At 71.9% G+C, this 43,395-nt stretch carries 36 protein-coding genes, 1 tRNA gene and 1 pseudogene; 21 read left to right on the top strand and 17 right to left on the bottom strand.

Features of this window, described 5'->3' with window-relative positions; genetic code table 11:
* The 4 genes from VI238_RS16400 to VI238_RS16415 all read left to right on the top strand — a co-directional run.
* Positions 1 to 942 (top strand): choice-of-anchor J domain-containing protein (locus VI238_RS16400; protein WP_331653282.1); only part of this gene is annotated, 942 nt, incomplete at its 5' end.
* A 7-nt stretch (positions 943 to 949) separates the two neighbouring features.
* Complete coding sequence (locus tag VI238_RS16405) at positions 950 to 1,366, top strand: hypothetical protein (protein ID WP_331653284.1); 417 nt, start codon at positions 950 to 952, stop codon at positions 1,364 to 1,366.
* Positions 1,367 to 1,407: 41 nt separating this feature from the next.
* Entirely contained in the window at positions 1,408 to 2,124 is a 717-nt protein-coding gene (locus VI238_RS16410; RefSeq protein ID WP_331653286.1) for a response regulator transcription factor, read from the top strand.
* An 11-nt stretch (positions 2,125 to 2,135) separates the two neighbouring features.
* Positions 2,136 to 3,524, top strand: a complete 1,389-nt coding sequence (locus tag VI238_RS16415) for an ATP-binding protein (protein WP_331653288.1) — start codon at positions 2,136 to 2,138, stop codon at positions 3,522 to 3,524.
* A 153-nt stretch (positions 3,525 to 3,677) separates the two neighbouring features.
* On the opposite strand, the gene VI238_RS16420 is transcribed toward VI238_RS16415, so the two are convergent.
* From VI238_RS16420 to VI238_RS16445, 6 genes are read right to left on the bottom strand one after another with little or no spacing between them, the layout of a single operon-like run.
* Positions 3,678 to 5,690 carry an FkbM family methyltransferase gene (locus tag VI238_RS16420; RefSeq protein WP_331653291.1) on the bottom strand — a complete coding sequence of 671 codons (2,013 nt, stop codon included), beginning with the start codon at positions 5,688 to 5,690 and terminating at the stop codon, positions 3,678 to 3,680.
* A complete protein-coding gene (locus VI238_RS16425; protein WP_331653293.1) occupies positions 5,687 to 7,081 on the bottom strand; it encodes a glycosyltransferase in 1,395 nt (464 codons plus the stop codon). The genes VI238_RS16420 and VI238_RS16425 overlap by 4 nt, the downstream gene beginning before the upstream one ends.
* Positions 7,082 to 7,085: 4 nt before the next feature.
* Positions 7,086 to 8,279 carry a glycosyltransferase gene (locus VI238_RS16430; protein WP_331653295.1) on the bottom strand — a complete coding sequence of 398 codons (1,194 nt, stop codon included), beginning with the start codon at positions 8,277 to 8,279 and terminating at the stop codon, positions 7,086 to 7,088.
* Positions 8,276 to 8,854, bottom strand: coding sequence for a hypothetical protein (locus VI238_RS16435; protein WP_331653297.1), 579 nt, complete (start codon positions 8,852 to 8,854; stop codon positions 8,276 to 8,278). Before VI238_RS16435 ends, VI238_RS16430 begins: the two co-directional genes overlap by 4 nt.
* Before the next feature lies 1 nt (position 8,855).
* The gene (locus VI238_RS16440; RefSeq protein ID WP_331653300.1) at positions 8,856 to 10,187 is read right to left on the bottom strand and encodes a hypothetical protein; all 1,332 of its coding nucleotides are present in this window, start codon (positions 10,185 to 10,187) and stop codon (positions 8,856 to 8,858) included.
* Positions 10,184 to 11,335 (bottom strand): hypothetical protein, encoded by a 1,152-nt coding sequence (locus tag VI238_RS16445; RefSeq protein WP_331653302.1) that lies wholly within the window; start codon positions 11,333 to 11,335, stop codon positions 10,184 to 10,186. Before VI238_RS16445 ends, VI238_RS16440 begins: the two co-directional genes overlap by 4 nt.
* Before the next feature lie 59 nt (positions 11,336 to 11,394).
* On the opposite strand from VI238_RS16445, the gene VI238_RS16450 reads away from it, so the two are divergent.
* The 11 genes and pseudogenes from VI238_RS16450 to VI238_RS16500 all read left to right on the top strand — a co-directional run bounded on the left by VI238_RS16450 (position 11,395) and on the right by VI238_RS16500 (position 24,154).
* On the top strand, positions 11,395 to 11,934 hold the full coding sequence (locus VI238_RS16450; RefSeq protein ID WP_331653303.1) for a hypothetical protein: 540 nt from the start codon (positions 11,395 to 11,397) through the stop codon (positions 11,932 to 11,934).
* A gap of 22 nt (positions 11,935 to 11,956) precedes the next feature.
* On the top strand, positions 11,957 to 13,306 hold the full coding sequence (locus VI238_RS16455; RefSeq protein WP_331653305.1) for a hypothetical protein: 1,350 nt from the start codon (positions 11,957 to 11,959) through the stop codon (positions 13,304 to 13,306).
* 50 nt (positions 13,307 to 13,356) lie between these two features.
* Positions 13,357 to 14,118 (top strand): ABC transporter permease, encoded by a 762-nt coding sequence (locus tag VI238_RS16460; RefSeq protein WP_331653307.1) that lies wholly within the window; start codon positions 13,357 to 13,359, stop codon positions 14,116 to 14,118.
* 133 nt (positions 14,119 to 14,251) lie between these two features.
* Positions 14,252 to 14,863, top strand: a pseudogene (locus VI238_RS16465) (ABC transporter ATP-binding protein); the annotation flags it as partial.
* Positions 14,860 to 15,153 (top strand): hypothetical protein, encoded by a 294-nt coding sequence (locus VI238_RS16470; protein WP_331653311.1) that lies wholly within the window; start codon positions 14,860 to 14,862, stop codon positions 15,151 to 15,153. The pseudogene VI238_RS16465 and the gene VI238_RS16470, both read left to right, overlap by 4 nt.
* Before the next feature lies 1 nt (position 15,154).
* The gene (locus VI238_RS16475) at positions 15,155 to 17,779 is read left to right on the top strand and encodes a glycosyltransferase (RefSeq protein WP_331653313.1); all 2,625 of its coding nucleotides are present in this window, start codon (positions 15,155 to 15,157) and stop codon (positions 17,777 to 17,779) included.
* Positions 17,779 to 19,362, top strand: coding sequence for a glycosyltransferase (locus VI238_RS16480; protein WP_331653315.1), 1,584 nt, complete (start codon positions 17,779 to 17,781; stop codon positions 19,360 to 19,362). The genes VI238_RS16475 and VI238_RS16480 overlap by 1 nt, the downstream gene beginning before the upstream one ends.
* Positions 19,359 to 20,399: a GDP-mannose 4,6-dehydratase gene (locus VI238_RS16485; RefSeq protein WP_331653317.1), complete on the top strand. Its 1,041-nt coding sequence runs from the start codon at positions 19,359 to 19,361 to the stop codon at positions 20,397 to 20,399. The genes VI238_RS16480 and VI238_RS16485 overlap by 4 nt, the downstream gene beginning before the upstream one ends.
* 239 nt (positions 20,400 to 20,638) lie before the next feature.
* Positions 20,639 to 21,787: a glycosyltransferase family 1 protein gene (locus VI238_RS16490; protein WP_331653319.1), complete on the top strand. Its 1,149-nt coding sequence runs from the start codon at positions 20,639 to 20,641 to the stop codon at positions 21,785 to 21,787.
* 163 nt (positions 21,788 to 21,950) lie between these two features.
* On the top strand, positions 21,951 to 23,189 hold the full coding sequence (locus VI238_RS16495; RefSeq protein WP_331653321.1) for a serine protease: 1,239 nt from the start codon (positions 21,951 to 21,953) through the stop codon (positions 23,187 to 23,189).
* Complete coding sequence (locus VI238_RS16500; RefSeq protein ID WP_331653323.1) at positions 23,177 to 24,154, top strand: FHA domain-containing protein; 978 nt, start codon at positions 23,177 to 23,179, stop codon at positions 24,152 to 24,154. Before VI238_RS16495 ends, VI238_RS16500 begins: the two co-directional genes overlap by 13 nt.
* Before the next feature lie 7 nt (positions 24,155 to 24,161).
* Here VI238_RS16500 and VI238_RS16505 read toward each other — a convergent pair whose 3' ends face one another.
* The 4 genes from VI238_RS16505 to VI238_RS16520 form a co-directional block, all read right to left on the bottom strand.
* Positions 24,162 to 26,846 (bottom strand): C25 family cysteine peptidase, encoded by a 2,685-nt coding sequence (locus VI238_RS16505; RefSeq protein WP_331653325.1) that lies wholly within the window; start codon positions 26,844 to 26,846, stop codon positions 24,162 to 24,164.
* A 140-nt stretch (positions 26,847 to 26,986) separates the two neighbouring features.
* On the bottom strand, positions 26,987 to 28,852 hold the full coding sequence (locus VI238_RS16510; RefSeq protein WP_331653327.1) for a hypothetical protein: 1,866 nt from the start codon (positions 28,850 to 28,852) through the stop codon (positions 26,987 to 26,989).
* Between the two features lie 88 nt (positions 28,853 to 28,940).
* Positions 28,941 to 29,693 carry a M90 family metallopeptidase gene (locus VI238_RS16515; protein WP_331653329.1) on the bottom strand — a complete coding sequence of 251 codons (753 nt, stop codon included), beginning with the start codon at positions 29,691 to 29,693 and terminating at the stop codon, positions 28,941 to 28,943.
* Positions 29,694 to 29,814: 121 nt separating this feature from the next.
* On the bottom strand, positions 29,815 to 30,189 hold the full coding sequence (locus tag VI238_RS16520) for a hypothetical protein (protein ID WP_331653331.1): 375 nt from the start codon (positions 30,187 to 30,189) through the stop codon (positions 29,815 to 29,817).
* Between the two features lie 261 nt (positions 30,190 to 30,450).
* Between VI238_RS16520 and VI238_RS16525 the strand changes: the two genes are divergently transcribed.
* The 4 genes from VI238_RS16525 to VI238_RS16540 all read left to right on the top strand — a co-directional run bounded on the left by VI238_RS16525 (position 30,451) and on the right by VI238_RS16540 (position 33,110).
* The gene (locus VI238_RS16525; RefSeq protein WP_331653333.1) at positions 30,451 to 31,461 is read left to right on the top strand and encodes a biotin--[acetyl-CoA-carboxylase] ligase; all 1,011 of its coding nucleotides are present in this window, start codon (positions 30,451 to 30,453) and stop codon (positions 31,459 to 31,461) included.
* A complete protein-coding gene (locus VI238_RS16530) occupies positions 31,458 to 32,222 on the top strand; it encodes a type III pantothenate kinase (protein WP_331653335.1) in 765 nt (254 codons plus the stop codon). The genes VI238_RS16525 and VI238_RS16530 overlap by 4 nt, the downstream gene beginning before the upstream one ends.
* 50 nt (positions 32,223 to 32,272) lie before the next feature.
* Positions 32,273 to 32,938, top strand: a complete 666-nt coding sequence (locus VI238_RS16535) for an SPOR domain-containing protein (protein WP_331653337.1) — start codon at positions 32,273 to 32,275, stop codon at positions 32,936 to 32,938.
* A 96-nt stretch (positions 32,939 to 33,034) separates the two neighbouring features.
* Positions 33,035 to 33,110 (top strand) — tRNA-Thr (locus VI238_RS16540).
* A 46-nt stretch (positions 33,111 to 33,156) separates the two neighbouring features.
* Here VI238_RS16540 and VI238_RS16545 read toward each other — a convergent pair.
* The 6 genes from VI238_RS16545 to VI238_RS16570 form a co-directional block, all read right to left on the bottom strand.
* A complete protein-coding gene (locus VI238_RS16545) occupies positions 33,157 to 33,963 on the bottom strand; it encodes a glycine zipper 2TM domain-containing protein (protein ID WP_331653339.1) in 807 nt (268 codons plus the stop codon).
* A 179-nt stretch (positions 33,964 to 34,142) separates the two neighbouring features.
* Positions 34,143 to 36,467 (bottom strand): Tex family protein, encoded by a 2,325-nt coding sequence (locus VI238_RS16550; protein WP_331653341.1) that lies wholly within the window; start codon positions 36,465 to 36,467, stop codon positions 34,143 to 34,145.
* Between the two features lie 501 nt (positions 36,468 to 36,968).
* Positions 36,969 to 38,081, bottom strand: coding sequence for an S-(hydroxymethyl)glutathione dehydrogenase/class III alcohol dehydrogenase (locus VI238_RS16555; RefSeq protein WP_331653343.1), 1,113 nt, complete (start codon positions 38,079 to 38,081; stop codon positions 36,969 to 36,971).
* Positions 38,082 to 38,161: 80 nt separating this feature from the next.
* Positions 38,162 to 39,118, bottom strand: a complete 957-nt coding sequence (locus VI238_RS16560) for a beta-propeller fold lactonase family protein (protein WP_331653345.1) — start codon at positions 39,116 to 39,118, stop codon at positions 38,162 to 38,164.
* A gap of 55 nt (positions 39,119 to 39,173) precedes the next feature.
* Positions 39,174 to 39,662 (bottom strand): c-type cytochrome, encoded by a 489-nt coding sequence (locus VI238_RS16565; RefSeq protein ID WP_331653347.1) that lies wholly within the window; start codon positions 39,660 to 39,662, stop codon positions 39,174 to 39,176.
* A gap of 3 nt (positions 39,663 to 39,665) precedes the next feature.
* A complete protein-coding gene (locus VI238_RS16570; RefSeq protein ID WP_414650080.1) occupies positions 39,666 to 40,664 on the bottom strand; it encodes a pteridine-dependent deoxygenase in 999 nt (332 codons plus the stop codon).
* An 89-nt stretch (positions 40,665 to 40,753) separates the two neighbouring features.
* Here VI238_RS16570 and VI238_RS16575 point away from each other — a divergent pair, with 89 nt between their 5' ends.
* Positions 40,754 to 41,047, top strand: coding sequence for a phosphopantetheine-binding protein (locus VI238_RS16575; protein WP_331653351.1), 294 nt, complete (start codon positions 40,754 to 40,756; stop codon positions 41,045 to 41,047).
* A gap of 45 nt (positions 41,048 to 41,092) precedes the next feature.
* On the opposite strand, the gene VI238_RS16580 is transcribed toward VI238_RS16575, so the two are convergent.
* The gene (locus VI238_RS16580) at positions 41,093 to 42,421 is read right to left on the bottom strand and encodes an NAD(P)/FAD-dependent oxidoreductase (RefSeq protein ID WP_414650081.1); all 1,329 of its coding nucleotides are present in this window, start codon (positions 42,419 to 42,421) and stop codon (positions 41,093 to 41,095) included.
* Between the two features lie 236 nt (positions 42,422 to 42,657).
* Between VI238_RS16580 and VI238_RS16585 the strand changes: the two genes are divergently transcribed.
* A partial coding sequence (locus VI238_RS16585) for a hypothetical protein (protein ID WP_331653355.1) occupies positions 42,658 to 43,395 on the top strand: 738 nt, incomplete at its 3' end.

Genomic DNA, 43,395 nt, shown 5'->3' on the forward strand with positions numbered 1-43,395 from the left:
TACGCGAGCGCTGCACCCGCGGCGCCGACCCTGACGCTGCCGGCGGACGGCGCCGGCAACGTGAGCCAGATGCCGACGTTCACGTGGGAAGCGGCCGCGCAGGCGTCGAGCTACCTCATCGAGGTCGCGTCCGATGCGGGCTTCGCGACGATCGTCGCATCCGCGACGGTGACCGACACGGCATGGACGTCGTCGACGTCGCTCGACTCGAACACCGTCTACTACTGGCGCGTCACCGCGATCAATGCGTGCGGCGACAGCGGCAGCGGCGCGGGTGGAGACCGCATCTTCGGCGACGGATTCGACGGCGTGCCGTTGCCGCCGCTCGGCGGGAGCCGCTCGTTCGTGACGGTCGCGTTGCCGGGCGATTGCTCGATCGGCACGACGCAACAGGTGCTGTGGTCGGACGATCTGGAATCGGGTGCGGCGGGCTGGACCCACGGCGGCACGCAGGACTCGTGGCAGCTCGGTTCGACCGCGCACGGCGGCACCCATGCGTGGCAGGCGAACAACGTCGCCGCCGTCTCCGACCAGCGCCTGGTGTCGCCCAGCGTGACCCTGCCGGCGGACCTCAGCGGCCTCACGCTCGCGTTCTGGAGCCAGCAGTCGATCGAGAACAACGGCGCGGCGGGCTGCTACGACGGCGCGATCGTCGAGATCTCGAGCGACGGCGGATCGAGCTGGACGCAGATGCCCGGCGCGGCGCTGCTCACGGATCCTTATGACGGTGCGGTGAACAGCGGCTTCGGCAATCCGCTCGCGGGATTGCAGGCGTGGTGCGGCAACCCGCAGTCCTACCTCAACGCCGTCGTCGACCTGCAGGCGTACGCGGGGCAGACGGTGCAGTTCCGCTTCCGCCTCGCCAACGACACGTCGGTCGCGCGCCCCAATCCGGGCTGGGCGATCGACGACGTGAAGGTGGCGGGCTGCCAGGCCGACTGAGCGTTCCATGGCGGCGGCGCGTGCGCCGCCGCTCCTTTCCGGCCCCGCGATGCGGGGCCTTTTCTTGCGCGGCGCGCTCCCGCCGCACGGCGGGTTCAGCCGCAATTCAATCCGCGCTGCCGAGACTCCGGGTCACGGCGATCGTGGCTTCCGCGGTTCGAGCCGCGGTCGCTATGATGCGGACGGAGTGATGCGAATCCATCGAAACCGCCTGTTGCTGACGCTCTGCGCCATCCTCGCCGCGACGGGCGCGCAGGCGCGCGAGATCAGCGTGCAGGAAGCGGTGCTGCGGGCCCAGCACGAGGTCGACGGCAAGGTGCTGTCGGTGCAGGCGCTCAATGTCGGCAAGCGCAAGGTGTATCGCATCAAGATACTCACCCGCGATGGCCGCGTACGCATCGTGCAGGTGCAGGCCGAGCAGTAGTCGGCGCCCGCGCGGGCACGGACGAGAACGACGGAGGACACATGCGCGTACTTTTGGTGGAAGACGAGGCTCCCTTGCGCGAGACCCTGGCCGCGCGCCTCAAGCGCGACGGCTTCGCGGTCGATGCGGCCGGCGACGGCGAAGAGGGCCTGTACCTCGGGCGCGAAGTGCCGTTCGACGTCGCGATCATCGACCTCGGGCTGCCCAAGCTGTCCGGCATGGATCTGGTCAAGCAGCTGCGCGAAGCCGGGCAGCGCTACCCGATCCTCATCCTCACGGCGCGCTCGTCGTGGCAGGACAAGGTGCAGGGCCTCAAGAACGGTGCCGACGACTATCTGGTCAAGCCGTTCCACGTCGAGGAGCTCCTGGCACGACTGAATGCGCTCGTGCGCCGCGCGAGCGGCTGGTCGCGACCGACGCTCGAGTGCGGTCCGGTCGTGCTCGACACGACCGCGCAGACCGTCGCGGTCAACGGCAGCACGGTCGACCTCACGAGCTACGAGTACAAGGTGCTCGAGTACCTCATGCTGCACGCGGGCGAACTCGTCTCGAAGGCGGATCTCACCGAGCACATCTACCAGCAGGACTTCGATCGCGATTCGAACGTGCTCGAAGTGTTCATCGGCAGGCTGCGCCGAAAGCTGGACCCCGACAACACGATCAAGCCGATCGAGACCGTACGCGGTCGTGGTTACCGCTTCGCGCTCGAACGCAGCGACAATCCGGTCGACGATAACGCGCACGCCGAAAACGCCTGAGATCCCGGCCCGTGGCGCGCCCGCTGTCGCTGCAAGCGCGCTCCCTCGCCGCCGCCGGGGTCGTGCTGGCCGCGTTCCTCGCCCTCGCGTTCATCGCCCTCGACCGTGCGTTCTACGAAGCGGCGGAGAGTTCGCTGCGCGAGCGCCTGCAGAGCTACATGTACGCGTATCTCGCCGGGTCGGACACGACGCGTGCCGGCGCGCTGATTCCACCCGAGGTCGGGCCCGACCCGCGCTTCGACCGCCCGTCGCAGAGTGGCCTGTACGCGGGTATCGTCGGCGCGAAGATCCTCGGTTCGAAGGACGGCAGCTGGCGCTCGCCGTCGGCGGTCGGGCGCGAGCTGCCGTTCACCGAATCGCTGCCGCGGGGGCCGGCGCAGTTCCGCGGCCCGATCGAAACGCCCGCAGGCGACGTGTTCGTGCTCGCCCAGGGCGTGGACTGGAACAGCGGCGGCAAGAGCGAGTTGCACCTCACGTTCTACGTCGCCGAGGGCGACGATGCGCTGCGCGCGCAGATCGACGTGTTCCGGCGCACGCTGCTGACTTGGCTCGGCGTGCTCGGCGTCGCCCTGTTGCTGCTTCTGCTCGCGGTGCTGCGCTGGAGTCTCGCGCCGCTGCGCCGCGTCTCGACCGACCTCGCACGCGTCGAACGCGGCATGCAGGAGCACCTCGGCAACCAGTATCCGGTCGAGCTCTCCGGGCTCACGACGAGCCTCGACAGCTTCATCGAGGCGGAGCGCGAGCGCGTCAAGCGCTACCGCAACACGCTGTCCGACCTTGCCCACAGCCTGAAGACGCCGCTCGCGGTGATGCGCAGCCAGCTCGAGACGGGCAGCGACGGCGAGTCGCTGCGCTGGACCGTGCTCGAGCAGGTCGGCCGCATGGACGAGATCGTCGCCTACCAGCTCTCGCGTGCGGCGACCTCGGGGCACCAGACGTTCGCTGCACCGCTGCTGATCGAACCGTACGCGGAAGAGATCGTGCGCAGCCTCGAGAAGGTCTACGCCGGCAAGTCGGTGCTGTGCGAATTCGAGATCGATCCGGCCGCGCGTTTCCACGGCGACCAGGGCGACCTCATGGAGCTGCTCGGCAACCTGCTCGAGAACGCGTTCAAGTGGGCGCGCCGCCGCGTGCTGCTCGACGCGCGCCCGCTCGCGAGCGTGGGCGGGCGCCGCGCGGGCGTCGAGTTCTCGGTCGAGGACGACGGCCCGGGCATCGACGAGGACCAGGTCGAGCACCTCCTGCAGCGCGGCGTGCGTGGCGACGAGCGCGTGCAGGGCCACGGCATCGGTCTGGCGATCGTGCAGGACATCGTGCGCGCGTACCGCGGCGAAATCGTCGTCGACCGCTCGCCGTCGCTCGGCGGTGCGCGCTTCATCGCGCGGCTCGGCGTGCGCTGAGCTGCGCAAGCGCCGTGGCCGCAAACCCGACCGGCGCAGGCCCGTGCGGCGCGCCTGGTGCATCCGCGGAAGCCGGCCGTCGTCCTTCGCTCGGCGTGCGTAGCGTCGGACATGCCGCCGACGACGGCGGCCGGCGCGTCGCCGCACGAAGGTTCAGCCGAGGCAGTCCGGTGCGAGCGGCGGCACCGCGTGCGCGAACTCGCCTTCGCGCTCGAGCGGCACCATGAAATAGTCCCAATACACCGAATCGCACGCGATGCCCCAGTCGGTACGATCGAGGCGGTGCGCGAAGACGTCGTACATCGCATAGCCGTGCCGCTCGGCGAAATCGAACAGGGTCCAGGTGTCGTGGCCGTAGGCGCCGTACGCGGGTCGCCCGTACTCGACCGACAATACCGGCCGGTAGCGGGCAAGCACGTCGACCGCGCCGCGCAGCACGTTCATCTCGGCGCCCTCGACGTCGATCTTGATGAAGCGGAGGCCCGCCAGCGCGTCGACGTAGGCATCCAGGCGGCGCGCCTCCACTTCGATGCGCGTCGGCGTGACGGCGGTCGGGTTGTTGTAGGTACGCTCGCGCAGGCCGCTCTCCTCGGGCGCGCCGACCGCGTGCACGAACTCGACGCGCCCGTCGTCGTCGCTCAGCGCGACATTGTGCAGCGTGACGTTGGCCGTCGCGCCGAACGAACGCAGGAGGCGCGCGTGCATCCCCGGCAGCGGTTCGAAGCCGACGACGCGGCCATCGCGACCGACGCAATCGACGAAACGGGCGAGATGGCGTCCGGCGTGGGCGCCGACGTCGACGACCGTGTCGCCCTTGCGCAGGAGTCGCGTGTACTGCCGCTCGAGCAGGCTTTCGTAGTCGACGCCGCCCCGGCGCTCGATCGCGGATCGGATCCGTTGCAGGCGTTCGCGAACGCCGGCGTCCGGCGCGGCGGGTGCGGCCGAATCGAGTTCGCGCACCGCGCGCGCGAGCGGCGCGAGCGCATGCGCCCAGGTCACTTCCGGCCGCCGCGCGGCGTGATCCGCCGGCGGCGGCGACACCGGGCGGTCGAGCAGCGCGCGCAGCGCGCGCCGGAACGCGTCGGCGTCCTCGGCGACCGTCACCGTCGGCCAGCGCAGGGCATCGCCATAGCCGCGCAGCGCATGCGGCGTCGCGAGCACGGGGCGGCCGCTGTAGATCGCCTCGGCCGTCTTCAGGTTCGAACCGCCGCCGGTGGTGATCGGCAGCAGGACCACGTGCGCACCGCCGAGCAGCGCCACGAGATCGTCGCGCTCGATCTCGCCGGGCGTGACGAGACGCGGTTCGTCGATCGCCGGCCAGGCGCGATAGACGGGATGCGCACGCAGGAAATTCACGACGCCGCCGACCACGACGATGCGCTCGTCCGGGCGCAGGAACGCGAGCGAAGGCGCGAGCATGCGCCAGAAGCCGTCCGCGTTCGGCGGGTGCGCGCTGCCGACGAATACCGCGTAACGGTCGAGCCCGAGCCGGCGGCGCACGTCGGCGACGCGCTGAGGGTCCGCTTCGAACGGTGAGATCGCGTTGCGCGCGACGACCCAGCCGCGGGATCGCGGCGTGTCGTCCATGGCGCGCAGCTCGGCGAGCTCCTCGTCGGTGCAGGCCACGACGAGGTCGGCGTGGCGCACCGCCTCGCGTTCGAGCCGTTCCACGCGCGCGACCGCGTCGGCCTGCGCGGCGTCGCGCAGGCCGCCCGCGCACTCGTCGCGCTTGAGTTTCCACTCGATGTTCTGCGAGGAATAGACCAGGCGCGGCGGCGGCGCACCGGCCGCGGTGCGCGCGTCGATCCAGCGCCGCGCGGCCGGATACAGCCACGGCTGCTCGAGCGAGATCGCATCCGGCGCGAGCCGGTCGAGCGTGCGCGAGAACGCGCGCCAGATCGCGCCATCGTCGCGCGCGATCAACTCGCCGCTCTGCAGGTCGATGAAGCGCGCGAGGCGCGGGTCGAACGCGGCATGGTCGGCGGGCAGCACGAGATCGTCGCGTTCGAGGTCGGCCGGCCGATAGTCGCTGCCATGGATCGCCGCGACCGTCGCCACCTCGAACCCGGCGTCGCGCCAGCAGGCACGGATCGCAGCGCAGCGCAGCTGTCCGCCATGGCGCGGCGCCTTCAGCGGGTAGGTCGTGAGCTGGACGATGCGCTTCACGGGCGAGCCCTCGCCGCGGCAAGCAGGTCGAGCGCGAAATCCGACCAGTGCCGCGGCACGTAGGTCGCGCGAATGCGCGATTCGGCGACCGCGCGCGCGTCCGCGTCGTCGAGGTAGTACGCGATCGTTTCGTACCAGCGCGGGAAATCGAACGGATGGATCGACGGGCACAGGCCCTGCGTCGCCTCGCGCAGCGCGGGCGCGTCGGACACGATCGCGAGTTTGCCGTAGGCGAGGCTTTCCGTCGCGGCGAGGCCCCAGCCCTCGTAGATCGACGGGAACACGGTGAACGCGCAGCGCCGGTACAGGTGCGCGAGCAGCGCGTCGGACACGTGATGCAGCATGACGATGCGCCCCGCTTGCCAGACCTCGCTCGCCTGCATCTCGGCCCAGAGGTCGTTGACGCCCCAACCGAACATGCCGACCACGACCAGCGCGGGGCACGCCTCGCCGCGGCGGCGATGCAGTTCCTTCCACACCTGCAGCAGCATGCGATGGTTCTTGCGCGTCTCGAACGTGCTCACGTACAGCACGTAGTCGCGTTCGCCGAGCGTGTCCAGCGCGGCGCGCTCGTCGTCGCCGAGCGCGCCGACGTCGGCGTCGCGGTGTACGTCCGGCGTGGCGAGGTGGACGGTGCGGATCGGCGGTACCTCGAACAGCCCGACGCGGCGGTAGAACGCGGCGAGGTCCGCCTTCGTCGTGTCGGAGATCGCGAACACGACGTCCGCCGTATGCGCGATCGTCGTGAAGTGCTCGGCGAACGGCTGCTTCGCGCTGCCGGCGTACTCGGGGAAATCGATCGGGATCGTGTCGTAGCAGGCCTCGACGACGCGCACGCCGGTTCGCTGCTTGAGTCGCCAGGCGTGGACCGCACCGTGGTGCCATTGCAGCCCGATCGAGAAGAACAGGTCCTGCGCCGCCGGCTCGATGCGACGCGAAGCTTCGGTGGTCGGCTGCGACTCCGGCGGCGGCGTCGCGTCGCGCGACGCCTTCTTCGCGGCGCGATGGCGAACGAACGCCGCGTGGTGCTCGGCGAGCACGCGGCCGAGGTCGCGCAGCAGCGGGTACGCCGCCGCCGGCACGAGCTTCGGGCCGCGTGCGGCGAGCCAGTCGAACATGCGCTGCACGCGACCGCGCACGGGCGCCGCCGTCGCGACCTGCGTGCCGATCGGCGCCACCGGCTCGGCGCGGCACCAGCCGTCGTCGAGGATCGCGCGCGCGCGCGCCGGCTCGATCGCGCGATAGTCGCCCGCGGCGTCGATCTCGCAGAACACCGTATCCGGCTCGTGCAGCAGGCAGTAGCGGGCGAACTCGCGCTCGACGCGCACGATCCCGACGGGCGGTCGGCGCCAGCGGATGCTCGTGGTGAGATCGATGTAGAGGCGTGCCATGCCGTCACTCCGCCCGGGCGCCGATGACGCGTTCCACCTGCTCGACCAGGCGCGCGCGCACGCGCTCCTCGCGGTAGTTGGCGAGCACGTAGTCGCGGCCGGCGCCGCCGATTCGTGCGCGCTCGCGGGCGTCGAGCGACGCCGCGAGGAGGATCTTGCCGACCATGTCGTCGATGCCGTCGTAGTGGAAGCCCGCGCCGGAGCGTTCGATGTGCTCGCGCATGACCTCGCAGCGACCGTTGACGATCACCGGCGCGCGCTGCGCCATCGCCTCGAGCGTGACGATGCTGAAACTCTCGTACTGCGAAGGCAGCACGAATGCGGTCGCGCCGGCCATGAGTTCGAACTTGCGCCGCTCGTCGACGAAGCCGAGGAACTCGATCCACGGCTCGCGCGGCAGGCCCATGTTGTCGACGCCGGTGAGGACGAGCGACAGGCCGCGGTCGGCGATGCGTTCCATCGCGCGCACGAGCTCGTCGCAGCCCTTGCCCGCCTCGATGCGGCCGCAGTACAGCAGGTAAGGGCGCGCGCGCGATTCCGGCGTCGCCGACTCGCTGTGCTCGACCGCCATGCCGAGCACCTCGCCATCGCCGTAGCCCCAGATGCGCGCGGCCGTACGCTGCTCGGCTGCGGTCAGCCAGATGCGGTTGCGATGCGCCGCGTAGCGCTGCGCGAACACCGGCAGGTAGGCGGTCGGCTCGTCGTGCAACGTCGGCACCAGCAGGGTCTTGTGCGGGGGCACCTCGGCGATGCCGAAGTAGGTCGTCGGATAGAGGTAGGTACAGAACAGCACCGCGGCGTACTCGCCGTGGCGTTCGCGCAGCCAGTCGTCGAGGCCGGGACAGCACGGCCCCTGGAAGCGCACGTACTCGTCCTGCAGCGACTCGCGCCAGGCGAGCGGCCGGCCGTCGCGCGGTGCCGCGAACGGTTGCACCTCGAGCATCATGCGCTGGTGCAGGCCGTACCAGTACGGGCCGCGTTCGAACGTCGTCGGGAAGCGGCGCACCGGAATGCCGTCGCGCACGCGGACGCCCGCGGGGAGTTCGTCGCGCCAACTCACGTAGTCGGTCGCGGTCGAGCTCAGCACCTCGACGTCGAAGCGGGTCGACAGCAGGCGCGCGTACTGCCAGGCGAGCGCTTCCGAGCCGCCCACCACCGATTCGTCGCACCGCTGCACCACGATCGCGACGCGCCTCATGCGGACGACCTCGACGAAGCGCCGAGGCTCGACACGCGGGCATGGCCGCGCGCGCGCAGCAACGAGCGCAGCGATGCGTCGGCGCGCAACCGTTCGATCGTGCAGGCGATCAATCCGGCGGCGGAGTCGTCCATGCGCCAGAGCAGCGCCGCGACGCCGGCGACGTGCGCGGCGGCCCCGGCATCGATGCCGGTCACCGGCGTACCGACGGCGAGTGCATCGAGCACGGTGCCGACCGTGCCGCCGCACGCGACGAGCGCGTCGGCGGCGAGCAACGCGGCCTTGCGCGCGCCGGCGCCGTCGCGGACGTACTCGACATGCGCGCCGACGCCGCGACGCTGCGCTTCCGCCACGACCGCCTCGCCACCGTGATCGAGGACGAGCAGCCGCGCGGCGGCATCGACATGCGCGAGGCAGGCATCGAATGCATCGAGCAGGAGCGGGACGCCCGCGTCGTCGCAGCTGGCCGCCCACACGGTCGAGCGCGTCTGCCAGCGCCGCAACAATGCGTCGTCGGCCTCCTGCGTGCGCAGCCGGCCGGACGCCGCGGCGAGCGACGAGGCGGACGCGTCCATCTCAGCGCGCCGCCTTCGACGCGAGCAGGGCCGGCGTGCCGTCGGCGGCGTCGACGCGGCGCGTCGAATAGCCCGCCGCCGCGAGCACCGTCGCGAGCGCGGCGGGTTGCACCGCAGGCACCGCATCGCCCGCGAGGGTCGCGGCCAGCACCGGCTCGGCGGCGAATCCGATCAGCAGGAAGCCGTCCGCGCGCAGCACGCGCGACGCGGCTGCGACGAACTCGTCGGCCGGCATCGCGCGCAGCAGCGCCGGAAACGCGAGTACGGCGAGCGCGGCGAGCGCGCCGTCCTCGATGCGCGCGAGCGCATCGCGCAGCGCCGCGGCGTCGGCGGCTCGCGGGGTCGCGAGCGGCGTCGCGGCGACGCCTTTCGAGACCCATCGTTCGTTCCAGTCGGCGTCGTCGCCTATCGTGACGATGCGCGCGCCCGCGACGCAGGCGGGATCGAGCGCGTCGGACCAGCGCTCCAGGCGCGCCACGCGCGAGGCGTCGGCGCTCGCGATCGCGTCGCGCGTGCGCGCCTCGAATTCGCGTGCGCCCGCATCCCTTCGGTCCGCGGCCGATTCCACCTCGGCGAGCGCGCCCTGCAAGGCCTCGAACCAGCGATTCATCACGTACACGCGCCGCCGCACGAACTCGAGTTCGTCCTTGCGCGCGCCTTCGAGGTCGTGCTGGCGGCGGGCGAGGTCGCCCAGCACGGCTTCGGCCGCCGCTGCGTGCGCGCGCAGGCGCTCGTCGAGCGTGTCGACGGAGCGGATCAGCTCGTCGCGCGCGAGACCGAGCCCGTGCACGAGCTCGCGCAGTTCGTCGATGCGCGGCTGCAGGCGGGCGGCCAGCGCGGCATCGCCGGCGGAGATCGCCGCATCGGCCGCTCGCAGTTGACGGGCGAGCATCGGCAGCGCCGCAAGCGACGTTCCCCATTCGACGAGATAGCCGAGCAGCGGCACGCGGCCGAGCTTGGCGACGATGTAACGCGGCAGCAGGCCGGCGACGCCGACGTGCTGGCGGCGCCCTTCGGCGGACCAGCGCAGGTTGCCGAGCACTTCGGCCTTGCTCGCGCCTCGACCGAGCAGGTCGAGCTGCGCGGAAGCCTCGGCCGCGGTCGGCGCACGCTTGAGCAGGGCCCGGAACGCGTGCTCTACGAACGCGTGGTACGGCGGATCGGTCAGTTCGGCGATGCGGTAGCGACGTCGCGCGGGCTCGATGCCGTCGGCGCCGGACGCCTGCGCCGGCGCGGACGACGGCAGCCGCGGCCGATCGCGCAGGGTGGCGGCGGCGGCACGGATTTCGCCCCGGACCTGCTCGAGCTGTTCGTCGTTGCGATCGGAATTCACGGCAACCCGCGCTGTCGGGAGGATCCGGCGGGTGCCGGTGCGGCCTCGGATGGATGTCGGCTGGCGCGCTCCCCGGCGCCGAGCGGAATGATGCCATACGCGCGTGCGGTACCGATGTCGATGAGCGCGTAATCCGGTCCGTGGCGGCCGTCGAGCCGCGCCGCCACCCGCCTCCAGTGAGCGCGCCCGGCCACGCGGGCGGCCGCGAAGTGCGTCGCGGCGCCCGCGCGGCCGCCGAGCGCGGCACCGAGCAGGGTCGTTTCGAAGTACTCGGCGCGATCGCCGCTGCGATAGCCGACGAATGCGTGTCCGGGCACGAGTACGATCAGCGCGCGCATGCCGAGCCGCTCGAGCACGGCCGCGATCAGCACGCTGCTGTCGATGCAGTTGGCGCGCCGGTCGCGCCACACGGCGGCCGGCAGGCGAACGCGCTGGCTCCATACGACCGGGCCACGGCTGAGCGCCGGGTCGCCCGCGTCGTAGCGCAGCCCGCGCCGCTCGAGCGCCGCCCACACCGCACCGACCCGCTGCAGGTCGCTGCCGCGGTCGAAGGCGGCGTCGGACGCGCGCGCGTCCGCGAGGATCTCGTCGACGACCGCATCGTGCGGATCGACGTAGCCGGCGAACGCCCAGCCGAGGTCGACGCGGTCGCGTCCTTCGCGCACGTAGTAGGGCGCATCGTCGAGCGCGTGCACGCGCACGTCGGTGCGCCGCGTCCAGGTGACGCCGCCCGCTTCGAGGCTCACGCGCAGCGCCTGCGCGCGCGTGCGATCGAGCGCGCGCAGCCAGGTCGTGTCCCAGTCGAGCCGCGGATGCAGGTCGACGCGATGCGCGCCCGGATCGACGTTCGCTTCGAGCACCGCGGGTCGGCGCAGCCCCGGCGTATCGATGCGCAGGCGCAGCCGGCGCGGCAGGTCGTCGCCGTACACGCGCACGCTGACGAGGCCGTCGCCGTCGCCGAAGCCCTCGGTGCGGGTGCGTGGCGACTGCGAAAGCTGCAGCGCCGGAAACAGCTCGCCGACCGGCGTCACGTCGACCTGCCAGTCGAATGCGCGTGCGGGGCCGACGCCGAGCGCCAGCGCGAGTGCGGCGATGGCGCACCGCGCGCGAAACGGGCGCGGGTGCGGCGCGGTTGCCAGTGGACGCATCGGCCGACTATCGTTGCCGGCGCCGGCCATTGTCCAGCCTCGAATCCAGGGAGTACCGCATGCGTCCGCTCGCCCTCACCGTCCTCGTCAGTGCCGCGCTGTGCGCCTGCAGCCCCTCGCCGCAGCCCGCTGCGCCGGGTGCGACGCCGACCGCGCCCGCTGCGCCCGCAGCCGCGCCGAAGCCGGCCGAACCGACCGCTGCCGCGCCGGTCGCGGCGCCCGCCAAGGAGGTCCCCGAAGGCGACTGCGGCGACCAGTCGAAGCTGCCGCCTGAGCAGCGCATCGCCAACACCGCGCGCTGGACGACGGCGAGCGAGCAGAACAACTTCGGCTTCGACGTCTACCGCGGCGACAGCGAGAAGGGCGAATTCACCAAGCTCACCAAGGAACCGATCCTCGGCGCGGGCACCTCCGACGAGACGCACAAGTACGAGTACCGCGACGACGCGATCGATCCGTGCAAGGAGTACTGGTACTACGTCGAGGGCATCACCACGAGCGGCGCGCACGAGAAGTTCACGCCGACCTTCCGGGCGCCGCCGAAGGTGCGTGCACGCGCGACGGCGCCGGCTTCGCCGGAACCGGCGAAGAACGGCTGACGCTGCTGCCGCACGCGCCGCGATGAATGCCGATGCGGCGACCGCGCGGCGCCGCCGTGCGCTCGCCGCGGCGTTCCTCGTCGCGTTCGCGCTGTCGCAGGCGCTGCTCTGGTACGCCTACTACGGCAGCGGCGCGAAAGCGCTGATCGGCGACGAGCAGACCTACCAGCGGACCGCGCTGTCGATCCTCGCGGGCGGCGCGTGGATGCCGGGCACGATCTGGCCGCCGCTGCAGCCGTTGCTGCTCGCGGCCCTCTACGCCGCGTTCGGCATCCACCTCCTCGCCGCGCAGATCGCGCAGACGCTGATGTTCGTCGCCTGCGGCGCGCTGGTGCGCGATCTCTGGCGACGGCTCGGCGGCAGCGTCGCCGCCGCGAACGCGGCCGCTGCGCTGTTCCTGCTCGATCCGGGCATCGCCGCGTACGCGCACTGGCTGTGGCCGGAAGTGCCGCATCTGTTCCTGCTGCTCGCCGCGTTCGCGCTGCTGTCGCGCGCGCGCGCGTTCGCCGCGGGTGCCTGCGTAGGCCTCGCGCTGCTCGCGAAGAGCCTGCTGTCGCTGTTCTGGCCCGTGCTCGCGCTGCTGCTCGTGCCGCGCGTGCGCCCGCTCGCGGGCGCGGGCCGCGTCGCGGCCTTCGCGCTCGGCATCGGCCTCGTCACCGCACCGGCGCTCGTGCACGGCTGGCGCGAGTACGGCACGCCGATGATCGCGGACAGTTCCATCTACAACCTCTGGGTCGGCCTCGGCGACCGTTGGCGCAGCGATTACGTCGACGACATGGGCGGGCGCACCTTGCCCGAGTTCCTCGCCAGCGCCGCCACGCCGCAGCAGCGCAACGCGATCTACCTCGACAAGGTGCGCGCGTCGGTCGCCGAGCGCGGCATCCTCGACGTCGCCATCGCCCAGCTCGGCCGGCAGTACTTCCGCCTGTTCAGCGCGAAAACGCCGCTCGTGTCGCAACTGCCGGGGCCCGCATGCGCGGGCCACCTGTCGGTGTACGCGACATCGCCGGCGCTGACGCGGACCCTGACCTGGGCCAACGACGCGTTCCATGCGCTGATCCTCGCCGCCGCCGCGTTCGGCATCGCCGCCTGGAGGCGCCGGCCCGACCGCCTCATGCTCGTGCTCGCGCTGTTCGCCGGATACCAGCTCGCCTTGTTCGCGCTGATCCACGTGAAGGCGCGCTTCCTGCTGCCGCTGCTGCCGCTGCTGTGCGGCTTCGCCGGCAGTTTCCTCGTCGCGCTGCGCCGCCGTCGCGAGGACGGCGCGATCGCGCTGACGCCGCCGAGGCTCGCCGTCGGCGCCGCGTTCGCCGCGCTCCTGCTGTTCCTCGCATTCGCCGGGCCGGTGCTCGACCGCCTTTGCGCGGGCTGAGCCGCGACGAATCCGGTATCCTCGCGCCCGCCCTACGTCCTTACCCCGCGATGCGCCTTCATTTCGTCGAACTCGTCCTGTTCAGCACCTACGCCGAGTTGCGCGCCGAAGCCGCGCGCAGCTACCTCGGCCTCGTCTGGTGGGTGCTCGAGCCGGCGATGATGATGGGCGCGTTCTGGCTCGTGTTCGACGTGATCCTCAAGACCGGCGGCCCCGACTACGTGCCGTTCCTGCTCATCGGCATGACGCTGTGGCAGTGGATGAAGTCGTGCATCACGCACGGCGGGTACGCGATCTGGGGCAGCCTGCCGATGGTTCGGCAGGTGCGCCTGCCGCCGCTCGTGTTCCCGCTCATCGCGATGCTGTCGGACACGGTCAAGTTCGCGTGCATCTTCGTGTTGCTGCTCGCGATCCTGTGGGCGCTTGGCTACCCGCCCAATGCGGCGTACTGGGCGCTGCCGATCGTGTTCTGCGCGATCTTCCTCGCCGCGGCCGGCGCCGGCTTCGTGATCTCCGCGCTCGTCCCGCTCGTACCCGACCTGCGCTTCGTGATCGAGCAGGTGCTGATGGTGGTGATGTTCCTGTCCGGCGTCATCTTTCCGCTCGAACGCGTGCCCGAGCACCTGCGTTGGGTGATGGCGCTCAACCCGGTCGCGGTGGTCATGGACGACGCGCGCGGCATCCTGTTGCACGCGCGGTTGCCGAACTGGGTCGGCCTGAGCAAGGTCGCGATCATCTCCGTGGTGCTGTGCGCGATCGGCGTCGTGTTCGTGCGGCGCCTCGCACCGCGCTTCCCGAAGCTCGCGAACTGACGATGAACGAACCCGTTTCCGCACGCGCGAGGTCCGCGTGAACGACGTCGTGATCGAGCTCGAGCGCGTCGGCGTCGCCTTCAGTTCGCAGCGCAGCATCGGCGGTGGCAGCTACTGGGCGCTGCAGGACGTGAGCCTCCAGCTGCGTCGCGGCGAGCGCCTCGGCGTGATCGGCCGCAACGGCGCCGGCAAGAGCACGCTGCTGCGCGTGCTCGCGGGAATCCTCGTGCCGGACCGCGGCACGATCCGGCGCAGCGGCGTATCGTGCCAGCTCATGTCGCTCGCGCTCGGTTTCGTTCCCCACCTGTCCGGGCGCGACAACGCGATCCTGTCGGGCCTGCTGCTCGGCCTGCGCCGGCGCGACATCGTCGCGCGCCTGCCAGCGATCCGCGAGTTCGCCGAGCTCGGCGAGTTCTTCGAGCAGCCGATCGCCACCTATTCGGCCGGCATGAACCTGCGCCTCGCGTTCTCGGTGGCGATCCAGGTCGAGCCCGACGTGCTGCTCATCGACGAAGTGCTCGCGGTCGGCGACGCCGAATTCCAGGAAAAGTCGGGCGCCGCGCTGCGCGCGCGCATGGGCGAAGGCCATACCGTCGTGCTGGTCAGTCACGACGAGAAGCAGATCGCCGAGCGCTGCGACCGCGTGTTGTGGATCGAGCACGGCCGCAGCGTGCTCGAAGGCGCGCGCGACGACGTGTTCGCGGCCTACCACCGCGACCTGCACCATCCGCCGGAGGGCGCGTGAACGCGATCATGCCCGACGCGGCACGCATCGGGGCGCTCGCCGAGCGGCTTCGCATCGGACCACGGGCGCTGCTCGTCCTGCTCGCCCGCCGCGCCATGCAGGCGGACGCGCACGCGCTGCTCGACGACGTCCGGATGCGACGCGAACTCGCCGTGCTGCGCGAGGCGCCGGAGGCGGCGCGCGACGCCGCCGCGCTCGCCCTGCTCGGTCCCGGCGCGTACGCCCTCGACGACATCGACAACGCCCTCGGCATGATCTGGGCGGATGCGGCGGGCGCGGCGGACCGCTGACATGCGCGGCGCGGCCCTGATCGTGCTCGCCTGGAACCAGTGGCCGACGACGCGCCGCTGCCTCGATTCCCTGCTCGCGACCGCACCGCACGCGGCCGAGATCATCGTCGTCGACAACGGCAGCAGCGACGAGACGCCGGCAGGACTCGCGGCGTACGCGGACCGCGTGCGCATCGTCGCGTTGCCGGAGAACCTCGGCTTCGTGCGGGGCATGAATGCGGGGGTCGCGGCCGCGCGCGACGACGACGACGTCGTGCTGCTCAACAACGACCTCGTCTTCACGCAGCCGGACTGGCTCGACCGTTTGCGCGATGCGGCGTACGCCTCGCCCGACCACGGCATCGTCGGCTGCCGCCAGCTCGGTCCCGAATCGGAGGGGCGCCTTTACCACGCGGGCGGCTACATCGAAGCCGACGAGCTGCGCGGCCAGCAGGTCGAAACCGGCCCGTTCGAACGCGACGTCGCGCAGTTCGACCGGACGCGCCGCGTGCAGGGCATCGCGTTCGCGCTCGCCTACCTGAGGCGCGACTGCATCGATCGCATCGGCGTACTCGATCCGGTCTTCCACAGCTACTTCGAGGACACCGACTACTGCCTGCGCGCCGCCGACGCGGGCATCGCGACGATCGTCGCCGGCGCCGTCACGCTGCGCCACCACCAGCACGGATCGACGCGCGACGACGGCGGCTTCCGACGTCGCCTGTGGGACGCGAGCCGGGCGTCGTTCGCCGATCGCTGGCAGGCGCGCCTGCGCGAGACGTATCGCGGCGACGTCCTCTGGTACGGCGCGACGCGGCGGCCGTACGCGGACGCCCATCTCGCGCATGCCTTCGTGCGGCGCCTCGACGCCCGCGGCCTGCGCATGCTGCAGATGGCGCCCGGAGCCGAGATCGCCCCCGGCGACGACTTCCGCCTCGATCTCGCCGCGCGGCGTCGCGCCGTCCCGCCGTTCGCCGCGGCCATCGCGTGCGGCGACGCCATCGGGCGCGTCCCGGCGCGCGCGCGCATCGGTTTGCGCAACGGGGAATGGGACACCGTGCCGGCACGCTGGGCCCAAGCGGCACGCGCGCTCGACGCGCTCGTCGTCGCGGACGCGTTCCAGCGCGATGCGTTCCGCGCGGCGGGCGTCCAGACGCCGATCGAGATCCTGCCCCCGGGCGTCGATCGCGACTACTGCCACCCCCGCGTTCCCGCGCCGCGCGATCCGGCCGGGCGCCTGGTCTTCCTCGCGGTGGTCGACGCACTCGCGCGCGATGCGCCGGATCTCCTCGTGCGCGCATTCCGCGCCGCGTTCGATCGCGACGAAGCCGTCGCGCTGCTCATCCACGTGCGACCCGGGCGCGAGGCGTACGCGGTCGACGACGCACTCGCGCCGCTGCGCGCGGGCGACGCGCGCATCCGCGTGCTCGTCGATTGGGGACACCCGTGGTACCAGCGCGCGCAACTGCTCGCTGCCGCCGACGCCTACGTCTGCGTGCGCCGCGGCGGCGGCTGGGATCCGTACGCCGCGGAGGCGCTTGCGTGCGGCAAGATGTTCGTCGGTGCCGATTTCGGCAGCCAGGCGCAGCTCGCGCGCGCCCACGGCAACACCGTCGCCTGCGGTCGGTCGGTCGATCCCGCGACCGGCCTGGCCTGGGCCGAGCCCGACCACGACGCCTTCGTCGCCGCGTTGCGCGACGTGCACGAACACCGCGAAGAGCGCCTCGCGCGTGCGCGCGTCGAGGCCGATGCGTTCGCTCGCGCGCACGACGTCGAAACCAGCGCGGACCGGCTCGCGATGTGCGTCGCCGAACTCGCGCGCCTGCGCGCCCCGGCGCCGTCGCCGCCGCCGCACCGGCCCGTCGAACTCGCGCGCGCCGCGAGCGGGCAGATCGTCGTGCTCGGCATGCATCGCTCCGGCACGTCGAGCGTGGCCGGCCTGCTCGCGCGCATGGGCGTCGCCGTCGGGCCGCACGACGATCTGCTGCAGGGTCCCGACAATCCGAAGGGCCACTACGAATCCGCGCGCCTGCACATGGCCTGCGTGCGCCGGCTCGCGGCCGCGGGCGGCGACTGGCGCAATCCGCCCGACCCGGCACCGGCCGTGGCCGTCGACGCGTTCCGGCGCGAGTTCGGCGCACTCGTCGACGAGTTCGACCGGCAGCGACCGTGGCTGGTCAAGGAGCCGCGCCTGTGCCTCGTCGCGCGGGAGCTGCTGCCGCTGCTGACGCGACCGCTGTTCGTGCATGTCGTGCGCGATCCTTGCGCGGTCGCCGATTCGCTCGCCGCACGCGACGGCTTCACGCCGGCCGAAGCGCTCGCGTTGTGGGAGCGCTACACGCGCGACGCGTTCGAAGCGAGTCGCGGCTGGCCGCGCATCGTCGTCGACTACGATGCCTTGTGCGCCGCACCCGAGGCGGAGGCGCGTCGCCTCTTCGACGCGTTGGCGGCGGCCGGCATCGACGGCCTGCGACGGCCGTCTGCGGACGTCGTGCGCGAGTGGATCGAGCCGAACCCGGACCGTGCCCGATCGCCGCGAGCGACGCCGACTCCGGCGCAGCGCGCTCTGCACGCCGCGATCGTCGATCGCAGCATCCTCGACGCCGGCGCGGATGCGGCGCGCGGCGTCGCGTCGCGGAGCGCCTGATGTTCGGCCTGCTGCGCCGTGCCAGGCCGGTACCGCGCGCACCGCTGCTCGATCTGCGCTGGGATGGCCGCGAACTGCGACTCGCGTGCACGCCGCGCGCGCTCGCCGCGATCGCGCTCGAACTCGACGGCTGTCACTTCGCGACCGTGGTTCCCGACGCCGATGGGCGAGCGCGCTTCGCGTTCGCGTTCGCGCCGTCGGGCGCGGCTTCGGCCGAGCTGCTGCCACGCGCGGGTCGCGACGGTGCCGCGCTCGCGGCGGGTCCGGTACGACTCGAATTCGGCCGGGCCCGATCGCTCGCAGCCTCGGCCGGTTCGCGTCGCGCGCCGCTCGCGCCCCTCGCGGCTTCGCGGCTGGTGCCGTTCGGCCGCGACGTCGCCGCACGCGAGGTCGTCGTGGTCGTACCCGTGCACAATGCGCCCGCGCTCGTCGAGCGCTGCCTCGCGGCCGTGCGCGCGCATCTCGATCCCGCCACGCGCGTGATCGTCATCGACGACGCGAGCACCGACGCCGCGATCGCGCCGCTGCTCGCGCGCGCGGCGGGCTTCGCCCGCGTGTTGCGCAACGATTCCAACCGCGGCTTCACCGCGACCGCGAACCGGGGCATCGCCGAAGCCGGTCGCGCCGACGTCGTCCTGCTCAACGCGGATGCCGAGGTCGGACCGAACTGGCTCGCCGGACTGCGCCGTGCCGCGTACGCGGCCGACGACATCGCGAGTGCGACCGCGGTGTCGGACAACGCGGGCGCGTTCTCGGTACCCGAACTCGAGCGGGACAATCCGTTGCCGCCGGCCTGGACGACCGAACATGCGGCACGCGCGAACTGGTTGCACGCGGGCCTCGCCTATCCGGAACTGCCGACCGGCAACGGCTTCTGCATGTACCTGCGCCGCGATGCGATCGACGCGGTCGGCGTGCTCGACGAAGCGGCGTTCCCGCAGGGCTACGGCGAAGAGAACGACTGGAGCCAGCGCGCGGCGCAACGAGGCCTGCGCCACGTCGTGGCCGGCAACGTGTTCGTCCGCCATGCGCGCAGCGCGAGCTTCGGCGAAGCGCGGCGCGCGGCGCTGGGGCGGGCCGGCATGGCGGTTCTGCGCGAGCGCTGGCCGCAGTACGAAAGCGACGTCGCGCGCACGCTGTTCTCGTACGAGCGCCTCGTGCTCGACTGGCGCGTGCGGCGCATCCGCGCCGATGCGGGCGACCGCGGCGTGCCGCTGCAGCGCCTGCTGTGGGTCGGCGAGGGCGCGCCCGCGTGGCGTGACGCGGAGGTGTGGAACCTGCGCGCGAACGGCGCGCGCAACGAACTCGTGCACGCGGGCCGCGTCGTCGCCGCGAGCGAATGGGTCGCGCGCGATCCGGAGCCGTCGTACCGCGCCCTGTGGGACTGGCTGCAACTGCATGCGATCGAAGCGCTGCTCGTGCGCGAGCCGCGCGCATCGGTTGCGGAGATCCTCTGTGGCCTGCTCGGCATTCCACGGCTGCGCATCGCCGATCCGTCCGCCCGCAGTGCCACTGAGGCGCTTCGCACGGCAGAATGCCTGCCTCCCGCACGCGTGCCGCCGACGAGCGACTCACCTGCATGAATCCGATCCGACGCGCCCTCGTCACCGGCATCAGCGGCCAGGACGGTGCGCTGCTCGCGGCGCGCCTGCTCGCCGCGGGCGCCGACGTCGTCGGCACGCACCGGCCCGGGCGCGATCCCGTCGGCTGGCGCCTGCGCGAGCTCGGCCTCGCCGCCGCCGGGCGGTTGTCCGCGGCCGCACTCGAACCGCGCGACGGCGACGCGTGCGCACGCCTCGTCGCCGACGTGCGGCCCGACGCGGTGTTCCATTGCGCGGGCCAGTCCCGGGTCGCCGATTCCTTCCGCGATCCGCGCGCGAGCGCCGACGCGAACGGCACGAGCACGCTGAACCTGCTCGAGGCCGTGCGTGCGCACGCGCCGACCGCGCACTTCGTCCTCGCCGCGAGCGCGGAGATCTTCGGCGCACCCGCCGACGCGCCGCAGGACGAGTCGACGCCGCTCGCCGCGCGCACGCCGTACGGCCTCTCGAAGCTGTACGCGCACGCGGCGGTCGGCGCGTGGCGCGCGAGCTTCGGCCTGCGCGCATCGAGCGCGATCCTGTTCAACCACGAATCGGAGTGGCGCGACGAGGCCTTCGTCACGCGCAAGCTGAGCCGAGCCGTCGCGCGCGTGACGCTGGGTCGCGCGCAGGACGTCTCGCTCGGCAACCTCGATGCGCGACGCGACTTCGGCTACGCACCCGACTACGTCGCCGCGATGATGGCAATGGCCGCGCGCGCCGAGGCCGACGACTACGTGCTCGCGACCGGCCACGCCGCGAGCATCCGCGACTTCGCCGCCGCCGCGTTCGCCGCCACGGGCATCGCGCTCGACTGGTTCGGCGAAGGCCTCGAGGAAGTCGGCGTCGAACGCGGCAGCGACCGCGTGCGCGTGCGCGTCGACGCCGCGTTCTTCCGCCCGGTCGACGCACCGCTGCTCGTCGGCGATGCCGCGAAGGCGCGACGCGAGCTCGGCTTCGCGCCGAGCCTCGATCTGGCCGGCCTCGCCCGCCGCATGGTCGAAGCCGACCTCGCCCGCGAGCGCGCGGCTGTCGCGTGAATTCCGGCCAGCAAGAGCAGAAAGCCTGAAACACGAAGAACACGAAGGACACGAAGAGAAGCAGAAGAAATGATCGAGATCGACCTTCGTCGTGCTTTGATGTTCTCTCGCCGTTCCGAGTGCCGGACGGATACGATTGCACACGGGCATGCGATTGAACGCCGTCGGAATTTGCCTTCTTCGTGTCCTTCGTGTCCTTCGTGTTTCAATCTTTTCGCTCCGAACACGGCGACCCTCGCATGCGGGTGATCCTCAACGTCGATGCGATCACCGCGCCGCTGACCGGCATCGGCCGATATGCGCTCGAGCTCGCGCGCGGGCTCGAGCGTCATGCGCACGTCGACGCGTTGCGCCTGTACTCGGCCTACCGCTGGGTCGACGATCCGGAGCACGCGCTCGGCGCCAACCGCACGATCGCGGCCGTGCGGCGCCACGTGCCGTTCAAGGGCGCCGCGCTCGAGCTGTACACGCGCATGCGCTCGACGCTGTTCCGCCGGCATACCCGCGGCATGCGCGACTGGCTGCTGCACACGCCGAACTACGTACTGATGCCGTTCGAGGGCGTCTCGCTGACGACCGTGCACGATCTCTCCTGGCTGAACCACCCCGAGACGCATCCGCCCGAGCGCGTGCGCTTCCTCGAGCGACACTTGCCGCGCTCGCTCGAACAGGCCGCCGCGGTTCTCACCGACTCGAACTTCATCGCCGACGAGATCGTCGCGAAGCTCGGGGTGCCGCGCGCGAAGCTGCGCGTGGTACCGCTCGGCGTGGATGCCGCCTATCACCCGCGCGCGCGCGCGGACTGTGCGGCCGCGCTCGCCCGGCACGGGTTGGACGGGCTCGACTACCTGCTCGTCGTCGCGACGCAGGAACCGCGCAAGAACCTCGCGCGCCTCGCGCGCGCGTACGCGGCGTTGCCGGCCGTGCAGCGTCGGCGCCACCCGCTCGTCGTGGTCGGTGCGCGCGGCTGGTTGAACGACGAGCTCGAACGCACGCTCGCGCCGCTCGAATCCGCGGGCGAGGCGCGCCGTCTCGGCTACGTCGACGAAGCCGAGCTGCCGCTGCTCTACGCGGCCGCGCACGCATTCGCGTTCCCTTCGCTGTACGAAGGCTTCGGCCTGCCGGTGCTGGAAGCGCTCGCGAGCGGCGTGCCGACGCTCACGTCGGTCGGCTCGTCACTCGGCGAGATCGTGCGCGGCGAACGCGGCGACGTCGCCCTCTGCGTCGACCCGCTCGACGAGGCGGCGCTGCGCGAAGGCCTCGCGCGACTGCTCGAGGACCGCGATTGGCGCGCGCGCATCGTCGGCCCCGGCGTCGCGCGCGCGGCAGGCTATCGCTGGTCGCGCTGCGTCGACGAGACGGTCGCGGTCTATCGCGAGGTGCTATAGGCTGCGACTCTCGCCGATGGAGTCGATGATGGATCCTGCCTTTACGCGGCGCTGGCCGGCGTTGCTGCTGCTCGCGACCCTCGCCGGATCCGCGTCGGCGCAAACGGAGCCGGTGCCTGCCCGACCGGCTGCGCCCGCGGCATCCGCCGCGGGCGAGGCTACGGTGTCCGCTGCGGCGGAACGCGTCTATGCCTCGGCGCGCCCGAGCCTGCTGCAGATCCGCACGCTCGTCGCGGCGGCCGGGCGACAGTCGTCGATCGGTTCCGGCTTCCTCGTCGGCGCCGACGGCCTCGCCGTGACGAACTACCACGTCGTCTCGCAGTTCGCACTCGAGCCGACGACCTACCGGCTCGAGTTCAAGCGGCCCGACGGTGGCGAAGGCGCGCTCGAGCTGCTCGCGATCGACATCGCGAACGACCTCGCGGTCGTGCGACTGGACGGCACCGACCTGCCGCACCTCGCGTTCGATCCGCGCGCGCTCGAGGGCGAGCTGCCGCGCGGCGAACGCGCGTATGCGATGGGCAACCCGCTCGATCTCGGTTTCACGATCGTCGAAGGTACGTGGAACGGGCTCGTCGAACGCAGCTACAACGAACGCGTGCATTTCACCGGCGCGATCAATCCGGGCATGAGCGGCGGCCCCGCGGTGGACGCGTCGGGCCGAGTGGTCGGGGTCAACGTCGCCAAGCGCCTCGACGGCGAGCTCGTGAGCTTCCTCGTGCCCGCGCGCAAGGCCGCGGCACTCGTCGAACGCGCGCGCAGCGGCCCGCCGATCGGCATCGCCGCGGTGCGCGACGAGATCGACCGCCAGTTGCTCGAATGGCAGGCCGGCTTCTACGGCGCGCTCATCGCCAAGGGCTGGCGCACGACCGCGTTCGGGCCGTATCTCGCGCCCGAAAGCGAGGCGCCGTGGTTCAACTGCTGGGCGCAGACGAACGCGGAGAAGTCGCCGAAGCCTCGCGCGCAGGTCGACGGCTCGACCTGCAGCACGCCGAGCGCGCTGTTCGTCGCCGAGGACATCCAGAGCGGCAGCGCGCAGTTCAGCCACGCGTACGTGCGCAGCAGCGAACTCGATTCGTTCCAGTTCGCGACGTTCGTCTCGCTGCTGCCGATCTACCGCTCGGCCGGCTTCACCGGCGCGTGGCAGCGCAAGCGGCTCACGCGTCCCGAATGCGAGGAGCGCTTCGTCGCCGCCTCGCCCGCCTCGCCCGCGCTGCATGCGATCTGGTGCGCGCGCGCCTATCGCGACTTCGCCGACATCTACGACGTCGCGCTCACGCTCGTCACGCAGGACCGCGACCGCGAAGCGCTCGTGTCGCGGCTCGTCGTCCAGGGCATCGCCTACGACAACGCGCTGACGCTCGGGCGTCGTTTCCTGGAGGGCGTCGCATGGGCGAAGTGACCTGGATCGAAGTCGTGGCGCGCCATCGCGAGCACGCGTTGCGCCAGCGCGTCGACGCGGCCTCGCTCACGCTCGGGCGCGCGTGGGACAACGACATCGTGCTCGACGACCCGCACGTCGCGGCGCACCACCTGCGCATCGAGCGCGACGAGGCCGGCGCCTGGACCGCGCACGACCTCGGCAGCGTGAACGGACTGCATGTCGAAGGCGAGCGTGGCCGGCGCGAGCAGGTCGCGCTCGCGCCGCACGTGACGTTGCAGGTCGGCCAATGCCTCGTGCGACTGCATCGGGGCGACGAGGAGGTCGCGCCGGAAGTTCCGTTGCAGCGCCGGTCGCCGTGGCCCGCCGCGCTCGTGCTCGTCGCGCTCGTCGTGCTGGCGGCGCTGCTGGAGCAGTGGCGCGGCGAAACCGGCGAACCGAAGCTGATCCGCTACGTCACCGGCGCGCTCGCGCTGGCGACGGTGCTCGCGCTGTGGACGGCCGCATGGGCGCTCGTCTCGCGCCTTTTCGGCGGCCATGCGCGCTTCGGCGCGCACCTGCTCGTGGCGGCCGCGGGCGTGCTCGCCTACAGCCTGTACGATCCGCTCTGCGAGCTCGTCGCGTTCGCGCTGTCGTGGCCGCGCCTCGCGCTGTATGCGTGGGCGGGCGCATGGATCGCGCTCGCGGCGACCTGTTTCTCCCACCTGCGCGTGGTCAGCGCCAAACGCCTGCGCCTGAAGGCGATCGTCGTCGGCGCGCTCGCGACGCTCGCGATCGCGACGCAGTCGTTCACGATCGCCGACCGCAACGCGAACTGGGGCCAGGCGGTGGTTCTGCAGCGGCTCGCGCCGCCATGGCTGAGGCTCGCGACGCAACGCACGCCGGATGCGTTCTTCGACGGGGCGGCATCGCTCAAGGCGCGACTCGACGAGGCGCGAAGCGAGGAACCGGCCGGCGACGACGCCGCCTCGATGTCGCTCGACTGAATCGCGCTCAGCGCGCGGGACCGTCGAAGTCGAGGATCGCGATCGTGTCTTCGCGTCGCTCCGACGGGTGCGCCGGGTTCCGCCATCGATTCCAGGCGGCCGCGATGCGCGCGCCGAGGGTCGGCGTCGACGCGGCGGACAGGGCCGCGCCGCCGACCGCGTCGCGGCCGCTCGTCGGCGACGCGGCGTAGATGCGAACCTGGGTCACTTCATCCGTCGTCGCGTCGGGCAGCGGCAGGCGGAAGCGCGTCGCCTTCGCGGTGTAGCTGGACGAGGCGACCTTGCGACCGTCCGCGGCGAGCCAGTCGACCGCGACCTCGCCGTCGAAGGCGGCCTGCTTGAGGTCGACCCGCACGCCGGGATTCCAGCGATCGCCGTCGAACGCGGCGACGAGTTCGTCGTGCGGTCGCTCGAGCACGACCGCGGGGTCGCCGAGCAGGTTGTACATCTCGACCAGGACGCGATCCTGCGAACGCTTCTTCGCGCGTACGATCGCCTCGCCGATCGTCGCGCCGGGCTCGAGCAGCTCGGCGATCACGTCCTTGCTGAATGCGGGCGACGGCGAGTTGCGCCACGACGCGGCGAACACCGCGATCGCGCCCTTGTCCTTCTCGCGCAGGAAGCGCTCGCCGATGGAATCCTCGGTCGGATTGTCGAACGGCGCCGAATAGCAGGTCATCGACAGCACCATCGGCAGGCGGCCGCCATTGCCGAGTTTCGAGACGTCGTCGAGCGTGAACAGGTCGTTGTTCTTGCGCAGGTCCGGAGGACCGGTTCGCCAGATGTAGCGGCCGCCGTGACCGATGAAGTGCACGAGCAGGCGGCCGGCGTCGATACCGTCGTGGATCGCGCGCTGGTGCACGACGTTCTCGGTGATCTCGGGCCTGGCGTAGACCTTGTCGGCGAGGAAACCTTCCTTGCCGAGCGCGCCGGCGATCTCGTCGGAAGCGCGCTGGAACGTGTCGACCTCGTCGGCGATGAACATCACGTCGCGGCGCCACGCGCCGAGCTGCGGCTTGGACAGGTACGTGATCGTCTTGTCGACGATCGCGGCGACTTCGTCGGGCTCGACGACCGGGAAGCGGCCGACCGCGACGACCGGATGCCAGTCGTCGCCGTCGACCGCGCCGAACCAGTTGTCGCTCGCGGACTGGCCCTCCGGTGACGGGTATTGCCAGGTCGGAATGAGGTTGCGATCGGCGAGCTTCTTCGGCGCATTCGCGTACGTGCCGCCCGGCACGGCGCCGAAGTGGCCGGGAAACAGCAGCTCGCGATCGGTCCATTTCGCGTACGCGAGGTCGTTGTACGTCTCGTGCCGGATGTCGAAGCTCGAGTCGCCGACGAGCAACAGGAAGCGCGGTCTGGAGGGCCAGCGATGCCACGCCGCATCGACGAGGTTGCGGACCGCCTGCGGGTGGGTGATGCCGTGGTTGTACTGGTCGTAGACGCTGTCGATGTCGAGCACCGCGACCGACAGGCCGCGCTTGCGATGGAATTCGGCGAGCGGTTCGATCGCGCCGAGCAGGCGCGGATGAGCGACGATGAGGTAATCGTAGCCCTGCGCGGGCGCGCGCCACTGCGCGCCGGTCACGGCTCGCAGGAACGCCGGTTTGGCGAAGCCGTGCGACGTCGCCGGCGTGAGCTCGACACCCGTCGCGGCGGGTGCGTAGGCGAAACGCCGCCCGCCGAGCGCGCGCGGCAGCCGCAGCACGCCGTCGTCGCCGTACAACGCCGGCGCCTCGTCGCCGCTCGCGTCGAGCTGGAGCGCGGAGCCATCGTCGGCGCGCACCGCGAGCGGAGCCGGCGCGTCGAGGTTGCCCGCGGCCGGATAGCGCGCCTCGATGGCGTTGAACATGACGACGTCGACCGCCACCTGCGTCGCCGCCCACGGCAGCGTGCGCTTGGGCACGCGCATCACGAGCAGGTTGTCGCGCGCCTTCAGCCGCGAAGCGGGCAGCTCGATCTCGCGTCGCACCTCGTCGCGGCCGTTCCAGCGCTGCGTCGGCAGCGGCTGGCCGTCGAGCGTCAGCTCGACCGCATGGTCGTCGATCGCTTCCACCGCGCCCTTGCGCGGACGCGTGAGCTCGGACAGGCCGCGGAACGTGAGTGCGAGGTGCGCGCTGCCGCCGCGCACGTCGAGGTCGGCGAGGTCGAAGCGCAGCTCGAACGGCTGCGGGTCGACGTGGGTCAACTTCGCCCATTGCCACACGTCCGGCTCCTCGCCCGGCTTCTGCTGCGCCTGGTCGAGCCGGATCATGAGGTTTTCCTGCTCGAGATGGACGCGCCGCTCGAGCGCCGCGCGCCCCTCGCCGCGCGCCTCGACGACGCGCATGCGCGCATGCGCGCCGGCGCCCGCGCCGAGCACGTAGACGTTGTTCACGCTGTACGGGTCGTACCAGCTCTCGGGTCCGTGCAGGCGCTTGCCGATCCACTCGATGCGGTCGCCGTCGGCGAAGCGCGCGCCGCGCGCGACGACGTGCAACGGTACTTCGCTTCCGCGCTGTCGCAGCCACAGTTCGTCGGCGGCGCAGTCGGCGAGCCCGGGCTGGGCGGCGACGATCGCCGCATGGTCGAGCGAATACACGCCCGCGTGCTCGAGTTCGATGTGCAGCTCGCCCTCGCAGGCGGACGCGAACAGCGGGACGAGCGCGACGAAGGGCGCGAGCGCGCGCGGAATGGATCGAATGGACATGGGAGCGGGTCCGCGGAACAGGCCCGCGCATAAGGTTCAAAGCAGGCAGGCTACCGCTCGGACCGCGCGGAGGCAACCGAAGTTGCGTGGCGCCGCAACGATGCGCGGCACGGACATGCCGTGCCGTGCACCCGATCGGCTCAACGCGCGTCGAAGCCGTCGCGGAACACGCTGTCGGCGCAGGTGTCGTCGTGCAGGATCAGGCCGAAGATGCCCGCCGCTACGCAGCTGCGGCCATTCGACGCGACGGCCTGGAAGAATCCCGTCGTACCCGCCGGCTCGAGTTGCCAGTCGAGGCCGTCGGCCGAACCCAGCATCGCGCCGAAACCGCCGACGGCGATGAAGCGGCTGCCGGTCCAGGCGACGGCAGTCAGTCCACCCGCATTCGGCGACGGCGGCAGCGACGCATAGCTCCAGGCGAGGCCGTCGTCGGAGGTCGCGATCGAGCGCGGGTCGCCGCTGAGCGCCGCTTCGTCGCCGACCGCGACGAACCGGTGGCCGTTCCACGCGATGCCGGCCACGCCCGGGCCGGGAATCGGATCGAGCAGGCCGCGCGTCCACGTGACGCCGTCGGTCGAGGTGAACATCGGCGTCGGATCGTGGTCGCCGTTGAGGTCGCGGCGGCTGCCCCCCGCGACGAAGCGCTCGCCGTTCCAGACGATGCTCAGGATCGCGTCGCCGACGTCCGCCTGGCTCGCGCGTTCGGTCCAGACGACGCCGTCAGGCGAGGTCAGGATGATGCCGACGCCCATGTGCGTGCCCGACGGCGGCGTGCCGATCACGCCGACCGCGACGAACAGGCCGTTGCCGAAGGCGACCGCGTTGAGGCTGCCGCTCGTGCCGGACGACTGCAGCGTCCAGTCGGTCGCGTCCGGCGAGGTATACACGGAGCCGTCGATGCAGACGACGACGAAGCGCCGGTTGCCCCACGCGATCGAGGTCGGCATCGCCGCGAACGCGCCGGCCTGCGCGTCCCAGCGGCTGCCGTCGGCCGAGCGCGCGACGGCGCCGGCGTCGGTGACGGCGACATACTGCGTGCCGTCCCACACGAGCGAGGTGATCGAGTCGGACGTGACCGATTGCGAGCGCGTGGTCCAGTCCGACCCGTCCGGGGACGTGAGGAAGGTGCCGCGCTGGCCGATCGCGACGAGGCCGTCGGCGCCCGCGGCGATCGACAGCAGGTTGTCGCCGGTGCCGGTCGCCTGCGGCGTCCAGCTCGCGCCATCCGCGGAGGTCAGCGCGAGACCGCCGTCGCCGACCGCGATGAAGCGGGTTCCCGACCATGCGAGCCCGTCGATGTAGTTGCCGTCCTCTGCGCGCGCCGTGTTCCAGGCCAGGCCGTCGGGCGAGGTCAGCACGAGCCCGCCTTCGCCGGCGGCGACGAAGAGCGCGCCGTTCCAGCCGATCGAGGTGAGCCGGTTGCTCGTGCCGGAAACCTGCGGCGTCCAGAGCGCGCCGTCGCTCGAGGCGAGGATCACGCCGTTGCGGCCGACGGCGACGTAGCGGCTGCCGTTCCACGCGACCGCGCTGAGGTCGCTGAGTGAACCGGATGCCTGCGCGGTCCAGTGGATCGCGTCCGGCGAGGTCAGGATCGCCCCGCTGCCGAACGTGCCGCCGACGGCGACGAACTGGCCGCCGCCCCAGGTCACCGCCCACAAGTCGTCGCTCGAGCCGGAATCCCGGTGTGTCCACGCATCGCCGTCGGGCGAGGTCAGCACCTCGCCGCCCCAGCCGACGGCGACGAACTGCTGCCGGTCCCACGCGATGTCCTCGAGCACGGACGCGCTGCCCGATGCATGCACGGCCCAGTCGATGCCGTCGGTCGACGTCTCGACCATGCCGGCCGCATCGACCGCGACGTAACGTCCGCCGACGTGCGCGACGCCGAGCACGAGATTGCCGGTCGGGAGCGGATTGGCCCATTGCCAGTCGGCCAGCGCCGCGGGCGGCGCTGTCGCCAGCAGCCCGGCGGCGATCGTGCCGCGTATCGTGCGGAGTCCGCGCATGCAGGTCCTCGTTCGCGTGGATGACGACGGCGGTCTGCCGCCACCCGATGAACACGCGGAACGGCGTTGGAACCTATCAGTGCCGGACTCAGCCGCCGTCGTAGTAGCGCGCGAGCAACGCGGCGACCGCGGGCTCCGCGCGCGCGAGCCCGGCCGGGTCGGAGAAATGCAGTTCGCTGACGACCGCGAAGTACTCCTCCGCGCTCTCCGTCGCATACGGGTCGATGAACGTGTCGCGCCCGCGCGCGACCGCGCGCTCGAGCCGGTCGAAGCCGGCCTGCATCGCGTCGATCCATTCGCGCCGCGCGATCGACCGCGGCAGCGCAGGCACGCCGTTCATTGCGCCGTCGAGCAGGTCGAGCTTGTGCGCCATCTCGTGCGCGACGACGTTGAAGCCGTCGAACGGATGCGCGAGGTCGGTCGCGACGTCGGCCCATGAAAGGATCAGCGGCCCGCGCTCCCAGGCTTCGCCGATCAGCACGTCGTCGCCTTCGGTGACCACGCCGCTGTGCTCGTCGTGGTGTTCTCGCCTCACGCGGAACTCGCCCGGATAGACGATCACCTCGTGCCAGCCCGCGAGCGCGTCGCGGCCGAGATGCAACACCGAAAGGCTCGCCAGTGCGGCGATCGCGAGCGCATGCGCGGGCTCGAGCACGTGGCCTCCGGCCGCGCTGAACGACTTGCGGGCGAGGAAGAGCGCCGTGGACGCGCGCAGCGCATCGCGATCGGCGTCGCGCAGGCGCGCGAACAGCGCGGACGAGGCGAGCAGCGCGTCCCAATCGGCATCGGCGATGCGCACGGGCGGCTGCAGCGCATCGCGCAGCCGCGTCAGCCAGCCCATCGAGAGGCCGTCACGTCGATGGCGACGACGCGCGCGTTGCGGTGCGCGAGGAAGGCACCGGAGTCGGCGCAATCCGCAGGGTCGACCGTGCGTGGCCTGCACGGACGAATCCGCGCCCGACTCACTTGATCGCGCCGGGCACCAGCGACTGCCAGCGATAGCTCGGACGCTTCGGGGTCGCCGCGGCGGGCGCCGACGGGTCGCCGCTCGCCATCGGTTTGGGCAGCGGATCGGGCGTCGGCGCGACCGCGTTTTCTTCGGATCCGCTCTGCGTCGGCCGCGGCGTGGCGTCGCCGCCGCGCAGCGCGCGCGCGCCGGTGGATCCGCCGGAGCCGCCGCCGGTGTCGATGCGCTCGACCACGGTCGGGCATGCCTTCGAGTCGACCGTATTGAGCGCGAGCAGGCCCGCGCCGCGCAGCGGCGCGCTCTGCGCGCGCACGTCCGCGGCGCTGATCGAGCAGCCGAGGACGGCGAAGAAAATGGCGGTCTTGTTCATGGCAGGGTTCCCTCGCGGCGCGGCCGAGGAAGCCGCAATGCTCGCACGATCCCGATCCCGACTCCAGTCGGCCCCGCCCACGAGGAAGCACGAGGCGTGCCAGTGCCCTTCGGCACGGTCCGGCCGCGTTCGGCGCGCTGCCGAGGCTGTCCATCGGACACGGCCGGACACTCGCGGACAGTCGGCCGGACGCTGCCGCGGGGCGCGTGCTCGCCGAGCGCGGCTACACTGCGGATCCGCCCGCCCTTCGACGCCGCCCGCGTGACCGAACCACGAACCCGCCCCTCGATCGCAGCCGGCGAGCCGAGCGCCCGTACCGTGCTGGTGGAACTCGGTGCGCAGCGCGCGCTGTCCGGCAGCGCGCTCGCCGCACGCCTCGGCGTCTCGCGTGCGGCCGTGTGGAAGCAGGTCGAGCGCCTGCGCGAAGCGGGCGTCGCGATCGAAGCGCGGGCCGGCAGCGGTTACCGCCTCGCCGCGCCGCTCGAGCTGCTCGACGAAGCGGTCTTGCGCCGTGCGCTCGCGCCTTCGACGCGCGCGCGCCTCGGCGAACTCGCCGTGCACTGGCAGCTCGACTCGACGAGCAGCGAGCTGCTGCGTCGCGCCGAACACGATCCACGCGACCTGCTCGCGTGCCTCGCCGAGATCCAGACCGCGGGGCGCGGCCGGCGCGGCCGCCGCTGGCACACGCCGCTCGGCGGCGGCGTCGCGCTGTCGTTGCTCAAGCGGTTCGACGCGGGCATGTCTTCGCTCGCGGGCCTCAGCCTCGCCGTCGGCGTGGCCGCGATCGACGCGCTCGCCGCCTGCGGCGTCGGCGACGTCGCGCTCAAGTGGCCGAACGACCTCGTCGCGCGCGACGCCAAGCTCGGCGGCATCCTCGTCGAGCTCGGTGGCGATGCACTCGGCCCCTGCCACGCGGTGATCGGGCTCGGCATCAACCTGCGCCTCGGCGCCGCCGCGGCGGCGATCGACCAGGCGGCGATCGACCTCGCTTCGCTCGTGCACGATCCCGCGCGCACGCGCATCGTCGCGAGCCTGCTCGACCACCTCGTCGCCGCCCTCGAACGCTTCGCCGAACATGGTTTCGCCGCGTTCGCCGATGCCTATGCGCGCCACGACGCGCTGCGCGACCGCGAAGTCGACGTCGTGCGCGGCGCGGAGCGGCGCCATGGCATCGCGCGCGGCATCGACGCGCGCGGCGCGCTGCGCGTCGCGTTCGCCGCGGGCGAGGAAAGCGTCGATGCCGGCGAAGTCAGCCTGCGGGTGCGCGCATGAAGCTGCTCGTCGACTTCGGCAATACGCGCCTGAAGTGGGCGAGCGTCGCGGCCGATGGGCAACTGCGGCCGGGCGGCGTGTTCGCGCACGCGGACGTGCCGCTCGTCGCGGAGCTGCGTCGCGAATGGGGTGGCCTCGCGCGCGTGCAGTCGGCCTGGATCGCGAGCGTGGTATCGAGCGCGCACGAGCAAGAGCTCGCCGCCTTCGTGCGCGAGCGCTTCGGGTTGGCCGCCCGCTTCGTGCGCAGCCCGGCCGCCGCACTCGGCATCCGCAATGCGTACGCGCAGCCGGAGCGTCTGGGCGTCGACCGCTTCCTCGCTTTCGCCGCCGCGCATGCGCGCCACGCGCGACTGCAGGTCCTCGTCAGCGCGGGCACCGCGCTCACGATCGATGCGCTCGACGCGGACGGCAGCCATCTCGGCGGACTCATCGTGGCGAGCCCGCAGGCGATGCGCCTCGCGGTCGTCGCGGGCACCGCACGCGTCGACGCGCGCGGCGGCCAGTTCAGCCAGCGGCCGCGCTCGACCGCGGACGCGGTCGTGACCGGTTCGCTGTACGCCGCGGCCGGCGCGATCGAGCGCTTCCGTGCGAGCCTCGTCGCCGCCGGCGAAACGCTGCCGCCGATCCTCCTCGGCGGCGGCGGCGCGGACGAGCTCGAACCGCTGCTCGCGCCGGTCGAGCGCGTGCACGACCTCGTGCTGCACGGACTCGCCCTCTGGGCCGGCGACGCCGCGGCGGCGGGCGCGCCGGCGGACGACTAGGCTGCCCCGTCGCTTAGAATCGACCGATCGCCGCGCACCCGACCGTCGCCATGTTCGTCCGCGTCCTCTTCCTGCTCTTGCTCGCGCTGAACCTCGGCGGCGCATGCTGGCTCGCGTTCGCGAACCGGCCGCAGCCGGAGGCGATGCCGGCCACCGATCCGGGCGTGCCGCGACTCGAGCTGCTCGCCGAGCGCGATGCCGATGATCATGCCGAACTCGCGAGCGCACCGGAGAGTCCGGCCGATCTCGCCAACGACCAGTGCCGCCGCTTCGGTCCGTTCCCGACCCAGGCCGACGCGCGCGCCGCGATGAACGTCCTCACGCCACTGACCAAGCGCATCCGCACGCGCGAGGAGCACGCGACGCAGACGCGCGGCTACTGGGTCTACCTGCCTGCGATGCCGACGCGCGAACAGGCGCTTTCGACCGCGCGCGAACTCGCCGCCAAGGGCGTGCACGACTACTACGTCGTCACCGCGGGCGACCAGCAGAACACGATCTCGCTCGGCCTGTTCCGCGACCAGGGCAACGCCGAGCGCCGCCGCGCGGAGATCGCCGCGCTCGGCTTCACGCCGAAGGTCAACACGCGCACCGAGGACCTGCCGGTCTACTGGCTCGAGTTCGCGCTCGCGGGCGCCGAACCCCCCGACCTCGCGAGCCGCGTCGCCGGCGCGCGCGAGGCCCGGGTCGAGCCGACGCGCTGCGTGGCGTACTGACACCGGCAGCGAACCGCGCGGTCGACGGGAGGGCATCCGCGCAGCGGGGCGCCGTGCCGGGCCGCATCGCACGTTGCTGCTAGAATCGGACGCCGTGCCGCTTTAGCTCAGTTGGTAGAGCAACCGCCTTGTAAGCGGTAGGTCATCCGTTCGAGTCGGATAAGCGGCACCACTCCCGTCGGCGATCCCCGATGTGATCGCCCGCCCGCGCGCATCGGCTATTCGACGCCGCGTACCGGCAATTCGAGGCGTTCGCCCGGATCGTGGTCGAGGCGCACCTCGTGCGTCTGGCCGAGGTATTCGTAGACGACATCGTAGGCGACGTCGTCGACCGGCTCGCTCACGCTGCGACAGCGACGCTCGGTGGTCGTGTACGTGTCGCGGTCCTGCTGGCCCTGCTGGATCTTCTTGCCCGCGTAACCGCCGCCGACGGCGCCGGCAACGGTCGCGAGGTCGCGGCCGCGCCCGCCGCCGACCTGGTGGCCGATCACGCCACCTGCGAGCGCGCCGATGACGGTGCCCGCGACCTGGTGGTCGTCCTTCGGTCGGCGCTTGTGCACGATCCGCTCGTCGCGGCATTCCTCGCGTCCGCGCGTCGCCTTCTGCTTGACCGGCTGCACGCTGATCACGTTCGCGTAGCGCGTACCGGCGGCATGCGAGGCGTCGTCGGGCGGTGCGGTCGGCTCGGCGCGACCGGCGATCGGCGCACGCGGCGCGGGCGATTCGGCATCCGCGTTCGCGCGCGCGGTCCCGGGCGACGGCGCTTCGGCGTCCGGCGCGGCATCGCCATGCGCGTCCTGCGCGGCGGGCACGCTGCCGCGCGGCGCCGAAATCATCTCGCGCGCAGTGAGACCCTGGCCCGATGCGGGCGCAGGCGGTTGCTGCGCAGGTGCGGGTGCGGCTGCGGCATCGGCGGGCGCGTTCGCATCCGCGTTCGCGGTGGGCGGCTTGTCGCCGCATCCGGCGAGCGCGCCGGCGAGCGCCGCGGCGAGCGTGATCTTGCTGAGCATCGTGTACGTGTTCATGGCGTCATCCGGACGGTAACTCCCGCCGCAGTCTACGGCGCGGATCGGCGTGCTTCGCGGATAGGCGAATTTCCGTTCGGCTTGCGCTCAGGTAACGCGTTCAGCGAAGGAAACCACCGCGTGTGTTCGGCACGGCCGCCGATCCATGAGCAACCGCTTGGCTCTTCAGGTCCCCGGGATCAGTTCTTGCGCGCGCGCGCGAACGCATCCGCGAACGCGCTGTTGGTGGGCGCGGGTGCGCTCGCGGGCTTGCGTGCCGGCGCGTCGCGACGCCCGTTGCGCTCACCCGCGCGCTCGTCGCGCGGTGGGCGCGCGCCGGCACGCGCTTCGCCGGGCACGTCGTCGAGGCGCATGCTCAGCGCGATGCGCTGGCGCTGCAGGTCGACTTCCATGACCTTGACCTTGACGATGTCGCCCGCCTTCACCGCTTCGCGCGGATCGCGCACGAACGAGTGCGACAGCGCGGACACGTGCACGAGGCCGTCCTGGTGCACGCCGATGTCGACGAACGCGCCGAACGCGGCGACGTTGGTCACGCGGCCTTCGAGCACCATGCCGACGACGAGGTCCTTGAGGTCCTCGACGCCGTCGGCGAACGCGGGCGCGACGAAGTGCGGGCGCGGGTCGCGGCCGGGCTTCTCGAGTTCGCGCAGGATGTCGCGCACGGTCGGCACCCCGAAACGTTCGTCGACATAGTCCTCCGCGCGCAAGGTGCGCAGGAACGCGCCGTCGCCGATCAGCTGCTTCACCTCGCGACCGCAACGCGCGAGGATGCGTTCGACCACGGGATACGCTTCCGGATGCACGCCGCCCGCGTCGAGCGGGTCGTCGCCGTGCGGGATGCGCAGGAACCCCGCCGCCTGCTCGAACGCCTTGTCGCCCAGGCGCGGCACCTTCTTCAACACCGCGCGCGTCGGGAACGCGCCGTGCTCGTCGCGGTACTTGACGATATTCTCGGCGACGCTGCCGCTGAGACCGGCGACGCGCGCGAGCAACGGCGCCGACGCGGTGTTGACGTCGACGCCGACCGCGTTCACGCAGTCCTCGACCTTGGCGTCGAGCGCGCGCGCGAGCCGCGCCTGGTTGACGTCGTGCTGGTACTGGCCGACGCCGATCGCCTTCGGTTCGATCTTCACCAGTTCGGCGAGCGGATCCTGCAGACGGCGCGCGATGGACACCGCGCCGCGCAGCGAGACGTCGAGGTCGGGGAACTCCTTCGCCGCGGCCTCGGACGCCGAATACACCGACGCACCCGCTTCGCTGACGACGATCTTGGCGATCTTCGCGCGCTCGCCGAGCTTCCTGATCATCTCGCCGGCGAGCTTGTCCGTTTCGCGCGACGCGGTGCCGTTGCCGATCGCGACGAGCTCGACGCCGTGCTTCAGGCACAGCGCGCCGAGTTCGGCCAGCGACTCGTTCCACTGCCGGCGCGGCTCGTGCGGATACACGGTGGTCGTCGCGAGCAGCTTGCCGGTCGCGTCGACGACCGCGACCTTGACGCCGGTGCGGATGCCGGGGTCGAGCCCCATGACCGCCTTCGGCCCCGCGGGTGCCGCGAGCAGCAGGTCCTTGAGGTTGTCGCCGAACACGCGGATCGCTTCCTCCTCGGCCGCCTCGCGCGCGCGCGAGAACAGGTCGAGCGTGAGCGACAGGTGCAGCTTCACGCGCCAGGCGAGGCGGCAGGTCTCGAGCAGCCAGGCGTCGGCCGCACGCCCGCGCGCGGCGATGCCCGCGTGCGCGGCGACGCGCGTCTCGGCTTCGGCATGCCCCTGCTCCGCTTCCGCGGTCGGCGCGAGTTCGAGGGCGAGCACACCTTCGTTGCGCGCGCGCATCAGCGCGAGCAGGCGGTGCGACGGAATCTTCGCGATCGGCTCGGCGTGGTCGAAATAGTCGCGGAACTTGGCGCCCTCGTTCTCCTTGCCCTCGAGCACCTTCGCGCGGATCTGGCCCTTGCCCCAGACCCATTCGCGCAAGGCGCCGACGAGCGTCGCGTCCTCGGCGAACGATTCCATGAGGATCTGCCGCGCGCCGTCGAGCGCGGCCTTGACGTCGGGCACGCCCTTGCCGGCATCGACGAACGCGGTCGCGCGCGCTTCGGGCGCGACGGTCGGATCCTCGCGCAGGCCGAGCGCGAGCGGCTCGAGTCCGGCCTCGCGCGCGATCTGCGCCTTGGTGCGGCGCTTCGGCTTGTACGGCAGGTACAGGTCCTCGAGGCGCGCCTTGGTTTCGGCCTCGAGGATCTGCGCCTTCAGCGCATCGTCGAGCTTGCCCTGTTCCTCGATGCTCGCGAGGATCGCCGCGCGGCGATCCTCGAGTTCGCGCAGGTAGCCGAGGCGTTCCTCGAGCAGGCGCAGCTGCGTATCGTCGAGCCCGCCCGTGACTTCCTTGCGGTAGCGCGCGATGAACGGCACGGTCGCACCGCCGTCGAGGAGGTCCACCGCGGCCTTCACCTGGGCCACCTGCGCGGCGATGTCGTCGGCGATGCGTTGTTCGATGCTCTGCATGGATCGTCCTGTGTCGGCGACGGCGATCGCGCGTGTCGCGCGATGACGTCGTGCCCGCGCGAGCGGGAATCGAAGTGATCTTGGCCGGGGAATGCGGCGCTCGTCGAGGCGCTGGTCGTCGCGACGGCCCCGCTCCGCTTGCGCCGTCGTCGAGGGCGAGCCGCAGGCGGAGCGTGCCCACGCGACGCGTGCGCGCCGTATCGTAGTGATGCGCCCCGCGTGGTCAAGGCTTGCTTTTCCGCCGCGTTTCACGCCTGGCGCGCGCCGCTGCAGCGAAAGCCTCGGGCCGACCCGCGCGCCGCGCGGCGGCGCGGGGCCGAGGGATTCGCGCCTGCGAGCAGGCTCATGCGCTCGATCGCGGCGTCGGGCACGCGCGGCATTGACGGTGAAGCCGGCGAAGCGGCGATCGAGGTAATCGGCGAGCGCCGGCACCTGCGCGCGCCCGAACACGCCGTCATCGGTGGATGGCGCGTCGTCCGGCAGGTTCGTACGCAGCGCCCTCTAGTACCGGATGACGGAGCGGATCACCTTGCCCTCGTGCATGAGGTCGAACGCATGGTTGATCTGCTCGAGCGGCAGCTCGGCCGAAACGAACTCGTCGATCCTGATCTCGCCCGCGAGGTAGCGCTCGACGTAGCCCGGCAGCTGCGAGCGGCCCTTGACGCCGCCGAACGCGCAGCCGCGCCAGACGCGACCGGTGACGAGCTGGAACGGCCGCGTCGAGATCTCCTGCCCCGCGCCCGCGACGCCGATGATGATCGACTCGCCCCATCCCTTGTGGCAGCACTCGAGCGCGGCGCGCATCACATTGACGTTGCCGATGCACTCGAACGAATAGTCGACGCCGCCGTCGGTGAGGTCGACGACGACCTGCTGGATCGGCGTTTCGCCGTAGTCCTTCGGATTGACGACATCGGTCGCGCCGAGCTGTTTGGCCATCACGAACTTGTCGGGATTGGTATCGATCGCGAGGATGCGCGACGCCTTCGCCATCACTGCGCCCTGGATCACCGACATGCCGATGCCGCCGAGGCCGAACACGGCGACGGTCGAGCCCGGCGTGACCTTCGCCGTGTTGAGCACGGCGCCGACGCCGGTCGTGATGCCGCAGCCGAGCAGGCAGACCTTCTCGAGCGGCGCGGCCGGATTGATCTTCGCGAGCGCGATCTCGGGCAGCACGGTGTGCTCGGCGAACGTGCTGCAGCCCATGTAGTGCAGGATCGGCTTGCCGTTGAGCGAGAAGCGCGAGGTACCGTCGGGCATGAGCCCCTTGCCCTGTGTCGCGCGGATCGCCTGGCACAGGTTCGTCTTTCCCGAGCGGCAGAACGTGCACTGGCCGCATTCGGGCGTGTAGAGCGGGATCACGTGGTCGCCCGGCTTCACGCTCGTCACGCCCGCGCCGACCTCCTCGACGATGCCGCCGCCCTCGTGGCCGAGGATGACCGGGAAGAGGCCTTCCGGGTCGGCGCCCGACAAGGTGAACGCATCGGTGTGGCAGACGCCGGTCGCGACGATGCGCACGAGCACTTCGCCCGCGCGCGGGCCCTCGAGGTCGACCTGTTCGATCGACAGCGGCTTGCCCGCTTCCCAGGCCACGGCGGCACGCGTCTTCATCGATCACCTCGCAACGTCGGCGCCGGGGCGGCGCGGTCGGACATTGTCCGCCGCGCGCGTGCGGCGCGGAAGGGGCGCGCTCAGGGCGCGATCACGACGCCCCACGGCAGCTCGCCGACCGCGACCTCTTTCGTGATCGCGAACGTCCTCGTGTCGATCACGCTGACCGAATTCGAGCGGCCGTTGGCGACGTAGAGCTTCCTGCCGTCGGGCGTGAGCGCCATGTTCCACGGCCGCTTGCCGACCGCGATCTCGCGGATGACCACGTTGCTCGCGACGTCGACCACGCTCACGCTGCCGCTGCCGTTGGCGACGTAGACGCGCCGGCCGTCCGGCGCGGCCGTGACGCCCGCGGCGCGCTCGGCGGTCGCGATCGTCGCGACCTTCCTGCGCGCGGCGAAATCGACGAGGTCGACGCCGTTCGCCGATTCCTGCGCGACGTACAGCGTCGTCGAACGCGGCAGGAACGCCGCGCCGCGCGGATGGCCGGCGGTCGCGATCGTGCCGGTCGACGCGCGCGTGGCGAGGTCGATCACGTCGAGGTCGTTCGAGCCCTCGTTGCTCGTGACGAGGAACGCGCCGTCGGGCGAGAACTCGCAATGCTCGGGATTGCGACCGCGCACCTTGATGCGCGCGCTCACCGTCAACGTCGCGACGTCGACGAGCAGCGCCTGGTGCTGGCCTTCGGCGCAGACCGCGAGGGTCCTGCCGTCGGGCGACACGCGCACGCCTTCGGCATCGGGACCGATCGGGACCTTGCCGCGCACGCGGTCGGTCGCGGCATCGAGCGCGACGAGCTGCTCGTGGCCGGCGTCGACGACGTAGAGCGTCTGGCCGCGCGCATCGGCATCGAGCGCCTGCACGCGGTCGCCGAGCGCGCCGCCCGCGGTGAGCGTGCGCACGACCACGTCGGTCGCGGTGTCGATGACCGAAATCGAGCCGCTCTTCTGGTTCGGCACGTAGGCGAACGGCGCCGCTCGGGTCGCGCCGGCGACGAACAGCAGCACGACGGCGAGCGTGCGTGGAAACCGGTTCATCGAGACTCCGCGGTCGACAGGGGGCGACCACGATACGCGCTCGCGCGCGCCGGCGTCACCGGGTCCCGGTGGACTCGGCCGCCGCGTGCGCGCGGATCCATGCGAGCAGTTGCCATGCTTCCTGCTCGCTGACCGCGCTGCCGAGCGGTGGCATGTCGCCGACGGCCTTCGCGGCGCCGCCTCGCACGTAGCCGTGCGCGCGCATGCCCGCGCTGCCTTCGCGGATGAGGTGATAGAGCGTGGTGTCGTCGTCGCCGTACACCCACGCGCGGTCGACGAGCGACGGGCACATCCCGCCACGGGCGTCGGCGCCGTGACAGCTCGCGCAGGCCTTGCCCGCGAACAGGTCGCGTCCGGCGGCGATCGCCCGCGCATCGCCCTCGAGCGGATTGCGCAGGCGCGCGAGGCCGTGTTCGTTCGCGCCGCCCGCCTTGGCAGCGTCGCTGACGGCGCCGGGATCTCCCGCCGACGTGCTGCACGCGCCGAGCAGCGCGATACATGCGAATACGAGCGGCCTGCATCGTGCGAGGCGACGCCACGCCACGGTTCAGTCCTCCAGTACGTGCACGCCGTCGACCTCGACGAGCAGCTCGCGCCGGCAGATGTCGCCGCCGAGCAGGAGCAGGCCGCCGAGCGACGGCAGTCGCGCGTGCAGCATCGCGGCGACGTGCGGCGCATCGGCTTCGTGGCGCACGTACGCCTTCATCACGCTGTGGCCGTCGAGGCCGGGCGCGCGTGCGCCGGCTTCGACGGCGAGGCTCTCGAGGTTCGCGATCGTCTCGGTGAGCTGCGCATCGATGTCGCCCGCATGCCGCGATGCATGGCCGACCACGGCCGCGGTGCCCGAGATCAGCAATTCCGCGCTCGCAGTGCGCATGCCGCGCGCGAACGTCGGCGCGGTCGGGCCGTATTCGCGCGGATAGCGCCATGCGCTGACCTGGCGCGGATTCTCGACCGGCGTGCCGGCGTGGCGCGCGGCGAGGCCGTACACCTGCAGGCGACGCACGCCGTCGTGGCGTCCGATCGCGGTCGCGGCCGGATAGCGCGATGGGACGTGGGCGTCCATGCCGCGCGCGCGCCCGGCGCAGAAGCGCCGATAGCGCTCATCGTCGCCGCCGCCGAGGTTGATCGCGTCGAGATAGTTCCACAGGCGCAGGATATGCGGCGTCGCACTCGCGGCGACGAACCGGCCGAGGCACGCGTACGCGTGTTCGGCCGCACCCTCGATGCCGCCGCGCGCCGCCTCGTCGACGTCGATCGCGAAGAAGAGGTGCTCGCCGTCGCTGCTCCAGGCGAGTTCGCCGTCGCGACCGTGCCGCACCGGCGTCGCGCCGCGCCACACTTCGAACGGCACCCGCGTGCCCGCTTCGAGCGGCTCGAGGCCGACTCTCAGCACGCGGGGATCGGCCGACGCGGGTGCGGTACGCCCGAAACCGATCACCGCGAGCACGTCGTCCGCGCCGAGCAGCGCGTCGAGTGCGCCATGCTCGTAGCGGATCGAAAGCGGCGCCACGGGCACCGCCGGCAGGCTCATCGGACTGGACATCGGTGGTGCATGTTCAGGGGGCGGAGAGGGTCGCGGATGATACACTGCCGCGATCCCGACCGCCTGCAATACCCGAGCCAACGCCCGCCATGACCGACCTCGCCACCGCCAGCCAGACGCCCGCCGAACAGGAACTCGCCCACCTCATCGTCGACAGCCTCAACATCGACTGGATCAAGGCGGACGCGATCGATCCCGACGCGGCTCTGTTCGGCGGCGACCTCGGCCTCGATTCGATCGACGCGCTCGAACTCTCGCTCGCGGTGTCCAAGCGCTACGGCTTCCAGCTGCGTTCGGACAATCCCGACAACCGCCGCATCTTCGGCAGCCTGCGCGCGCTCGCGGCGCACATCGAGCAGCATCGGACGCGCGACGACGCGTAGCGGCAACCGCGCATCCAGCCGGCGGCCGGCGATGACTCGCGGCCTTCAGGCCGTATCCACCGGCGTATTGCCGCCCGTGAACGCGACCTTCGCCTGGCGCCGTCGTTCGGCGATTTCGCGCAACCAATGGCGCGGGTTCGCGACGCCGACCGCGGCGTAGATGAGCTTGAACAGGTGCAGGCGGCGCATCACGGGCGGGCTGTCGAACACGTCGCCGGCGAGCATCGAGATCACGCCTTCCTCCACCCGCCAGGTGTTGCGCGGGCTCGCGAACAGCTTGCGCATGACCGGCGAATTGAAGCGGTAGATGAACCACGAGAACACGCGCACGCCGCGGCGGATGCGTTTCTCGAACTTCGCCTGCAACGCCGCCTCGCGCGCGGGCGCGTCCAGCGCGGCGCCGACCATCGCGGCGGCCTGCCTGCCGCTGTGCATCGCGAGGTAGACGCCGGATGAGAACACCGGGTCGACGAACGCCCACGCGTCGCCGACCATGACCCAGCCGGGCCCGCGCATGCGCTCGCACGTGTACGAGTAATTGCCGGTCACGCGCACGTCGGACACCCTCTCGGCGGCCCGCATGCGCCGCGTCGCATCGGGCATCAGCGCGAGCGTCGCGAGCAGGAACTCCTCGTTGCGGCCGCGTCGCTGCTTGAGGTATTCGGGCCGGCACACGCAACCGATGCTCATGATCCCGTCGCGCAGCGGGATGAACCAGCACCAGCCGTGCTCGAAGTTGTAGATGCTGATGTTGCCGGCATCGTCGGCGGGGCGCGTTTCGACGCCGGTGAAGTGGGCGAAGATCGCCGCGCTCTGGTGCGCATCGTTCCTGCGCTTGAGCTTGAGCGCGTTGCCGAGCAGGGTATCGCGCCCGCTCGCGTCGACGAGGTACTTCGCGCGCACGGTCAGCGCGTTACCGGCGGCGTCCTTCGCGTGCGCGACGACCTTGCCGATGCCGCCGGGTTCGACCGACTCGACCTTCACGTTCTCGCGCGCGTCGACGCCGCTCTCGCGCGCGTGCTCGAACAGCATGCGGTCGAACTCCTCGCGCTTGACCTGGAACGCATGCGGCGGCGTGTTGCCGAGCGCGCGGCGGAAATGGAAGGTCTGGTACTGGCCGTCCTTCGACGGGAAGTCGGCGCCGAGCTTGAGCACGCCGAGCGCGCGCACCTTCTCCGCCACGCCGAGTGCATCGAAGATCGGCAGGTTCGACGGCAGCAGCGACTCGCCGATGTGGAAGCGCGGATGACGGTCCTTCTCGAGCTGCACGACATGCCGTCCCTGCTGGCGCAGGAAGGTCGCCGCGGTCGAACCGCCGGGTCCGCCGCCGACCACCAGCACGTCGCACTCGATCGTGGTCGCCATCGCCTGCATTCCTCGTTCGAAGGTCGGGTCGAGTCTATCCGCAACGCGATGCGATCGCCGCGAGCGCCGGGCTCACGCGCGCCCTGACGGCGCGACCCGCGCATCCGGCGCACCGCGACGCGCCCCGAATCGCCGCGGACATGCGCCGGACGGAACGTCCTGCGCGACCTGCCGGCCGCGGCGCGGCGCGGCGCATGGTACATTCCGGTCGCACTCCCGTTTCGTCGCCACGCGTGTCCACTCCCGTGTCCCTTCCCGCTCCCGCCGCTTCGTCCATCACGCCGGCGCGCCGTTCGCGCCTGCTGCTGGCCGGCGTGGCGGCGTACGTTCTGCTCGCGTTCGCCGCGTCGTACAGCGGCCGAGCGGGGCTCGCCGCGCTCGCGGTGTTCGTGCTCGCGAGCGCGCTGCTGTCGCCTGCTCTGCGCAGGCACAGCGTGGCCGCGTGGAGCGCCTGGCTCGCGCTCGCCCTGCTGCTCGGCCTGCTCGCCGAACGCGGCGAAGGCGGCCTTGCGCTCGACGCGCTGCCGATCCTCGTCAATGCGGCCCTGTGCGCGCTGTTCGCGGGCACCCTGCGGCGCGGGCGCGAACCGCTGATCGCGCGCTTCATCGCGATCCTCGAGGGCCGCGATCGGCTCGCGCTGCCGCGCGTCGCCGCCTATGCGCGCGGCCTCACCTGGGCCTGGGCGCTGCTGCTCGGCATCCAGGCCTGCGTGCTCGCGGCGATCCTCTGCGTCGTCCCCGGCGGCGTGCTCGCGGCGTTCGGCGCATCGCCACCCGCCGCCGTCTTCGCGGCGCCCGCCTGGCGCGTCTACCTGCACGCGGGCGGCTACGCGCTCGTCCCGCTCGTGTTCGTGCTCGAGTACGCCTACCGCCGCGTGCACCTGCGCGACGTGCCGCATGCGCCGCTGCCGCTGTTCGTCGCGCGCGTCGTGCGGCGGTGGCCCGCGTTGCTCGCGAGCCTCGCCGCCGAAGCCGGTGGCGCT

The sequence above is a fragment of the Dokdonella sp. genome (assembly GCF_036518555.1).
Lineage (GTDB): Bacteria > Pseudomonadota > Gammaproteobacteria > Xanthomonadales > Rhodanobacteraceae > Dokdonella_A.

Excerpts from the sequence above, each read along its gene's own strand:
- VI238_RS16410 (WP_331653286.1), top strand. The coding sequence starts at position 1,408 with ATGCGCGTACTTTTGGTGGAAGACGAGGCTCCCTTGCGCGAGACCCTG.
- VI238_RS16580 (WP_414650081.1), bottom strand. The coding sequence starts at position 42,421 with ATGCAGGCGATGGCGACCACGATCGAGTGCGACGTGCTGGTGGTCGGC.
- VI238_RS16535 (WP_331653337.1), top strand. The coding sequence starts at position 32,273 with ATGTTCGTCCGCGTCCTCTTCCTGCTCTTGCTCGCGCTGAACCTCGGC.
- VI238_RS16425 (WP_331653293.1), bottom strand. The coding sequence starts at position 7,081 with ATGGCACGCCTCTACATCGATCTCACCACGAGCATCCGCTGGCGCCGA.
- VI238_RS16445 (WP_331653302.1), bottom strand. The coding sequence starts at position 11,335 with ATGCGTCCACTGGCAACCGCGCCGCACCCGCGCCCGTTTCGCGCGCGG.
- VI238_RS16405 (WP_331653284.1), top strand. The coding sequence starts at position 950 with ATGGCGGCGGCGCGTGCGCCGCCGCTCCTTTCCGGCCCCGCGATGCGG.
- VI238_RS16515 (WP_331653329.1), bottom strand. The coding sequence starts at position 29,693 with ATGGGCTGGCTGACGCGGCTGCGCGATGCGCTGCAGCCGCCCGTGCGC.
- VI238_RS16455 (WP_331653305.1), top strand. The coding sequence starts at position 11,957 with ATGAATGCCGATGCGGCGACCGCGCGGCGCCGCCGTGCGCTCGCCGCG.
- VI238_RS16530 (WP_331653335.1), top strand. The coding sequence starts at position 31,458 with ATGAAGCTGCTCGTCGACTTCGGCAATACGCGCCTGAAGTGGGCGAGC.
- VI238_RS16475 (WP_331653313.1), top strand. The coding sequence starts at position 15,155 with ATGCGCGGCGCGGCCCTGATCGTGCTCGCCTGGAACCAGTGGCCGACG.
- VI238_RS16485 (WP_331653317.1), top strand. The coding sequence starts at position 19,359 with ATGAATCCGATCCGACGCGCCCTCGTCACCGGCATCAGCGGCCAGGAC.
- VI238_RS16430 (WP_331653295.1), bottom strand. The coding sequence starts at position 8,279 with ATGAGGCGCGTCGCGATCGTGGTGCAGCGGTGCGACGAATCGGTGGTG.
- VI238_RS16505 (WP_331653325.1), bottom strand. The coding sequence starts at position 26,846 with ATGTCCATTCGATCCATTCCGCGCGCGCTCGCGCCCTTCGTCGCGCTC.
- VI238_RS16520 (WP_331653331.1), bottom strand. The coding sequence starts at position 30,189 with ATGAACAAGACCGCCATTTTCTTCGCCGTCCTCGGCTGCTCGATCAGC.
- VI238_RS16435 (WP_331653297.1), bottom strand. The coding sequence starts at position 8,854 with ATGGACGCGTCCGCCTCGTCGCTCGCCGCGGCGTCCGGCCGGCTGCGC.
- VI238_RS16555 (WP_331653343.1), bottom strand. The coding sequence starts at position 38,081 with ATGAAGACGCGTGCCGCCGTGGCCTGGGAAGCGGGCAAGCCGCTGTCG.
- VI238_RS16545 (WP_331653339.1), bottom strand. The coding sequence starts at position 33,963 with ATGAACACGTACACGATGCTCAGCAAGATCACGCTCGCCGCGGCGCTC.
- VI238_RS16575 (WP_331653351.1), top strand. The coding sequence starts at position 40,754 with ATGACCGACCTCGCCACCGCCAGCCAGACGCCCGCCGAACAGGAACTC.
- VI238_RS16500 (WP_331653323.1), top strand. The coding sequence starts at position 23,177 with ATGGGCGAAGTGACCTGGATCGAAGTCGTGGCGCGCCATCGCGAGCAC.
- VI238_RS16490 (WP_331653319.1), top strand. The coding sequence starts at position 20,639 with ATGCGGGTGATCCTCAACGTCGATGCGATCACCGCGCCGCTGACCGGC.
- VI238_RS16460 (WP_331653307.1), top strand. The coding sequence starts at position 13,357 with ATGCGCCTTCATTTCGTCGAACTCGTCCTGTTCAGCACCTACGCCGAG.
- VI238_RS16480 (WP_331653315.1), top strand. The coding sequence starts at position 17,779 with ATGTTCGGCCTGCTGCGCCGTGCCAGGCCGGTACCGCGCGCACCGCTG.
- VI238_RS16560 (WP_331653345.1), bottom strand. The coding sequence starts at position 39,118 with ATGAACCGGTTTCCACGCACGCTCGCCGTCGTGCTGCTGTTCGTCGCC.
- VI238_RS16510 (WP_331653327.1), bottom strand. The coding sequence starts at position 28,852 with ATGCGCGGACTCCGCACGATACGCGGCACGATCGCCGCCGGGCTGCTG.
- VI238_RS16550 (WP_331653341.1), bottom strand. The coding sequence starts at position 36,467 with ATGCAGAGCATCGAACAACGCATCGCCGACGACATCGCCGCGCAGGTG.
- VI238_RS16450 (WP_331653303.1), top strand. The coding sequence starts at position 11,395 with ATGCGTCCGCTCGCCCTCACCGTCCTCGTCAGTGCCGCGCTGTGCGCC.
- VI238_RS16570 (WP_414650080.1), bottom strand. The coding sequence starts at position 40,664 with ATGTCCAGTCCGATGAGCCTGCCGGCGGTGCCCGTGGCGCCGCTTTCG.